This window comes from Xanthomonas campestris pv. phormiicola (assembly GCA_025666215.1).
Classification (GTDB): domain Bacteria; phylum Pseudomonadota; class Gammaproteobacteria; order Xanthomonadales; family Xanthomonadaceae; genus Xanthomonas_A; species Xanthomonas_A campestris_A.
On the sequence record CP102593.1, the window covers coordinates 1559197 to 1616867 of the forward strand.

The window sequence follows — 57671 nt, forward strand, 5'->3', positions numbered from 1 at the left end:
GACGAGGCGATCGCCTCCAGCAGGCTCTTCTCGCGCACGAAGTGCAGGTAGGCCTGCACCGCGAAGCGGGTGCCGGGCAGCAGGGCGCGGCCGGACTGCACCAGCTCGCGGTCCAGGCCCAACGCGTCGGTCAGGTGCAGCCAGCGCGCGATGCCGCCTTCGCCCTCGGCGCTGCCGTCGTGGTCGACGATGCGCTGGCGCCAGATCCGGCGCAGCGCCGGATCGTCCATCCGCGCCAGGATCGCGGCGTCCTTCAGCGGGATGCAGCGCTGGTACTCGTAGCGGTTCAGCGCCCAGGCCTGGACCTGGCCGCGGTCGAGCCGGCCGCTGTGCAGCAGCGCGTGGAACGGGTGCCGGTCGTGGTACAGGCGCGCGCCGATCGCGCGCAGTTCGGCTTCCAGCTGGTCGGGGCTCAGCAATGCGCTCACGGGCAAATGTTCACAGGCGGATTGTTCACAGGGTGATGTCCATCCCGTCGTGGGCGACCTCCCAGCCGTGCGCGCTCACCGTGGCGCGTTCGGCCGAGCCGGCATCGAGAATCGGGTTGGTGGTGTTGATATGGATGAACACCTTGCGCGCCACGTCCAGGTCGGCGAACGCGCGCAGGGTGCCGGCTTCGCCGTCGATGCTGAGGTGGCCCATGCGCTGGCCGGTCTTGGCGCTGACCCCGAGCTGCAGCAGTTCGTCGTCGCGCCACAGGGTGCCGTCGAAGAACACCAGTTCGGCGCCGCGCAGGCGCTCGCGCAGCGCGTCGGTCATGGTCGCGCAGCCGGGGATGTAGTGCAGGCGATGGTGGCCGTCGTCGATGGTCAGGCCCAGGGTCTCCTCGTCGGAACCGGCCAGGTCGCCGCTGTGGCGGCTCTCCATGAACAGCGGCACCTTGCCCGGCACCGCGAACGGCGTCACCTGCAGGCCGAGCAGCGACAGCGGCGTGTCCAGGGCGAAGGCATGGCGGTGCACGTAGGCCGGGTGCAGCGCATCGAAGATGGGGTTCTGCGCCAGCAGGTCGAGCACGCGTCCGCTGGCATACAGATCGAAGCGCTGGCTTTCGCGCATCGACAGCAGCCCGGCGATATGGTCGATCTCGCCGCTGGTCAGCAGCACGGCCTCGATCGGGGAATGGCGCAGGTCGCGTTGCGGCCACAGCGCCGGGGTGGCCAGCAGCTGCTGGCGGAAATCGGGGGAGGCGTTGATCAGCAGCCAGCGCTGGCGGTCGGCGCTGACCGCGATGCTGGCCTGGGTTCGGCGTTGGGCACCCGCCAGCTGTTGCCACGCCCGCAGGCTCGCGGGCGTATGGCAATTCCACTGCGGGTGCCCGCCGCCGGCCGCCGATCCCAATACGATGAGCTGCATCCGGTCTCCGTCTACGGCGCCTGGCCGGTCACGCATCGTCTCGGGAACGGGGCTGACACGCGATCAAAGCTCGCCGGAGGCGTAACAGTTGATTTCCGCGCCGACGCAGATTTCGCGGATCACGGGCTTGTTCCACTTCTTCATGGGCGTTCCTCTTCGGGTGGGATCACAGGGCGACGGCGGCGGCGCCCGCCTTGCAGCGGGGCGCGACGGCGTCGGATTCGAGAATAGGCCCACACCCCACGGGCGGTGTGAAATTTCCGGTAAAGCCGGGCCAAGTCGCAAGCCGGTCACAGTGAGGTCCTGGTGCGTATGCGCAAGGCCGCGGCGCACGCGGCCGCCGCCGCGCAATTGTGGGCAGGCGCGCAAGCGCGCTAGTGTAGGCAGCACCGCTACGCCACGACTGTCCGTCCTTGAATCACTCTTCCCATCCCGGCCTGGAGGCGCTGCTGCAGCGCCCGGCTGCCGCGGCGCTGGCGCCCGCCTTGCGCGAGGCGTTGCTGCAGGCCTGGCAGGCGCAGCCCGAACAGGCCACGCGCGCACCGTGGCCGGTGCTGGCCGATACGCTGGATGCGCTGGCGCTGTTGTCCGCCGACGAAGCGGCACTGCTGGCCGCGCTGCTGTTCGATCTGCCCGGCTTGCGCGCGCAACTGGCGCAGTTGCCGGTCGCGCCGCCGGCACGGGCGCAGGCGGTCGGCGGCCTGCTCGACGGACAGGACGCGGCCGACCAGGTCTGGGCGCTGCATGCCGGGCGCGAGGCCGGACGCAACAGCGAGGGCCTGCGCCGGCTGCTGCTGTCGATCGTGCAGGACCTGCGCGTGGTGCCGATCCTGCTGGCGCGGCAGCTGGCGAAGATGCGCGTGGCCGACAAGCTGCCCGAGGCGCAGCGCCGCGCGCTGGCGCAGCTGACCCGCGACATCCACGCGCCGCTGGCCAACCGCCTGGGCATCTGGCAGCTGAAATGGGAGCTGGAGGACCTGGCGTTCCGCCACCTGGAGCCGGACACCTACCGGCGCATCGCGCGCGAGGTGGACGAGAGCCGGGTGGCGCGCGAGCGCTATATCGAGGCGGTCAAGAAACTCCTGTCCAAGGCGCTGGGCGAGCAGGGCCTGCAGGCGGAGATCAGCGGCCGGCCCAAGCACATCTACAGCATCTGGCGGAAGATGCAGAAGAAGCGGCTGGCCTTCGACCAGCTGTACGACCTGCGCGCGGTGCGGGTGATGGTCGACGACGTCGCCGCCTGCTACGCCGCGCTGGGCGTGGTGCATGCGCTGTGGGCGCCGGTGCCCAGCGAGTTCGACGACTACATCGCCCGGCCCAAGGCCAACGACTACCGCTCGCTGCACACCGCGGTGGTCGGCCCGGAAGGGCGCACGATCGAGGTGCAGATCCGCACCCACGAGATGCACGCGCAGGCCGAGCTGGGCGTGGCCGCGCACTGGAAGTACAAGGAAGGCGGCAAGGGCGCGGAGAAGGCGTTCGACCGCAAGATCACCTGGATGCGGCAGCTGCTGGAGCAGTCGCAGGACGGCGAGCAGGGCGGCCTGGCCGGCGCGCTCGACGCCGAGCTGGTCGAGGACCGGGTGTATGCGCTGACCCCGATGGGCGAGGTGATCGACCTGCCGCAGGGTGCCACGCCGCTGGATTTCGCCTACCACGTGCACACCATGGTCGGGCACCGCTGCCGCGGCGCCAAGGTCAACAACCGCATCGTGCCGCTGACCCACAAGCTGCGCAGCGGCGACCGCGTCGAGATCCTGACCGGCAAGGAGGCCGAGCCGCGCCGCGACTGGCTGCTGCCGGCCAACGGCTACCTGGCCAGCGGCCGCTCGCGCGACAAGGTGCGCGCCTGGTTCCACAAGCTCGACCGCGCGCGCAACGTGCAGGCCGGCAAGGACCTGCTCGAGCGCGAACTCAAGCGCCTGGGCCTGCAGCACGCCGACCTGTTGCCGGCGGCGAAGAAGTTCCATGCCGACGGCATCGAGGAGCTGTACATCCAGGTCGCGCTGGGCGACGTCGGCCCCAGCCAGGTCGGCCGCGCGCTGCACGAGGCCGAACGCGCCGCGGCGCAGCCGGCCGCGCCGGCGCTGCCGCGGCCGACCGCGCGCCGCGGCGGGCTGGCCAAGTCCAAGTTCACCGTGCAGGGCGTGGGCAACCTGCTGGTGCAGCTGGCGCGCTGCTGCCAGCCGGTCGCCGGCGAACCGATCGCCGGCTACCTGACCCGCACCCGCGGGGTCACCGTGCACCGGGTCGATTGCGCCTCCTTCGCCCGGCTCGCCGCCGGCAACCCGCAACGGGTGCTGCCGGTGGAGTGGGGCCAGGCCGGTGGCGGCTACGAGGTCGATGTGCTGGTGCGGGCGATGGACCGGCGCTGGCTGCTCAAGGACATCACCAACCTGATCGCGCAGGAGGACGCGCACGTGCTGGAGATCAACAGCGACAACGTGCGCGACAGCGGCCGCACCCAGTTGCGGCTGCGCCTGAAGGTCGGCGATTACGGGCAGCTGTCCACCTTGCTCGGCAAGCTCGACGCGCTGCCCGGGGTGGACGAGGCGCGGCGCCTGGGCTGACCGGCGCCGCGCGCCGCGCGCGCATGCATGGTCTTGCCATGCACGCACGCTAAGCTTGCGCGGTGAGCAAGCCGCCAGATCAGGTCAGGGACGAACGCCGGCGCCCGCAGCGGCCGGTGCCGCTGTGGCGCGACCGCCGTGTCTGGCGCTGGGCGCTGGCGGCCTTGCTGCTGGCGGCGCTGGCGCTGGTGATGTTCCGCCGCCCGCTGGCCGACCTGCTGTGGCCGGAAACGCGCATCCAGCAACTGCTCGACCAGGGCAATGCCGCATTGCGCGCCGGCCGCCTCAGCGCGGCCGACGGCAGCGGCGCGCGCGAGCGCTACGAGGCGGCGCTGGCCCTGGACGGCGACCGCCTGCAGGCGCGGGCCGGGCTGGCCGCGACCGGTCGCGCCGCGCTCGGCCAGGCGCGTGCGGCGCTGGCCGCCGGGCGCTATGCGCAGGTGCGCTCGGCGCTGGCGCTGGCGCGCGCGCTGCAGGTGCCGCGCGCCGAGGCCGATCGCATCGACGCGGCCTTGCGCCAGCGCGAGGCCGCGCATGCCGGGCTCGACCAACTGCTGCAACAGGCGGCGCAGGCCCAGCGCGAGGGCCGCCTGGACGGCACCCCCGACGCGGCGCTGCCGCTGTACCGGCAGGTGCTGGAGTTCGCCCCGGAACGGACCGAGGCGCTGGAAGGCCGCGAGGATGTCCTGTCGGAATTGCTGCAGCGCGCGCAGGCGGCGCTGGCGCGCGGCGACGTGGCGGCGGCCGCGGCTCTGGTGGACAGCGCCCGCGACTACGACCCCGGGCACGTCGAGCTGCCGGCGGCGCAGGCCGCGCTGAATCGGGCGCTGGAAGCCTTGCAGCGCGAAGCCGATGTCGCGCTGCGCCGGCAGCGGCTGGACGCGGCGGCGCGGGCGCTGGCCAGGCTGCGCGCCGCGGCCCCCGATGCTGCCGGCGCGCGCGATGGCGCCGAACGCGTGGCCGCGGCGTATGCGGCGCAGGCCACGCGCGCCGCGGCCGATTTCCGTTTCGCCGAGGCCGAGCGCGCGTTGCAGAAGGGGCAGGCGGTGGCGCCCGACAGCCGTGCGCTGGCCGACGCGCGGCAGGCGCTGACGCGTGCGCGGCAGCGCCAGGCCACGCTGCATTCGCCGCTGTCGCCCGCCGCGCGCGCGCGCCGCCTGCAGGCATTGCTGGCAGAGCTGCAGGCGGCCGAGGCGCGCGGCGACTGGCTGACCCCGCCCGGCAGCAGCGCCTACGACGCGCTGCAGGCGGCGCAGGTGCTGGCGCCGCGCGATGCCCGCGTGCGCAGCGCCGAGCAGCGCGTGCTGGCGGCGCTGCGGCGCTGTTTCGACGACGAATTGCGGGGCAACCGGGTGCTGGCGGCGAGCGCGTGCTACGACGCCTGGCGTGCGCTGGCGCCGGGCGGCAACGGCGTGGCCGCGGCACGCCGGCGTCTGGCGCAGCGCTGGCTCGCGGTCGGCGACGAGCGCCTGAGCGCCGGCGACGCCGACTTCGCGCGCGAGGCGCTGCGTCGCGCCCGCGCGATCGATCTGGCAACGCCGGAACTGGTCGCGTTCGAGCGCCGCTTGCGCAGTCTGTCGCCTGGGCGTTGAGCGGCGTTGCGCGGGGAACTCGATTCCTGCGGGAGGGGCGTGTGTGCCCTTGGGATAGGTTCGTAATGGCTGTCGAAGCGCGTTGTTTCGCAGCCGTGTCGCGGTGGATGATCCGAGGTCTCCCGGAACCTCTGCTGGGGCTTGTTGGGGCATTGCAGGCCCAGCTTTGGCCATGTCCGAAGTCGCGGCAGTTCCGAGCTCCCGCGTCGCGACTAAAGTCGCTCCCACAAGGGGCGCGCGGCGGGTGCACTGGGTGCACTGCAAGAAGGGCTTCAGCCTCGGCAGTTGCCGAAGCCGTCGTAGTTCCGCACTTCGTTCGTCGCGGCTGAAGCCGCTCCACAGGGGGGCGCGGCCGGCGTGCCGGGTGCACTGTGGGAGGGCCTTCAGCCCCGACGCGAGACGGTCGAGTGGCGGCTGGTCATTCTGGCTGCTCCAAGCCTCTCCGCTGGCCGGCAGAGACCGATAGCTGCGCGGAGCCCTAGTCCAGAAACACCTGCCGCACCGTGGCGCGCGCCGCATCCAGCGAGAAGTGCGTGGCGATGTTGCGCAGGCCGTTGCCGGCCAGCGTGTTCCACAGCGCCTCGTCGGTGTACAGCTGCGCCAGCGCGGCGACGAACTGCGGCGCGGTCTCGGCGATCAGTACGTCCTCGCCATGGCGCAGGTGCATGCCTTCCACCGCGCACGGCGTGGCCACCACCGGCTGCCCGTGCGCCATGCTCAGGTTGACCTTGCCCTTGACCCCGGCGCCGAAGCGCAGCGGCGCCACCGCGATGCGGATGCCGTCCATGTAGGCGACGATGTCCGGCACGTAGCCGAGCAATTCCACCCCGGGCGTGGCGGCGCCGAGGCGGCGGATGTCGTCGGGCATGTCGGCGCCGATGCAGTGGAAGCGCAGGTCCGGCAGCAGCGCGCGCAGCGGCGCGAACACCTCCTGCAGGAACCAGCGCACCGCATCCACGTTGGGCGCATGGCGGAAGCCGCCGACGAACACCAGATCGCGGCGTTGCGCCCACGGCAGGCCCGGTCCGGCCACGTCGTGCAGATTGGAGATCAACGCGGTGCGCACCTGCGGCGCCTCGCGCTGCAGCTGTTCGCGCTCGACCCCGCTGACCAGCACGGTGACATCGACCTGCGCCATCACCTCCAGCTCGCGCGCGCGGGTGCGCTCGGCCTCGCGCAGCAGCCGTGCGTCGCCGGCCAGTTCGGCGCCGCGGCGCTCGCGCAGGTAGTGCAGGTCCACGGTGTCGAACAGCCGCCGCGCCTGCGGCGCGAAGCGGCGCAGCAGCGGCAGGCAGGCATGGGCGACGTGGTGGCGCACCAGCAGCACCGCATGGAAGCGCGCGCCGTGCTGCTGCAGGAACCCGCTCACGCTCTTCAGATAGGGCGCATACCACACCTCCACGCCCAGCCGCTGCAGCGCCTCGCTGTGGCGGCTGGCGTACTCGCGGCCGCTGGGCACGAACACCACGTGCGCGCCTTCCTGCAGCAGCAGCCGGATCAGGTTGAGCTGGCGCAGCGAGGCCGAGTCGCGGTCCGGCTGCGGCAGCGCTTCGTCGATGATCAGCACCTGGCGCTGCCGCCGGTGCAGCTGCGCCGGGGTCGGCGTGGTATCCGGCGGCAACTGCCGCGCCAGCACGTCGGCCCATTTGGCCGCGAACACGCCGCGGTTGCGCACCTGGTAGGCCTTGATGCCGGTGCCGGTGTCGGTGCCGTTGCTGGTGCCCTCGTCGTGCACCACCTGGCTCGCCGGCTGCAGCAGGGTGCGCAGTCCGGCCTTGCGTACGGCGAAGGCGAGGTCGGTGTCTTCGTAGTAGGCCGGCATGTAGCGGGTATCGAAGCCGCCCAGCGCCAGGAAGCGTTCGCGCTCGATCGCAAGTGCCGCGCCGGCGCCGTAGTCGATGTCACGCAGGTAGGCGTAGCGCGGGTCGTCCGGCGATTCGAAGCGGCCGTAGCTCCAGGCGCTGCCGTCGGCGAAGACCACGCCGCCGGCTTCCTGCAGGCGCCCGTCCGGGTACAGCAGTTGCGCGGCGACCAGCCCGGCGTGCGGCACCTGCGCGAAGGTGTCCAGCAGCGCGTCCAGCCAGCCCGGTTGCGGCACCGTGTCGTTGTTGAGGAACACCAGGTAGCGTCCGCGCGCGCGCGCCGCGCCGTCGTTGCAGGTGGCGATGAAGCCGCCGTTTTGCGCCCGCACGTGATAGTGCAGGCCCTGGATCTGCGGCAGCCATTGCGCGGTCTGGTCGCTGCTGCCGTCGTCGATCACCAGGATCTCGCAGGCCGCCGCCGGCGGGTGCGCGGCCAGCGCGCGCAGGCAGGCGAGGGTGTGTGCGACATGGTTGTAGACCGGGATCACGATGCTCGCCAGCGGCGCGTCGCTGGCCGGCACCGCGAAGGCGGCGAACGGCTGCGGCGCCACCGCGAACAGCGTGCGCCGCGCCGGCGGCAGCGGCTGCGCATGCACGCGCAGCCGCTGCCAGGTGCTGCGCCAGCCGCGCGTGCGCAGGCTGGCCAGGCCGCGCCGGAGCAGGCCGCTCAAGCGGTTCAGGGCGTAGCGTGCGTTCGCCCAGGACATCGACATCCGTTGCAACTCCAGCTGAAACAAAGGGGCCCCCGCGCCGCGCTGCCTGCTGGCCTGCGCTAGACTCGCCGGAATTTACATTCTCGCATCCCCGTGCCACGACGCTACGACGACAACGACACCGACGATCAGGACACCGACGATCTCGACAGCGGCGCCTCGCCCTGGCGCCGGCGCCTGCTCACCTGGGGCCTGGCCGCCACCGCGCTGGGCCTGGGCTTCCTGATCCCGTACACGGTCTATCTGAACAAGCAGGTGACGCAGCGCTTCGGCGAACTGCGCTGGCAGATTCCGACCCGGGTCTACGCCCGCCCGCTGGCGCTGGCGCCGGACACGGCGATGGACGCGCAGACGCTGAAGACCGAACTGGACGCGGCCAGCTACCGCGAGGACGCCGGCGCGCAGCGCCCCGGCACATACCAGCAGGACGGTAGCCGCTTCGTCATCGCCAGCCGCGGCTACATCGACGTCGATGGCCGGGTCGCGCCCAGGCGGGTGGAAGTGAGCCTGTCCGGCGGCCGCGTGGCGGCATTGCGCGATGCGCAGACGCGCAAGTCGCTCACTGCCGCGCGCCTGGATCCGGCGCGCATCGCCACCTTGTACGGGCAGAAGCAGGAAGAGCGGCGGCTGGTGCGGGTGGACGAAGTGCCCGAGCTGCTGGTCACCGGCCTGCAGGCGGTGGAAGACCGCGACTTCAACTATCACCACGGCGTCGATCTCAGCGGCATGGTGCGCGCGGCGTGGGTGATGGTGCGCTCCGGCGGCAAGAGCCGGCAGGGCGCCAGCACCCTGACCCAGCAGCTGGCGCGCAGCGGCCTGCTCGGCATCGGCAAGGAACAGACGCTCACCCGCAAGTTCAACGAGATCCTGTACGCGCTGATCATGGAGGCGCGCTACGACAAGCGCACCATCCTCGAGGCCTATCTGAACCAGGTGTACCTGGGCCAGCGCGGCAGCCAGGCGATCCACGGCGTGGCCTCGGGCGCGGAGTTCTGGTTCGGGCGCGAACTGGATTCGCTGCCGCCGGAACAGGTGGCGCTGCTGATCGGCCTGGTCAAGGGGCCGTCCTACTACGATCCGCGGCGCTTCCCCGAGCGCGCGCTGGACCGGCGCAACTTCGTGCTCGGCAAGCTGCGCGAGAGCGAACTGATCGACGAACCGACCTACCGCAAGGCGCTGGCCGCGCCGTTGGGGGTGCCGGCCAATCCGGGGCTGGTCGCGGCCAACCGTTTCCCCGCGTATGTGGACCTGGTGCGCCGCCAGCTGGCGCGCGACTACCCGGAAAGCGCGCTGCAGGGCGCCGGGCTGAGCGTGCTGACCGGCATGTCGCCGTCGGCGCAGGCCTATGCCGAAGGCGCGGTGACCCGCACCCTCACCGCGCTGGAGACCAACAAGAAACGGCCGCCGCTGCAGGCCGGGCTGGTGCTGACCGACACCCACAACGGCGACGTGCTGGCGGTGGTCGGCAGCCGCGACGTGTCGCAGCCGGGCTTCAATCGCGCGATCGAGGCGCAGCGCCAGGTCGGCTCGCTGCTCAAGCCGTTCGTGTACCTGCTGGCGCTGGCGCAACCGGACCACTACTCGCTGGCCAGTTGGGTCGACGATTCGCCGGTGACGGTGCAGCTCGGCCGCGGCAAGCGCTGGACCCCGGGCAATTCCGACAACCGCAGTCACGGCACGGTACGCGTGGTCGATGCGCTGGCGCATTCGTACAACCAGGCCACGGTGCGGATCGGCATGCAGGTCGGGCCGGAGCGGGTGGCGCAGCTGATCAAGGTGCTGGCCGGGCTCGAGGCCGAGAACAATCCGTCGCTGATCCTGGGCGCGACCGACCAGAGTCCGTACGCGATGACCCAGCTGTACCAGTTCCTCGCCTCCGGCGGCGAGATCCAGCCGCTGCACGCGGTGCGCGGCGTGCTCGATCCGCAGGGCAAGCTGCTCAAGCGCTACGACAAGGCCCCGGCGCCGGCGCAGGAAGGCGATTCGGTCGCCGCCAACCTGGTCGGGCTGGCGCTGCAGCAGGTGGTCAGCAACGGCACCGCGCGGCAGCTGCTCGGCGACGGCCTGGGCAGGCTGACCCCGGCCGGCAAGACCGGCACCAGCAACGATGGCGTGGACAGCTGGTACGCCGGCTACACCGGCGATCATCTGGCGGTGATCTGGATCGGCAACGACCAGAACAAGCAGACCGGCCTGTACGGCGCCACCGGCGCGATGCGGGTGTGGTCGGGCATCTTCGCGCGGCTGCCGAGTTCGCCGTTGAAGGTGCAGGGCAAGGGCATCGACTGGCAATGGATGGATCCGGCCGGCAGCAACAGCACCGATCCCAGCTGCCCCGGCGCGCGCCAGTTCCCGTTCGTGGTCGGCTTCGCCCCGGCGTACGCGCCGTGCGCGCCGCCGCAGGCGCTGCCCGAGGAAGGCCAGCCCGCCGAGGGCGAGGGCGAGCAGAGCCGTGGCGGCGGCTGGCGCAGCTGGTTCGGCCTGGACAAGAAGAAAGAAACGCCGCCCGCCGACGCGGCGTCCACTCCCCCGGCGCAATGATCCACGGATGCCTGCCATGACCCGACCTACCTCCACCCTCGCCATCGCCGCGCTCAGCCTGCTGCTGGCCTCCTGCGTCAGCGCGCCGCCGCCGCCCCCGCCGCCGCCGGTGGACACCACCACCCCGGCGCAGCGGCTGGCGGCGATCGAGGCCAGCGGCGGCGCCGACGACACCGAACTGAGCGTGCAGCCGTTGCGCGATCCGCAGGTCGAGGACCTGCGCGACAGCGCCAAGCGCAAGCGTGCGGCCGGCGACCTGGCCGGCGCGGCGGCGGCGCTGGACCAGGCCCTGCAACTGGTGCCGGAAGATCCGGCGCTGCTGCAGGACCGTGCCGAACTGGCGTTGCTGCTGAAGGACGACGCCGCTGCAGAGGCCTTCGCCAAGCGCGCCATCGACCTGGGTTCGCAGACCGGCCCGCTGTGCCGGCGCCACTGGGCGACGATCGAGCAGTCGCGGCTGGCCCGCGGGCAGAAGGAGAACGCGGCGTCCGCGCATGCGCATATCGAGGGCTGCACGGTGGCGGGGATCAAGCGGTATTGATCGGGAGCCGGGAATCGGGAATCGGGAATCGGGAATGGAGAATCGGTAAAAGCCGCGGCGTTTCTGGTGGGTTGCAATCGCGGCGATGGCGGGCCTTTCTGCTGCGTCGGCGGACACAGCAACTAGCGTAGTGGTAGCGCCGCTTTTACCCATTCCCGAATCCCGATTCCCCATTCCCGGCTTTCCCCCATGTCCCTCAGCCACGCCAGCACCGAAGCCCTGAGCGAAGGCGGTGCGCTTGCCCGCCAGCTGGATGCGTTCGTGCCGCGTGCGGCGCAGCTGCGGCTGACCGCGGCGATCGCCGAGGCGTTCGAGCAGCGCGACGTGCTGCTCGCCGAGGCCGGCACCGGCACCGGCAAGACCTATGCGTACCTGGTGCCGGCGCTGCTGTCGGGGCTGAAGACCATCGTCTCCACCGGCACCCGCGCGCTGCAGGACCAGCTCTACCACCGCGACCTGCCGCGGGTGCGCGCGGCGCTGGGCGTGGGCCTGAACAGCGCGCTGCTGAAGGGGCGCGCCAACTATCTGTGCAAGTACCGGCTGGAGCAGGCCAAGGGCGAGCCGCATTTCACCTCGCGCGAGCAGATCGCGCAGTTCCAGCGCATCGTCGCCTGGGGCGGGCGCACCCGCTTCGGCGACATCGCCGAGCTGGACGCGCTGCCCGACGATTCGCCGCTGCTGCCGATGGTCACCTCGACCATGGACAACTGCCTGGGTACCGAGTGCCCGTTCTGGGGCGAGTGCTTCGTGGTGCAGGCGCGGCAGCGCGCGCAGGCCGCCGACGTGGTGGTGGTCAACCACCATCTGCTGCTGGCCGACCTGGCGCTGAAGCAGGAGGGCTTCGGCGAGATCCTGCCCGGCGCGCAGGCCTTCGTCATCGACGAGGCGCACCAGTTGCCGGAACTGGCGGCCAACTTCTTCGGCGAGAGCTTCGGCATGCGTCCGCTGCAGGAACTGGCGCGCGATTGCGTGGCCGAGAGCCGCCACGTCGCCGGCGCGCTGGCCAGCCTGCAGGCGCCGGTGCAGGCGCTGGAGCAGGCCTTGCGCGAGCTGCGTGCGGCGATGGAAGGGTTGCCGACCCGCGGCACGCAATGGCGGCTGCTGGCCAAGCCGCAGGTACGCGATGGCTTCGATGCGCTGCTGGCGGAACTGGCGCGCTTGCAGGAGAGCCTGGCGGGGCTGCGCGAGGCCTCGCCCGGCTTCGACGCGTGCGCCGCGCGCGCGCAGGAGATGCGCGCGCGCCTGGGCCACTGGCTTGGCGACGACGCGCCGATCCCCGATTTCGACGCCGAGCCGGCGCCGCCGTCCAACGATGTGCTGTGGTACGAACTGAGCGCGCGCGGCTTCCGCTGCCAGCGCACGCCGCTGGACGTGTCCGGCCCGCTGCGCCTGCACCGCGAGAAGTCGCACGCGGCGTGGGTGTTCACCTCGGCGACGCTGGCGGTGAAGGGCGATTTCGAGCACATCGCCACGCGCCTGGGCTTGAGCGATCCGATGACCCTGCTGCAGCCCAGCCCGTTCGACTGGGCGCGGCAGGCGCTGTGCTATCTGCCGGCGCTGCCGGACCCGAACGCGCGCGGCTTCGGCACCGCCTTGATCGCCGCGCTGCATCCGGTGCTGCAGGCCTCGCAGGGGCGCGCCTTCCTGTTGTTCGCCTCGCACCGCGCGCTGCGCGAGGCGGCGGAGGCGCTGCGCGATGGTCCCTGGCCGCTGTTCGTGCAGGGCGAAGCGCCGCGCGCGAGCCTGCTGCAGCGCTTCCGCGAATCCGGCAACGGCGTGCTGCTCGGTTCGGCCAGCTTCCGCGAGGGCGTGGACGTGGTCGGCGATGCGCTGAGCGTGGTGGTGATCGACAAGCTGCCGTTCGCCGCGCCGGACGATCCGGTGTTCGAGGCGCGGCTGGACGCGATCCGCCGCGACGGCGGCAATCCGTTCCGCGACGAACAGCTGCCGCAGGCAGTGATCGCGCTGAAGCAGGGCGTGGGCCGGCTGATCCGCAGCGAGACCGACCGCGGCGTGCTGGTGCTGTGCGATCCTCGGCTGCTGTCCAAATCCTACGGCCGCACCTTCCTGGACTCGCTGCCGCCGTTCGCGCGCACCCGCGATGTGGAGGACGTGCGGGCGTTTTTTTCGGCGGGACTCGGGACTGGGGACCCGGGACTCGAAGAAGCGCAGGCGCACGAAGCGTGGCCGGACGATCTCGGTCGCTGACCGCCTGCCACGTGGCGCTGCGCTTCTTGTCCCGGGCGTTGAGCGATGGATGCTAGGCTTTGCGCCTTTCCGGGTCCCCAGTCCCGAGTCCCCAGTCCCGGCCTCTCATGAAAATCCTCGCCTTCGAAACCGCCACAGAAGCCCTGTCCGTCGCCGTGCATGTCGATGGCGCGGTGCGCGAGCGGTTCGAGCTGGCGCCGCGCCGGCATGCCGAGCTGGCGCTGCCGTGGGCCGGGCAGTTGCTGGCCGAAGCCGGCATCGCCCGCAGCCAGCTCGATGCGATCGCCTTCGGCCGCGGCCCCGGCGCGTTCACCGGCGTGCGCCTGGCGATCGCGTTGGCGCAAGGCATCGCGCTGGCGCTGGACCTGCCGGTGTTGCCGGTGTCCACGCTGCATGCGTTGGCCTTGCGCGCGCCGGCCGACGCGCCGCAGGTGCTGGCAACCATCGATGCGCGGATGGGCGAGATCTATGCGGCGGCCTTCGTGCGCGATGCCCAGGGATTGCGCGCGTTCACGCCCGAGCAGGTGCTGGTCCCGGACGCGTTCGTGCTGCCGCAGACGGATGCGCCCTGGCACGGCGTCGGCACCGGGCTGGCGGCGCTCGACAACGCGCTGCAGCGGCGCCTGGGCGCGCAGTTGCGCAGCGTCGATGCGCAGGCCTTGCCGCATGCCGCCGACGTGCTGACCCTGGCGCTGGCCGCCCATGCGCACGGCGAAGCGATCGCGCCGGAGCGCGCCGAGCCGGCCTATCTGCGCGACAACGTCGCGCTGACCCTGGCCGAGCAGCAGGCGCAGCGGGCCGCACGATGAGCGCGGCCGAGCGCGAGCGTGCGCGTTTCCGCGGCTGCCTGTTGGGCCTGGCGGTCGGCGATGCGCTCGGTACAACACTGGAATTCAAGGCGCCCGGCAGCTTCGCCCCGATCGACGACATGGTGGGCGGCGGTCCGTTCGATCTGCAGCCCGGGCAGTGGACCGACGACACCTCGATGGCGCTGTGCCTGGCGCACAGCCTGCTGTACCGCGAAGGGTTCGACGCCGCGGACCAGATGAACCGCTATTGCAACTGGTACCGCCATGGCTACCTGAGCAGTACCGGCGCGTGTTTCGACATCGGCAACACCGTGCGCCAGGCGCTGGAGCGCTATCTGGACGGCGGCCCGGCGTTCAGCGGCAGCGACGACCCGCGCGCGGCCGGCAACGGCTCGCTGATGCGGCTGGCGCCGGTGGCGATGTACTACGCGCATCGGCCCGCGCTATTGGCCGACCGCGCCGCGGACAGTTCGCGCACCACGCATGCCGCCGCCGAGGCGCTGGATGCGTGCCGGCTGTCCGCGTTGCAGTTGCGCGCGGCCCTGCTCGGCGGCGAGCGTGCGCAGGTGCTGCAGGCGTCCGATGCGGCCCTGGACACGCCGGCGCTGCGCGCGCTGGCCGTGCGCGACCATGCTGCGGTGCCGGCAACGCAGATTCGCGGGACCGGTTACGTGGTCGATGCGTTGTCGGCGGCGCTGTGGTGTTTCGCGACGACCGAGTGCTTCGCCGATGCGGTACTGCGCGCGGCGAATCTCGGCGACGATGCCGATACCACCGCGGCGATCTGCGGCCAGCTGGCCGGCGCCTTCTACGGCATCGACGGCATCCCCGCGGCCTGGCGCGAGCGCGTGCAGGACGCGGCGGAGATCGTCGCGCTGGCCGATCGCCTGCATGCGGCCAGTCTAGCCGGGTGAGGGTTGGCTCGCGGGCCGACCGTCCTTGGTCGGCGCCCCGCAGACCGCAAGCGATCAGTAGTCGTAGCTGACGCTCAACCGCAGCGAGCGCGGCGCCTGGCTCAGCAACGCCGCGCCATACACGGGATCGCTCACGCCCGGGTCGGTTTCCGAATACGGGTACTTCCACAGCGTGGCCTGGCCGTTGAAGACGTTGAACACGTCCAGGTTGAAGGCCAGCTTGTGGTCGGCGTACGCCGGCCGCCACGACACCCCCAGATCGAGCTGCTTCAGCCACGGCAGGCGGCCCTGGCTGCCCGGAGGTGCCGCCTTGCCCTGATAGTAGTGGTAGGCGATGCCGTAGCCGGACGGGTCGCTCTGGTCGGCGCCGTACGAGCCCAACGCGCTGAACGGCGTGCCGGACTGCAGCTTGAGGTTGGCCGACACCAGCCATTCGGGCGTGAGCTGGTAGTAGCCGTAGAACTTGAACTGATGGGTATGGTCGTTGCTCTGCGGGCCGTTGGTGTGTTCCATCAGCTGCGCGTAGTCCCAGGCCTGGGTGGTGGACACCGCGGTCTGGCCGATGCCCGACAGCAACTGGCCTTCGGTGGTGCCGTAGCTGCGCGACCAGGTGTAGTCGAGGCGGCCGTACCAGCGCTGGTCGAACGGATGCTCCAGCGACAGGTTGAGTCCGTAGTAGTTGCGCTTGAACTCGGGGAAACCGAACTGGGCTTTGGTCAGCGGCACGCTGACGTAGTTGCCGGAGGTGTCCACCAGGGTGAAGGTGTTGGTCCTGCCCGGGTTGATCAGCCAGCAGCTGACCGGATTGCTGTCCAGGGTCACCGTATGTCCTTGCGCGGCCGCCGCGGCGAACACGGTCTCGCTGTCGCAATAGTCGTCCACGCCGCTGCGCAGGACGCGGTAGGTGGCCTTGGCGCCGTAGACCCAGCTGTCGCCCCAGGCCTTGGTGAAGCCGAGGATGAACTCGTCCTGGAACGAGGGCTTGATGCCCTGCGTGGCCACGGTCTTGGCGTCGGGCAGGATGCCGTAGTTGTTGTTGGCCGAGACCGCGCCGGAGATCTGGGTCAGGCCGGTCGGATAACCGTTGGCGTCGATGCCGCCGTAGGTGTAGTAGGTCGAGGTCGCCAGGGTCGCACCGGCGGCATTGAACGCCGGGTTGAGCGGCAGCGCCAGATAGTAGCGGCCGGCGTTGCCGTACACCTTGAAGCGCGCATCGCCATCGACGTCCCAGCTGAAGCCCAGCCGCGGCGCCCACTGCCCGCTGGTCTGCTTGATGTACGGATCGCCGTCGCGGTTGTAGTTGGTGAACTGGTCCAGGCGCAGGCCGAGATTGAGCAGCAGGCGCTCGCTGACCTGCCAGTTGTCCTCGATGTACTGCGCGCGCTGCACCGCGCGCACCGAGGCCAGCGCGCTGTAGATGTACTTGCGCACGTAGTAGCCGTCCTCGCCGTTGGCGTAGCCGCCGGTGGCCGGCACCCCCAGTCCGGTATTGATCGGCACGTTCGGGTTGGACTGGCCGTAGACCCAGTAGTAGCCGTCGCCCGAGGCGACCGAGCCGCGGTTGAGCGCGCGCGCATTCTGGTTGTCGATGCCGACGGTGATGCTGTGCTCGCCGATGACGTAGTTCAGGTCCAGCCGCAGGTTGTCGGTGCGGTTGCCGCGGTCGGGATCGACCAGCAGCGAGGTGGTCTGCGCGTTGGTGATCGGGGTGCCGCCGGTGTAGGCCGGGTTCTGGAACGAAGTGCCGCTGAGGTAGGTCAGCGCACTGTTGTAGTTGGGATTGCCGGTGTAGTCGTCGGTGCGCTGCTTGCCGTACTGGGCGCCGAAGGTCAGGCGGTCGGTGAGGTAGCCGGTGTACTTGACGGTCCACAGGTCGCCGCCGGTCTTGGTGGTGTTGGCGCTGCCGCGCAGGTTGCCGATGTCGTAGCCGCTGTAGTCGTAGTAGTTGCCACGGGTGATGTAGCGGCTGGAGGCGCCGGTGATCTCCAGCAGCTGGCTGTCGCTGATGTTCCAGTCCAGCTTGGCGTACCAGCTCGGCCGGCGGTAGTGGTAGTCGTAGTAGTACTCCCCCGGGGTGGTTTCGCGCGAGCCGTAGAATCTGTCGCCGTCCTGGCGCTGCAGTTCGTAGGAGCCGAAGAAGAACAGCTTGTCCTGGATCAGCGGGCCGCCTGCGTAGAGGCTCTGCGTGCTGAGCGTCGAACCGCTCTTGCTGTCCGGCCGATACAGGGAGCCGTCGCCAGGCGCGTACACGTCCTTCTGCGAGGAGCGCAGGCCATCGGGTTCCCAGGTCGCCTGGCCGCCGAAATGCCATTCGTTGTTGCCGCGCTTGCCGACCGCGTTGATCACGCCGCCGTCGGAACGCCCGTACTTGGCGCTGTAGCCGCCGGTGTAGACCTCCAACTGGTCGATGCTGCCGTAGGGCAGGGTCAGTCCGCCGAGTCCGCGCAAGGGGTCGGTGGTGTTGAAGCCGTTGATGTAGTAGGCGTTCTCTGCGGCCGAGGAGCCACCGAAGCTGAGCAGTTGCGCGCCGGTCGGGCCGGTATAGGTGCCGCTGCCACTGTTGCCGGCCACGCCGGGCGCGAGTTGCGCGATCGCCTCGGCCGAGCGCCCCAGCGGCAGACGCTGCAGCTGTTCGGCGTTGATCACGGTGCGCGAGTCCACGCTGCTCACGTCGATCGCCGCGGCGGCGCGGTCGGCGCTGACGGTGACCCCGGTCAGGCTGGTGACCGCGGCGAAGGAGACGTCGGTGACCGCGCCGACGGTCAGGCCCACGCCCTCGCGGCTGCCGAGCACGGCGTCGTCGGCGCCCTTGGCGACGATGGTGTAGGTGCCCAGCGGCAGCTGGCCGATGCTGTAGCGACCGCGCGCGTCGACCGCGACTTCGCGGGTGAGGCCGCTGTCGCTGCGCACCTGCACGCGTTGCGCGTTGGCCGGCGCCTGGCCGGCGACGGCGCCGGTGGTGGACTGGGCCAGGGCGGGCGGCGCCGCGAGGGCGGCGCCCAGCGCCAGCGCGAGCAGGGCGTGCCTGCGAAGGAGATGGTTCTTTTTCATGGAGGAGGCAGCTCGGGTGGTGGGGGCGGGGACGCGCCGCGCCGGGCTCCGAGTCACTCGTCCATGGTGATGCGATGCGCGCGGTAACGTTCCCCGCCACCATTAACCTTAATGTGACGCCTATTCAGAAATGCCGCGTGGTTATGTCGCTGGCATGAATCGTTATCTCGATGCTTGCCGCGCACGCGCACGCCCTGCCACGCGATGCAAATAGCAGCTCCCTTCTCCCATCGGGAGAAGGTGCCCCGCAGGGGCGGATGAGGGTACCGCCGCAGCGCGCGGCTCAGCGGTCGTCGCGCAGCGCGCCGCCGGGCAGGAACACCCAGGTGCGGGTGACCTGCAGGATGTCGATGTTGTCCTCGGTATGCGGCAACGGCGGGAACGGTTGCGCCAGCTGTACCACCCGCAGCGCTGCGGCGTCGAGCATCGGCACGCCGCTGGAGCGCAGGATGCGGCTGCTCTCGATGCTGCCGTCGCGGCGCACGCCGACGCTGATCACCACCTGGCCGCCCAGCCGCTGCCGGCGCGCCTCGTCGGGGTAGTTGAGGTTGCCGACGCGCTCGGCGCGGTCGACCCATGCGCGCAGGTAATTGGCGTAGGTGTACTCGCGGGTGCTGGCGGAGACGAACTTGCGGTTCGGCCGCTTGGCGTACTGCTCCGAGCGCAAATGCACCTCGGCCGCCAGGCGCGCCATCTCCGCGTCGCGTTGCTCGCGTTGCGCGTCCACCGGCTGGGTCGGCGCATCGGTGCGCGGCTGGGTCTGCGGCGCCGGCTGCGGCTGTTCGCCGCGCGCGCTGCTGACCACGCGCGGGGTCGGCTCCGGCGCCGCCGCCGCGGTCTGCGCGCGCAGCGCCTGCGGCGCCAGGCCGTCGCGCTGCTGCGGCACCACCCCGGGCTGGCTGTCGCGCGGGCGCTGCGGTCTGTCGTGGTCGCCGCCGCCCTGCTGGTTGGCCTGGGCCAGGAAGTCGGCCTGCTTCGGCGTCAGCGGGGTGCTGGTCTGGCTGAAGATCACGTCCAGGGTCGGCACCAGCGGCGCGTCGTCGTCGATCGCGAAGCCGACCCCCAGGATCAGCAGGCCGTGCACGATCAGCGACAGCACCAGGGTGGCGCCGAGCCTGTCGCGCTCGCCGATGCGCGGCGCGGGCGTCGCGGCGGCCGCGCTCATCGCGCCGGGTAGGCCTCGATCGCGTCGAACAGCAGCCCGGCGATGTTCAGCCCGAACTGCGCGTCCAGTTCGCGCACGCAGGTCGGGCTGGTGACGTTGACCTCGGTCAGGAAATCGCCGATCACGTCCAGGCCGACGAAGCGCATGCCGCGCCGTTTCATCTCCGGGCCGACCTGGGCGGCGATCCAGCGGTCGCGCTCGCTCAGCGGGCGGCCTTCGCCGCGGCCGCCGGCGGCCAGGTTGCCGCGGAATTCGTCGCCCTGCGGGATCCGCGCCAGGCAGTAGTCCACCGGTACTCCGTCCACCAGCAGGATGCGCTTGTCGCCGGCGCTGATGTCGGGAATGAATCGCTGCGCCAGGGCCAGGGTGCGGCCGCCGTCGGTCAGCGTCTCCAGGATCACGTTGAGGTTGGGGTCGCCGGTGCCGCTACGGAAGATCGAGCGCCCGCCCATGCCGTCCAGCGGCTTCAGCACCGCCTGGCCGTGCTCGAGCACGAACGCTTTCAGCGCGGCCGCGTCGCGGCTGACCAGGGTCGGCGGACAGCATTGCGGGAACAGCTGCGCGGCCAGCTTCTCGTTGAAGTCGCGCAGGCCCTGCGGGTCGTTGACCACCTGCGCGCCGGCGCGCTGGGCCACGCTCAGCACGTGGGTGTCGTACAGGAACTCCGAATCGAACGGCGGGTCCTTGCGCATCAGCACCACCTGCCCGGTGCCGAACGCCAGCTCGGCGAACGCGCCAAGTTCGAACCAGCCGGTCTTGTCGTCGCGCACCTGCAGCGGCGCCGCCTGGGCCAGCGCGCGGCCCTCGCGCAGCGACAGCCCGCCGGGGCGCACGTAGTGCAACCGATGCCCGCGGCGCTGCGCTTCCAGCAACATCGCGAAGGTAGTGTCTTTGGCAATCTTGATGCTGGCGATGGGATCCATCACCACGATGACATCGAACGACATGGCGTTACCCGGGGGACTGAACGGAGGATGGTAGCGGGTCGGCGGCGGGGGTGCGCAAGGGCCGCGGCACGGGGCCGTGCGGTGACCTGCGGCCGCAACCAAACTGTGACATAGTTAGCGCTGCAAAGTGATCCAACGTAGAGCCGTGGCGGCGGCCTTGACAGTCTGAGCGGGTCTTGGGATACATGTCGTTTCGCAGCGACGTCGGAACCGATGAAGCGTCGCGCGCCTGGGGGCAAGTGAATGAGTGAAAACACGACTGCGGGTGGGGAACTCGCAGGACTGAGGGTCATGGTGATCGATGACTCGAAGACGATCCGTCGTACTGCCGAAACGCTGTTGAAGCGCGAGGGATGCGAGGTGGTCACCGCCACCGACGGCTTCGAGGCCCTGGCCAAGATCGCCGATCAGCAACCGCAGATCATCTTCGTGGACATCATGATGCCGCGGCTGGACGGCTATCAGACCTGCGCGCTGATCAAGGGCAACCAACTGTTCAAGGCGACGCCGGTGATCATGCTGTCCTCCAAGGACGGCCTGTTCGACAAGGCGCGCGGGCGCATCGTCGGTTCCGAGCAGTATCTCACCAAACCCTTCACACGCGAAGAACTGCTGGGCGCGATCCGTACATACGTCAACGCCTGACCAGGGGGAAAGGCACCATGGCTCGAATCTTGTTGATCGAGGACTCACCGACCGACCGGGCGGTGTTTACGCAGTGGCTGGAAAAGGCCGGGCACGAGGTGCTCGCCACCGACAACGCCGAGGACGGGCTGAAGATCGTCCGCGAGCAGGCGCCCAGCCTGGTGCTGATGGACGTGGTGCTGCCGGGGATGAGCGGCTTCCAGGCCACCCGCGCGCTGTCGCGCGACGAGGCCACCCGGCACATCCCGGTGCTGATCATCAGCACCAAGAGCATGGAGACCGACAAGGTCTGGGGCATGCGCCAGGGCGCCACCGACTACATCGTCAAGCCGCCGCGCGAAGACGAGCTGATCGCCCGCATCAACCAGCTGGTCGGCTGACGTGCGTTCGCCCTTCGACATCCTCGAGGCCTACGAGCGGCGCAGCCTGGCGCACGCGGTGCAGATGCCCGAGCGCGAATTCGACCAGGACATCTGGCGCGGGGTCGGCTTCCGCGTCGGCAACCGCCATCTGGTGTCCGATTTCCGCGAGGTGGTGGAAATCGTGCGCATGCCGCCGATCACCCCGGTGCCGGGCGCGCAGCCGTGGCTGCTGGGCGTGGGCAACCTGCGCGGCAACCTGTTCCCGGTGGTCGACTTGAAGCAGTTCATGGAAGGCCAGCGCACCTCGCTGCTGGAAGGCCAGCGCGTGCTGATCATGCGCCAGAGCGGCGGCGACGTGGCGCTGACCATCGACGAACTGTTCGGCCAGCGCAGCTTCGCCGAATCGCAGGCGGTGGACCCCGGCGACCTGGCGCAGGGCCGCTACGCGCACTTCGTCGACCGCGCGTTCCGCGGCGACACCCACGACTGGGGCGTGTTCTCGCTGTCGCTGCTGTCGCGTACACCCGAATTCCGTCAAGCCGCCGCCTGAGCGCGCGGCCTGCCTTCGCATCGAAGATCGAGGTCGAATCATGAGTACTGCACCGGACGCCCCCAAGGCCAGCAAGCTTGGCAGCGTGGGGACGAGTTTCTGGCTGGGCCTGTTGGCGCTGTCGCTGATCGTGTTCGGCGCCAATACCGGCGTGGCCACCTGGCAGGGCAACCGCCTGGCCGGCGCCAGCACCGGCGCGGCCGACCTGCAGGTGCTGTCGCAGCAGCTGGCCAACCAGGCGCGCGACGCGGTGTCCGGCAACGCGGCCACCTTCAATGAATTCAAGCAGACCAAGGCGCGGGTGGAGAGCACCGTCGCCGGGCTCAACGCGCGCTACGCCAACGAGACCGGCATCGCCGGCCCGCTGGCCGAGCTCAACCGCACCTGGAACCCGCTGGGCAAGAACGCGCAGCAGGTGGTGGACAGCGAACCGGCGGTGCTGGCGCTGGCCGGCAATGCCGAGCGCTTCGTCGGCGGCGTGCCGCAGCTGCAGGCGCAGTTGAACGAGGTGGTGCGCGCGATGACCGTCGGCGGCGCCCCCGCCGCGCAGATCTACAACACCCTGCAGCAGGTGGTGGTGGCCGGCACCATGGCCCGCCGCGTCACCGAGATGCGGGCGGGCGGCAGCGGCGCGGCCAGCGCCGGCGATGCGCTGGCGCGCGACTCGGTGGTGTTCGGGCAGATGCTCGAAGGCCTGCGCAACGGCAACGAGGAGCTGGGCATCGCGCCGGTGCGCAACGCCGCCGCGCTGGCGGCGCTGCAGCAGTCGCAGGCGCAGTGGGCGGAAATGAAGAAGGACCTGGACGCGTTGCTGGCCAGCTCGCGCAGCCTGTTCGCCGCACAGTCCTCGGCCGAGGCGCTGACCGCCGGCTCGGACAAGATGCTCGACGACAGCAAGACACTGTTCGACGCATTCTCCGCGTTCGGCTCCACCCGCGACACCCGCCTGTTCCCGAACTTCTGGCTGGGCGTGGTCTCGGGCCTGCTGGCGCTGCTGTCGATCATCGGCTTCGTCTGGACCTCGGTGCGCAGCCGCACCCGCGACCAGGAAATCCGTTACCAGACCCAGGTCGAATACAACAGCCGCAACCAGCAGGCGATCATGCGCCTGCTCGACGAAATCAGTTCGCTCGGCGAAGGCGACCTGACCGTCAAGGCCTCGGTCACCGAGGACATGACCGGCGCCATCGCCGACGCGATCAACTACGCCGTCGACGAGCTGCGCCACCTGGTGACCACGATCAACGACACCTCGGCCAAGGTCGCCATCTCCACCGAGGAAACCCAGGCCACCGCGCTGCAGCTGGCCGAGGCCGCCGGCCACCAGGCCGAGCAGATCGGCTCGGCGTCCGAGCGCATCAACGAAATCGCCGCCAGCATCGAACAGGTCTCGCGCAACTCCAGCGAGTCGGCCGAAGTGGCGCAGCGCTCGGTGGTGATCGCCGCCGAGGGCGCCGGCGTGGTCCGCGAGACCATCCAGGGCATGGACCAGATCCGCGACCAGATCCAGGAAACCTCCAAGCGCATCAAGCGCCTGGGCGAATCGACCCAGGAGATCGGCTCGATCGTCGAACTGATCAACGACATTTCCGAGCAGACCAACATCCTGGCGCTCAACGCCGCGGTGCAGGCCGCCTCGGCGGGCGAGGCCGGCCGCGGTTTCGCGCTGGTCGCCGACGAAGTGCAGCGCCTGGCCGAACGCACCTCCGGCGCCACGCGCCGGATCGAAGGCCTGGTACAGACGATTCAGGCCGATACCAACGAAGCGGTCAGCTCGATGGAGCAGACCACCTCCGAAGTGGTGTCCGGCGCGCGCCTGGCCGAAGACGCCGGCACCGCGCTGACCGAGATCGAGCGCGTCTCCAACGCGCTCAACAACCTGATCAAGAACATCTCCATCGCCGCGCACCAGCAGTCCGCCGCGGCGACCGACATCACCCAGACGATGGACGTGATCCGGCGCATCACCGGACAGACCTCGCAGGGTGCCGGCCAGACCGCCGAATCGATCGGACGGCTGGCGCAGCTGGCGGCGGATCTGCGGCGTTCGGTCGCCGACTTCAAGCTGCCGGCGTGAGCGGATCGGAACAGGGTGGAAGGAAAGCGCACATGACGTACCGTGAACACTCCCTGCTCACCGCCGCCGCGCTGGCGCGGCGCGGCGCGTGGCCGTCCGCGGGAGCGCGGCGATGAGCGCGCTGCGCGATGCGATGAGCCATGCCGCGCTGGGCTGGGTCAAGCCGGAGCTGGACGAGACCCTGCGCCAGGTGCGCGGGGAGATCGAATACTTCGTCGAAGACCCGGCCGACACCAGCCGCATGCGCTTTTGCGCCGGCTACCTGCACCAGGTGCAGGGCACCTTGCGCATGGTCGAGCTGTACGCGCCGGCGATGGTCGCCGAGGAACTGGAACTGCTGGCCATCGCCGTGCAGAACGGCCAGGTGCCCGACCGCGACGAGGCCTGCGCCACGCTGATGCGCGGCACCGTGCTGCTGCCCGACTACCTGGAGCGCCTGCAGGACGGCCATCGCGACATCCCGATCGTGCTGCTGCCGCTGCTCAACGAGATCCGCGCCTCGCGCGGCGAGCCCGGCCTGAGCGAAGGCGCGCTGTTCGCGCTGTCGCCGGACGCCAGCGCCGCCACCGAGGCCGAGCTGGACCATGCCCGCGGCAGCCTCAGCGGCCGCAACCGCGAACTGCTCGACACCGTCGGCACCGCGATCAAGGAAGAACTGCTGCGGGTCAAGGACGCGCTCGACCTGCACCTGCGCACCGGCGGCGGCGTCGCCGCGCTGCAGACCCAGGTGGACGAACTGGGCAGCGTCGCCGACACCCTCGGCGTGATGGGCCTGGGCGTGGCCCGTGGCGTGGTGGTGCAGCAGCGCGATGCGCTGCGCAGCATCGTCGAGGGCGAGCGCCAGGCCGACGAAGGCCTGTTGCTGGATATCGCCGGCGCGCTGCTGTACGTGGATGCCTCGCTCGACGACCAGGTCGCCTATCTCGGCGCCAGCGCCGGCATCCACGACGACGCCAGCGCCGCCGAGGCGCGGCGCACGGTGGAAGTGCTGGCGCACGAGGCGATCGCCAATTTCGCCGCGGCGCGCGAGCATTTCGTCGCCTTCATCGAGACCAATTGGGAGCACGAGCGCCTGGGCGACGTGCCGCGCCTGCTCGGCGAGGTCGCCGGTGCGCTGCGCATGCTGGAACTGCCGCAGCCGGCCGATTACCTGGAAGGCGTGCGCCGCTACGTGGCCACCGAGCTGATCGGCAAGCGCCGCGTGCCCAGCGGGCGCCAGCTGGACACGCTGGCCGATGCGATGGCCAGCCTGGAGTACTACCTGGAAGCGCTGCGCGAGCGCCGCCCGGGCCGCGAGGAAATCCTCGACATCACCCGCACCAGCCTGGAAACGCTGCGTTACTGGCCGCTGCCCAGCGAGGCGCCGGCACCGCAGGGCGTGGTGCCGCAGGGCGTGGTGCCGCAGGGGGCCGATGCGCCGTTGCTCGCGCCCGTGGCGGAGCCGGGCATCGCGTCGGCCGATGCCGCTGCCGACGTGCCGGGCGCGGCGTCCGCGCCGCCGCCGGTGCCGTCCTGGGAGTTGGCACCGCTCGCGGATGAGCCGATCGCGGAGGCGCCGATCGTCGCGAGCACGCCGCCGCCTCTGCCGGGCGAGTCGCCGCAGGCACCGCAGTGGACCTTGCACGACGCTGCCGAGGCCGCCGCGAACGCCGGGGCTGCCGCACGCATCGATGCCGACGCCGAGCCGACCGCCGCGGCGGCCGGCTCGGCGGGCAACGACGACGCGTCCGTCGTCGTGTCGGCGCCGATCAGTTTCGATCCGGTCGCCGCCGAGCAGGAAGACTGGTCGGCCGTGGCCGAGCCGTTGCAGATCAGCACCGACACGCTGGCGTTGGAAGGCGACGCGTTGCGTTGGCACAGCGCCGATGCGTCGCCCGACCAGGCCATCGCGCATGCCGATGCCGCGCCTGCGAGCGACGAAGCGGCACCGGCCAGCTACGGTTTCGACCCGGTGGCCGCCGAATACGCCGAACTCGAATCGGCTGCCGGCCACGACGATCCGGCCCTGGTCATCGTCGACACCCCGGCCGCCGCGCCCAGCGACAACGCCCACGCCGATGTGCTGGTGATCGAGCTGGAAGATGCGCCGACCTTCGCCGAGACCACGTCCGACGAGGTCCACACTATCGTCTGGAACGACGCGCCGGCGACCCTGGCCGACGACGACAGCGATGTCGCCGCCGAACACCGCACGCCCACCATCGACCTGTCGTCGAGCGATACCGCATTCGCGCCCGAGGCCGACAGCGGCAAGGCCCCGCCCGCGCACGCTGGCGCGGCAGAGCATGCCGACGCCGAGCAGAGCCCATTCGTCGACCTGACCTGGCCGGAGCCGACCCCCGAGCCGGAAGCGCCGGCGCCCGGCGTGCACAAGGCCAGCATCCAGCCGATCGAGCTTGATGCTGCCTCCGCGGCGTTCCTCGCCGAACTCGACGCCGCTGCCGCACAGTTCGATGTCGCCGCGCTCGCCGCGCCCGAGTCCGCCGGCGCGACCGAGGCCACTGCCGACCACGCGCAAGCGCCGACCGAGGCGGTCGCGGCAGCCGAGGCGCCCGCGCCGGTCGCCATCGACGGCGGCTTCGTCGACGACGGCGGCGAGATCGATGCCGACATCCGCGAGGTGTTCCTCGAGGAATTCGACGAGGAGCTGGTCAACCTCGGCATCCTGCTGCCGGCATGGCGCGCGGCGCCGAATCACCTGGAAAGCCTGCGTCCGATCCGTCGCGTGTTCCATACCCTCAAGGGCAGCGGCCGGCTGGTCGGCGCGCGCGTGCTCGGCGAGTTCAGCTGGAAGATCGAGGGCATGCTCAATCGCGTGCTCGATGGCAGCCGCGCGGCCAGCCCGGCCGTGGTGACCATGGTCGAGCTGGCCTACGAGGTGTTGCCGCAGCTCAACGCCGCACTGCGCGGGCACGGCGCCATCCATGCCGATCTGGACGCGATCCAGGCGGTCGCCGACCGCATCGCGGCAGGCGAGGACGCCTACTATTTCGCCGCCGCGCCGGCCCCGGCCGTTGCCGCGCCGCGCGCCGGCACGCCGGCTTCGGTGGACAGCGTATTGCGCGAGATCCTCGAAGCCGAGGTCGGCACGCATCTGGAGACGGTCCGCGACTGGCTGCAGCATGCGCCGCAGCCGGCCACCGAGGCGCTGCTGCGCGCGGTGCACACGATGAGCGGTGCGTTCGCGATGACCGACGTGCCGGAAATCACCGAGGTCACCGGCCCGGCGGAAAGCTACGTGAAGCGTCTGCTGGCGTCCGCCGTGGTGCCCAGCGCCCACGGCGTGCGCGCGCTCGACGAGGCCGCGCACGCCATCGCCGCCACCATCGAGGAACTGCAGGCGCCGTCGCCGGTGATCCCGCCGTTCACGGAACTGGCGCAGCGCCTGCAGGCCCTGGTCGCCACGCTGCCGGAAGTGCAGTGGCCTTCGGTCGCGCATGGTGAGGACGACGAGGACGCGCCGCAGCCGCATGCCGATACCGGACTGGATGCGCCGTTGCTGCAGGCGGTGGAACTCACTTCGGCCGACGACCTGTCGGCATACCTGGGCGATGCCAGGCATCTCGAAGCGGCGGGCACGGACGCGGATCATGCCGCTGCGGAGCCTGTTGCCGAAAGCGCCGACGTCGACGTCGACGAATCCGTGGCGCAGGCAATCGATGCGCTGCCGACGTTCGATGATGCGCATTCGCACGCGCCCAGCGAGGAATCTGCAGACGGCACGGCATCGCCGGCGCCTGCGCTCGACGAACACGGTGCGTCCTCCAGCCAGGAAGATGGCATCGCCGTATCCGGCATTGCGCAGGACGCGGAAGCCGCTGGAGAATCGAGCGTGGTCGCCGCGGTTCCGGCCGACAGTGACAGCGAGCCCGCCGCGCTCGATGCCGACGAACAGGCACTGCTGGCTCAGGACGGCAAGCTCGACGAATTGACCGTCGACGCGCCGCTGGCCGAGCAGCGCGTGCCGGCGGACAGCGAATTGCCGCCGCCTGTGGAAGCGGCGGTCGAGACGCAGGAGCAGGATGTCGCGGCCGTCGATGGCGCGCCGCACGACGAAACGCATCATGGCCAGCGGCAGGAAGACTCGCATCGAGGCGCGCACGACCAGGCCGAGCACCCCGAAGGCGAGCTGGTTGCGGGCGAGCACGACCAGAGCGAGCACGACCAGCAGCGCGATCCGCAGGGGTATGCGTTCAATGCAGAGCCCTTGCGGCCGTCCACGCATTGGCACGGCAGCGAGCCGGTGTCGGCGAACGACGATGCCGAACCGCTGCCCGTGGCGGACGACGCTGCGCATTCCGACACCGCAGCGCATGCGCACGACGACGTGGAAACTGCAGCGCGATCGCAGCACGATGCCGTCGACCAGGACGTCGATGGCCACCCTGCACAGGCCGGCATCGAAACGCATCCGGCCGATGCCGAAGCGAACGATGCGCATGACCGCGCGTCTACGTCGCACGATGAAGACGCCGCACATGCCGCATCCGAACTCGCTGATACCGATGCCGAAGCAGCGCTTGGCGCAACGACTGATGCTGAAGCCGCGCATTCGACCGCAACGGCCGACGCGCCAGCGTCCGATGCCGGGTACGAAGGCGATGCCAGCTTTGACGCGGTGCCGGTCGAAGCGTCGTACGCCCATGAGGCGCGCGCCGAAGAGCAGCATTCGACCGACCAGGAGCATGCGCCAGCGTCCGATGCCGGGCATGAGGGCGATGCTGGTGTCGACGCAACGCCGGTCGAAGCAGCGTACGCCCATCAGGCGCACGTCGACGCAACGCAAGCGACCGACTCTGCCGACGCCGCGCCAGACCATGCGGAGCATGCGGGCGATCCGGGAGGCGTCGCGGATACGCAGGCCGAGCCTGCATACGCGGAAGCTGCCGAGCCGATCGAAACCGAAACCGAAACCGGCGACGAGCATCACCCGCCAGCCGCCGCATCCGACGAACCGGCGTTCGCCGAACCCACCCGGCACGACACCGCCTCGGCCGAATCCATCGACCTGGCCGCGGTCGATCTCGGTCCGCTGGACTTCGCCGACCTGGACCGCGAGCTGGTCGATATCTTCGTCGAGGAAGGCAAGGATCTGCTCGACCATTGCGACCGCCTGATCGCCGAACTGCGCGCCGCGCCGCAGGACCGCGACGCGCTCGCCGGCCTGCAGCGCGACCTGCATACGCTCAAGGGCGGTGCGCGCATGGCCGGGGTCAATCCGATCGGCGACCTCGGCCACGGCATCGAATCGCTGCTGGAGGCGGTGGCCGCCAACCGCACCGAACTCGATCGCAGCGACGTGCAATTGCTCGAACGCGGGTTCGACCGCCTGCATCAGTTGCTCACCCTCACCGGCACCCACCGCGCGGTGGCGATGCCGCTCGATCTGATCGGCCGCTTCGACGTGCGCACCCACGGCCGCAGCCTGCCGCTCGCCAATGACGGCATCGATGCCGCCGTCGACGCCGCCGCCGAAACCGCAACCGATGCCGACGTGGCGGCGATGATCCAGGCCGCGGTCGATCCGGCCGCGGTGCCCGCACCGGCGCCGGCGCCGCTGTCGGCGCCGCTGCCGGTGGACGGCATGCTCGACGAGGAGTCGATGATCGCGCGGCCGATGCAGGAACAGGTGCGCGTGCGCGCCGACCTGCTGGATCGCCTGGTCAACCACGCCGGCGAAGTGGCGATCTACCGCTCGCGGCTGGAGCAGCAGCTCGGCGCGTTCCGTGGCGCGATGTCCGAACTGGACCGCACCAATGCGCGATTGCGCGACCAGCTGCGCCGCCTGGACCTGGAAACCGAAGCGCAGATCGTCGCCCGCTACCAGCGCGAACAGGACCAGAGCGAGCAGAGCTTCGATCCGCTGGAGCTGGACCGCTTCTCCACGCTGCAGCAGCTCAGCCGCGCGCTGAACGAATCGGCGGCCGACCTGGGCGGCCTGCAAGGCGTGCTCGACGACCTGGCGCGCCAGTACGACGGTTTGCTGCAGCAGCAGTCACGCGTGAGTTCGGAACTGCAGGACGGGCTGATGCGCGCGCGCATGGTGCCGTTCGACGGCCTGGTGCCGCGGCTGCGACGGGTGGTGCGGCAGGCCGCCAGCGAGACCGGCAAGCAGGTGCACCTGACCCTTGAAGGCACCCACGGCGAACTCGACCGCAACGTGCTCGACCGCATGATCGCGCCGCTGGAACACATGCTGCGCAACTCGGTCGCGCACGGCCTGGAAACGCCGGAACAGCGTCGCGCCGCGGGCAAGGCGGAAGAGGGCAGCATCGCCATCCGCCTGCGCCGCGAAGGTTCGGAAATCGTGCTGGAAGTGGCCGACGACGGCGCCGGCCTCAACCGCGACGCGATCCGCCACCGCGCCGAGCAGCGCGGCCTGATCGCGATCGGCGCCGCGCTGTCCGACGAAGAACTGGATTCGCTGATCTTCGCTCCGGGCTTCAGCACCTACGACCAGGTCAGCCAGCTGGCCGGCCGCGGCGTGGGCATGGACGTGGTGCGCAACGAAGTGCGCCAGCTCGGCGGTTCGGTGGACATCCACTCGGTGTGGGGCCAGGGCGTCACCTTCACCCTGCGCCTGCCGCAGACGCTGGCGGTGACCCAGGCGGTGTTCGTGCAGATCGGCGAGACCACCTTCGCCGTGCCGGTGGCCTCGGTCAGCGGCATCGGCCGCATCAGCCGCGAGCGCTTCGAAGCGGCCAACGGCGGCTACCACTACAGCGGCGAAGAGTTCGCGCTGCACGACCTCGGCTCGCTGGTCGGCCAGGCGCCGGCGCGGGCCGAAGGGCAGGCGCAGGTGCCGCTGTTGCTGGTGCGCGCCGGCGACCTGCGCGCCGCGGTGGCGATCGACCAGGTACTCGGCAACCGCGAAATCGTGGTCAAGCCGGTCGGCCTGCAGATCGCCTCGGTGCCCGGCATCTACGGCGCCACCATCACCGGCGATGGCCGCGTGGTGGTGATCCTGGACGTCGCCCCACTGGTGCGCCGCTATCTGGCGCAGCCGGCGCGGCCGGTGCTGGAGGCGACGCCGGCCGCACAGCGGCGCGTGCCGCTGGTGATGGTGGTCGACGATTCGCTGACCATGCGCAAGGTCACCGGCCGCGTGCTGGAACGCCACAACTTCGACGTGATCGCCGCCCGCGACGGCGTCGAGGCGCTGGAGCGCCTCGAGGAACGCGTTCCCGACCTGATGCTGCTGGATATCGAGATGCCGCGCATGGATGGCTACGAACTGGCGACCGCGATGCGCGCCGACCCCCGCTATGCCTCGGTGCCGATCGTGATGATCACCTCGCGCAGCGGCGAGAAGCACCGCCAGCGCGCCTTCGAGATCGGCGTGCAGCGCTATCTCGGCAAGCCCTACCAAGAGTTGGATCTGATGCGCAACGTGTACGACCTGCTGGGGATTGCCCGTGTTCGCGAATGACGGCGAAGGTGGCGGCACCCCGGTCGCCTTGCTGGCGCGCCCCGGCCGGGCGCGCGAGCGCTTGCGCGAGGCCTTGCACCAGGTCGGCGCGGCGATCGTCCTCGAGGACGATCCCGGCGCCATCGACGCGCAGACCCTCGCCGACGCCGCGCCCGATGCGGTGCTGATCGCGCTGGAGCCGGCGATCGAGGACGCGCTGGAACGGCTGGACGCGGCGCTGGACCTGCCCGGCGTCACCGTGATCTTCGACGAGGCCGAACTGGCCGCGCGCCGCGAGGGCTGGGAAGCGCAGCGCTGGGCGCGGCACCTGGCGGCCAAGCTGCAAGGCCACCAGGACGTGCTGCCGCCCGGACGCGAGACCGACGTCGGCCTGCAGCCCGAACCTGGCCTGCCGGCGACCCCGGCGCAACTGCACGAAGGCGCGCCGATCGGCTTCCACGTCGAGGAAGCGGCCAGCTTCGCCAGCGCGGTGCCCGCCGACAGCTTCTACGCCTGGCAGCCGCCGGCCGATGCCGCGCCCGGGTTCGAGGACCTGCAGTTCTCGCGCGATCAGATCGCTGCCGGCGATGTGGCCGCGCCTGCAACGGCGTCGGAACCGGCGACTGCGACCGAGGCGGCATCCGCTGCGCCGACCAGCGCGCCGCCACCGCTGCCGGCCAGCGCCTGGTCGCTGGTGGACGACGACGCGCCGCTGGTGGTGCAGGCGCGTGCGCCGCTGAGCCAGATGCAGATTTCCACCGAAGGCCTGTCGCTGGTCGCGCTGGAGTCCGAGGAGGAGTCCAGCATCGACAATGCCGCCGCCGCTGCAGTCACGGTCGCGCAGGGCGCGGTGCTGGTGATGGCCGGTATCGGCGGTCCCGATGCCATCCGTCGCCTGCTCGCCGCATTGCCGGCGGGCTTCCCGCAGCCGCTGCTGGTGCAACTGCGCCTGGACGGCGGCCGCTACGGCAACCTGGTCAAGCAGATCGCGCGCGTGTCCGCGTTGCCGGTGCTGCTGGCCGAAGCCGGCCAGGCGGTCGGCGTCGGCAACGTCTACATCCTGCCCGACGATGTCGGCGTGCGCAGCGGCGACACCGCCGGCCTGCGTTTCGTCGCCCAGCAGGCCGGCGCCTCGGTAGTCGGCGGCTTGCCCGCCGCGCACAGTGCCGTGCTGCTGCTCAGCGGCAGCGACCCGCAGCAGGTCGAAGACGTGCTGGCACTCGCCACACAAGGCGCCTGGGTCGCCGGCCAGACCGGCGACGGCTGCTACGACCCGGCCGCCGCCGCGCAGCTGATTGGCCGCGGCCACCCCAGCGGCGACCCGGTGCAGCTGGCGCAGGCCCTGTCCGCGCGGTGGGGCGGCTGAGCCGCCGCCCGCGCGTTTTTCCCGGTTCCAGGACGACGTAATCCATGAGCAGCTACGCCAGCAACGACGAAATCCGCGGTGTCCTGATCCAGGCCGGCAGCGAGCGGGCCCTGCTGCCCAACGCCACCGTCGCCGAAGTGATGTCGCGCGTGCCGGTCGAACCGCTGCCCGACGCCCCGCACTGGCTGCTCGGCCAGATCGCCTGGTACGGCTGGAACGTCCCGCTGCTCTCGTTCGCCCGCCTGACCGGCCTGGGCAGCGAAACCGTCGCCTCCAACAACAAGATCGTCGTGCTTAAGGCGCTGGGCGGCAACCCCGACTTGCCGTACTTCGCCCTGATCACCCAATCCTTCCCGCAACTGATCTCGGTCCCGCGCGACGGCCTGCTTGCCGACGCCTCCGAAGAAACGTTGCCCGCTGGCGTGCATATGCGCGTGTTGCTGGGCGAGCAGAGTGCGTTGTTGCCGGATATGGAGGCGATCGAAAGGATGATTGGGGAGCGGTTTTCGGCGGATGTTTAGTGCGGGAAATGGAGTTTTTGATCATTTGATCGTTCATCCGTTGACTAGGTTATTTAAACAATAGTTGCGACATTGGTTTTGCCTTTTTCTTGTTGCATGCGGCTTGCGAAGCGCAATTCACTTAACCGGCGTTTTATTTTTAAATTCGATCGGGCATTTGTTTCTTCGAGTGCTAATTTTATTTTAATGGAGTGGTGGGTGAGCAAATGAATTTGCGTGTATGGGTGGTGTTTTTTTTAAATTTTCCTTGCTGGAGTTATGCTCAGTCTCCTCAATCTCAATATTGTTTTAAAGGTCAATGTTTCTCGACATTGAATGAGGCTGAGTCTGTAATGCGCGCATCTGCATCTCCTTATGGTAAATACATCCGGCGTTCGAATGTAATTCAGGCTGGTGATGCTGGTAAATTATCGCTGAAAATTGAATATGAGATTCCAGATCAGGCCCCTCAGGAGATTATAGAGCCTTATTATGGGACGGGGCTGGATGCTGAGAGTTGCCCCATCGGAGATAGCTGGAAGGCTGGTGAGATCAAGAATGAAACATGTCACTCCGAATCGCTGGTGATGCAAGCTGCACTGAATCACATGAGTTCAGTGACTGGATGTAGTTATTTTGATGGAGAGTTGCGGGGTAGTTATTACCTGTATGGAAGTAAGGATAATAGAAACGGCCGCATTGAGGGTGGGGATAATGCAGGTGTGCTTGATTATGCGGGCTCAAGGGTAATTTATTATAAAAATCGCTGTCCTAATTGGACGGAGGCTTCTACCGCGTCCTTTCCGATACAGAAGTATCAAGTCTATTATTGCCCGGATGGTTTCATTGCCGCCAATGCAAGTGGTGCAAATATCACAATGCCCTACCTTTGCAAGGTGAAAAATTCGTTGTCTCTTTCCGTTGAGGTAAAGAATCCTGATCAAACCCCATCCTGTGCCGTCAACAGTAATCCTTGCTTCCCGGCAACTGGCGAAAAAGCGCGGTTTGAAGAAGATTTTTATTTTGCAGGGCGCCCCTATATTCGCAGCTATCATTCTAAAGGTCTGGTGCAGTCAGGCGATTGGGGTGGTACTGGGTGGATGCATAGCTATAGTGATAGCTTGTCCACAGTGGCTGGAATGGCGTTAATTTCAGAAGATGGTTATATTAAAAAATTTTTGCAAACCGGTGCCGACTATAGAGGCCAGAAAAATTACGGCGACCTGATTCGGAAGAATGGTAGCGGCTATGTGCTTATGCGAAAGGATGGAATGAGGCGATTCTATGGGGAGGATGGTAAATTAACGGCTGTTATTGTTGGTAGCCCTGCAACCAGCATAACGTTGACATATGTAGGGTCTCTTATCGATCGTGTAACTGACGGGTTGGGGCGCTCGTTGCGCTATTCATACGCGGAAGGTAAGTTGGCTCGCATTGATTTGCCAGATGGCAAGGCTGTTGATTACGCTTATGACACCCAAGGAAACCTTGTGAGCGTACACCGTTCGGATGGCTCTGTTCGTCGGTACGTGTATAACGAATCGGACTCGGCGCCAAGCGGAAGCAGTAATTTGATGACCGGAATTGAGGACGATGGCGTCCGCTATGCAACTTTCAAATACGATAAATCGTGGCGCCCAATTTTGAGTACATTGCATGCCGGCGACCAATCGGTCGAGATGGTGACTATAGACTACATTGGGGATACTTCTGCTCACGTAAATGATGTTAATGGTGCTGAACATCAATATCAGTGGAGTGCCGGCCCTTTCAAAGATATTACGTCCGATGTTGTGGTCGGTGGAGGCTATCAGAGAATTTTTGATTCCAATGGTCGTTTGTTGAAAATGATTGATGGAAAAGGGTATGAGGTTCGGTTCACTTATCAGGATGATATTTCCGGCGGCCAGGTTTCGACGAGAGAAAATTCAAGCGTCGTGAGAAATGAGGTTTATGATGTAAATAATTTGCCTGGTGAAATTTCTGTCTTTTCCGGTGTTGGTGAGGTTTTAGCATTAACGCGGTTTTCTTACGATGCGAATGGTAGGATGTCTTTTCGATGCATTTATGATGATGGTGGTAGCGCGTATGCTTGTGGTAGCCAATCCGTTGCCCCGATTGGGATAAGACAGTGGCGATTTGTGCGCTGTGGTGATGCTGAGTCGTCCTGTCCTTTGTCAGGGCTGCTGCTTTCTATTAAAGGGCCACGGACTGAGGCTTCGGACGTTGTCACATTCAGCTATTACGCAGGCGATAATGTGGACTGTCAGGCAGATGCCTCCCTCTGCCGTTACCGCAAAGGCGACCTCTGGAAAGTCACCAACGCTCTGGGCCAGGTGACCGAATACCTGTCCTACGACGGCGCCGGCCGCGTGCTGTCGGTGAAGGACGCCAACGGCACCATCACCGACTACACCTATCACCCGCGCGGCTGGCTGACCGCCAGCAAGGTCCGCGGCGCTGACGACACCAGCGAGAACGACGACCGCATCACCCTGATCGACTACTGGCCGACTGGGCTGGTCAAGCAGGTGACCCAGCCCGATGGCGCGTTCACCGCCTTCACCTACGACGCGGCGCATCGCCTGACCGATATTGCCGACAACGCCGGCAACACGCTGCACTACACGCTGGACAACGCCGGCAACCGGGTCAAGGAGGACACCAAGGACGCGGCGGGCACGCTCAAGCGCACGCTGTCGCGGGTCTACAACCAGCTCGGCCAGCTGGCCACGCAGGCCACCGCCAGCGGCGACCCGACCGACTTCGGCTACGACGCCAACGGCAACACCACGGCGGTCACCGACGCGCTCGGGCACAAGACCCAGAACGATTACGACCCGCTCAACCGCCTGGCGCGCACGCTGCAGGACGTGGGCGGCATCGCGGCCGAGACCAAGTTCGGCTACGACGCGCTGGACAACCTGACCAAGGTCACCGATCCCAAGGGCCTGGACATCACCTACGCCTACAACGGCCTGGGCGACCTGACCAAGCTCACCAGCCCGGACACCGGCGTCACCACGTACGCCTACGACAGCGCCGGCAACCGCGCCACACAGACCGATGCGCGCAACATCAAGACCACCTACAGCTACGACGCGCTGAACCGCCTGACCAAGGTGGCCTATCCGACCAGCAGCCTCAACGTCAGCTACACCTACGACGTCAGCCAGACCACGTGCGCCAGCGGCGAGACCTACGCCGTCGGCCGCCTGGCCCGGATGCAGGACGGCAGCGGCAGCACCGACTACTGCTACGACCGCTTCGGCGACCTGGTGCGCAAGGTGCAGACCACCAACGGCAAAGTGTTCGTGCTGCGTTATGCCTATACCAAGGCTGGCCAGCTCAGCAGGTTGACCTATCCCGACGGCGCGGCGGTGGACTACGTCCGCAACGCCCAGGGCCAGACCACGGAAGTGGGCGTCACCCCGGCGGGCGGCACCCGGCAGGTGCTGCTGGGCAACGCCACTTACTACCCGTTCGGCCCGGTGGCCAACTGGTCCTACGGCAATGGCCGCCCGATGCAGCGCGTGCTGGATCAGGACTACCGTCCGCTGGCCATCAACGACACCCGCACTGATGGCCTGAGCACCGGCTTTGCCTTCGACCCGGCCGGCAACCTCAGCGTCCTGACCGCCGCCGGCAACACGGCCCCGGTGGTTAGCCTGGACTACGACGCCCTGGGCCGGCTGACCGCGTTCAAGGACGGCCCGACCGGCACGGTGATCGACGGCTACAGCTACGACGCCACCGGCAACCGGCTCAGTGCCAAGGTCAACACCGTCACGCAGAGCTACACCTACCCAACCACCAACCACCGCCTGAGCGCGGTGGCCGGCACCGCCCGCACCTACGACGCGATCGGCAACACGCTGTCCATCGGCGGCACGGCACAGGAGTTCGCCTACGACGCCACGGGCCGGATGAGCCAGGCCAAGCGCGCGGGCACAGTGGTGATGAAGTACGGCTACAACGGCCGCGGCGAGCAGGTGCGGCGGGTGGACAAGACCAACACCTACACGCTGTACGACGAGAGCGGGCATTGGTTGGGCAACTACGATGCCAACGGCGCCACGCTGCAGCAGGCGATCTGGCTGGACGACCTGCCGGTCGGCGTGCTGGCTAAGAACAGCGTTCGCTACGTGCAGCCGGACCACCTGGGCACGCCGCGTGCCGTGATCGACCCGGTCCGCGACGTAGCGATCTGGACCTGGGACCTGAAGGGCGAAGCCTTCGGCAACACCCCACCCGACCAGGACCCGGACAAGGACGGCACCGCGTTCGTGTTCGACATGCGCTTCCCGGGGCAGCGCTACGATGCGGCGACGGGGCTCAACCAGAACTATTTCCGGGACTACGACCCCGCCACTGGGCGTTATGGGCAGAGTGATCCGATTGGGTTGAATGGCGGCCTAAATACCTATGGATACTCTTTGCAGGCTCCTGTGGATCATAGCGATGCTTGGGGCTTGGCAACATGGAAAGGAAATAGCTACGGTGTAGGTGGAGGTGCGGGCCGGTATGGCGGTTTCATTGATTTTTATCAGCTTACTTCACCATGCCCCGATGGAGGTCTTGCGTATGTATACATCATGGCTTTGGGAGGGGCTGGTGGTGTCGGTTATCCAGTATCTATGACTGGATCATCTGTGGAACTTTCGGACGCCAATGGGGTGCCTGATCCAAATGTTTTTAATGGCCCGTATGCTAAGTTTTCGGTGGGTTCGGTGTCTTTTGGTCCCGGCTACCAGCTTTACCAGAGAATTACGATAGGCGGAGCTTGGATGTCACTCGATACAGGTGCCAAAGGCTCGGGTTGGCATCAATCTCAAGGAGGCTTTGATGGTTCGCTTTATTCTGTTGGGGTCGGAAAAGCCATTGTTCTAGAAAAAAAGGAATGCAATAAGTGTGGGGGTAAGTGATGAAGGGTGTTTATATTGTGCTTATGCTATTTTTTGTTTTTTGCTTGATGATTGGTGGAGGGATGCGCTGGATTGCCTATATAAATTTCCCCAGAAGGAAACCTTTTCGTTCTGTGGGCGATAGGTGGGGGTTTTGGTTGTCTGTATGTGGTGTAGTAGGCATGGTTGTACTAACGATTGCGTACGAAAAATTCAGCAAAAACATGTAGCTTTGGATGATTTCGTCGGGTTGAAATGATTGGATATACCACTGGGTTATTTGGTTCGCAGTAGCTATAGATGTATTTGATCCACCGTCTGGCTCGTCATGGGCCATTCGATGAGGCATCACCCATTCAATCGCACCCCGCTCTGTCGCATGATGCAAGGCCAACCGCGCACGCTCTTTGCGTGGTGCCAATCCTTCCCTGCGCCGGAGCCCACTAATGCACGAACGCCGCCACTTCCTCAAGACCGCCGCCTTCGGCGCCCTCGCCACCGGCCTGGCCGCCGCCTTGCCGCGCGCACGGGCCGCCGCCAGCAACGGCGTCGCACCCCTGCCGCGCGGCGCAGCGCGGGTGATCTCGACCTGGGATTTCGGGATCGCGGCCAACCAGGCGGCGTGGCAGGTGCTGTCGCGAGGCGGCGCGGCGCTGGATGCGGTGGAGGCCGGGGTGAAGGTGCCGGAGGCCGATCCGAACAATCCCACCGTCGGACTCGGCGGCTATCCCGACCGCGATGGGCGGGTCACGCTCGATGCCTGCATCATGGATCACACCGGCGGCTGCGGGTCGGTCGCGGCGCTGGAGGACATCGTGCATGCGATCTCGGTGGCGCGGCGGGTGATGGAGAAGACGCCGCACGTGATGCTGGTCGGCGACGGGGCGCTGCAGTTCGCGCTGGCGCAGGGCTTCGAGCGCACCAACCTGCTGACGCCGTCCTCGGAGAAGGCATGGAAGGAGTGGCTGAAAACCTCCGAGTACAAGCCAGAGGCGAACATCGAGAACCGCGCCTACCAGAAGGGCACGCTGCCCGGCGGCAAGGACAACCACGACACCATCGGCATGCTGGCGCTGGACGCGCACGGCAATCTGTCCGGGGCCTGCACCACCAGCGGCATGGCGTGGAAGATGCACGGGCGGGTCGGCGACAGTCCGATCATCGGCGCCGGGCTGTACGTCGATAACGAAGTGGGCGGCGCGACCTCGACCGGGGTCGGCGAGGAAGTGATCCGCAATGTGGGCAGTTTCGCGGTGGTAGAGATGATGCGCCAGGGCAAGAGCCCGGCCGAGGCCTGCCGCGAGGTGGTGATGCGCATCGTGCGGCGCAAGCCGCAGTTGACCCGCGACCTGCAGGTCGGGTTCCTGGCGATGAACAAGCGCGGCGAGGTCGGCGCGTTCGCGATCCAGCCCGGTTTCAGCTACGCGGTCTGCGATGCGCAGCGGCAGGATCTGTTGCTGCCGGGGCAGAGCCATTTCGCGAAGCCGGCCGCATGAGCCAGGTCGTGCCGATGGGACTCGAAGTGGCTGCCGATTCGATCGGCTCGGCGCTGGCGGCGCAGGCCGGCGGGGCGATGCGGGTGGAGTTGTGCGGCGGCCTGGACGGCGGCGGGCTGACGCCGTCGTTCGGCACGCTGGCGGTGCTGCGCGATCGCTTGACCATTCCGCTGTATGTGCTGATCCGCCCGCGGGTCGGCGATTTCGTGTTCGACGCGGCGGAAGTGGAGGCGATGCGCTGCGACGTGGAGCAGTGCGTGCAGCTGGGCTGCGACGGGGTGGTGCTGGGTGCGTTGGATCCGGCCGGCGAAGTCGATCTGGACACGATGCGGGTGTTGATCGCGGCGGCCGGATCGCTGGGCGTCACCTTCCATCGCGCCATCGATGTCAGCGCCGATCCGCGGCGTGCGTTGGAGGATGCGATCGCGCTGGGGTGCGAGCGGGTGCTGACGTCGGGCGCGCGCGAGACGGCGGAGGAGGGCGCTGCGCTGATCGCCGAGCTGGTCCGGCAGGCAGGCACGCGCTTGAGCGTGATGCCGGGATCGGGGGTATCCGATACCAATCTGGCGCGGCTGCGTGCGGTCACCGGCGCGCGCGAGTTCCATGGTTCGGCGCGCGGGCCACTGGCATCGCGGGCGCTGGCGCCGCATCCGCATGTGCGCAGCCTGGGGGGCGACCGCATGCAGACCGATGTGGCGCGGGTGCGGCGGATGGTGGCGTTGCTGGCGGAGTAGTAGGGCGCCGGTGCTTCGGGGCGGGAGTGATTCGTCTGCAGCGACGATATGGGCGGAGCGATTGAGGTTGCCGCCGATGATGCGCATTGCGCTCAGCGTCTGCGACATGGCGAGAGGGCTTCGGCTCCGGCAGATCACCAGATCGGTGGGGTGGCAGGCTCCGTTCGTCGCGACTGAAGGGCACCTCTAACAACCCCAAAAAACTCGACTAAAACGCTCGCAAGTCATTGATGCGCATAGTGCGAAATTTTTAGAATCGAGGTTATTAGAGGTGCCCTGAAGTCCCTCACTCAGGGGCTTGCGGCCGGGCTGCCGGGTGCGCTGTGGGAGGAACATCAGTCCTAACCGGTTGCCGAAGTCTGTTGCCCCGCCGTGGTTTGTGTCGCGGCTGAAGGGCACCTCTAATAACCCCAAAAACTCGACCAAAGCACTCGCAAGTCATTGATGCGCATAGCGCGGAATTTTTGCAATCGAGGTTATTAGAGGTGCCCTGACGCCGTCCCTACAAGGAAGCTTGCGATTGGTTGGCTGGGCGCACTGGTAAGAGTGGCTTCGGCCTCGAAGGCTGCCGGAATCTGCTATCTCGTCGAGGTCTGTGTTGCGGCTAAAACCCATGCCTTTCAACGTCTTTGGCCGGAGCCAATAAAAATCAATTGGTGACAGCTGCGGCGCGCGAACGCAATTCGCTACACCTGTTGCGTCTTCCAATACCATCAGCAGGACATCAGCGGGTTACAAAAGCGGGACATCAAAGACGTTGAAAGGCATGCGGCTAAAACCGTTCCTGCAAGCAGACGTGCGGTTGGCCGGCGGGGTGCACTGTGGGAGGGACTTCAGTCCCGACGGCTGCCGAAGTCCGCGATCGCGTCGTGGCCTGTGTTGTGGGTGAGGCACCCTACAGGAAACCTGCGCTGCGTTCGCCGATCGCTGCGGTGTCGAATCACCGATTCGGACGAGGCAGATATGGCGCTTCGCGCAGCGGGCGCCTCACGCCGTGGCGAACAACCTCACTCCTTGCCGCCCGGCTTCGCCGCGGCCACGCGCAGTCGCTTCGGGTCCAGCGCCACGTGCTTGATGCGGGTGCGTTTCCAGGTGTAGCTGATGTGCACCAGGCCGTCGCGGGTCTGGATCACCGCCGGATAGGAGAATTCGTCCTTGGCGCTGTCTTCCAGGGTCAGGACCCGGGTCCAGCGGCGGCCGTCGCTGGACAGGGCCACCGCCAGCGTGCCGCGGCCGTCCCACCAGTCCTTGCCGGCTTCGGTGGGGTTGTAGACCAGCAGCGAGCGGCCGTCGGCCAGGACCACGGCGTCGGTGCCGGAGTTGGGATTGGCCAGGTCGAGCAGGGTCATCGGTCCCCAGCTGCGGCCGTGGTCGTGCGACCAGGTGCTGAACACGTGGTTCTGCTGGCTGCGGCCGATCGCCTGCACGCTGCCGTCGCTGTGCACCAGCACGCTGGGCTGGATCGCGCCGATCCGCGCCGGGTCGTTCAACGCCGGGCCGCGGGTCCAGTGCGTGCCGTTGTCGTCGGACCATTCCATGTGCGCGACCCAGCCGGTGTCCTCGCTGCTGCTCGGGCTGAGGATGCGGCCGTCGGCCAATTGCACCGGCTTGTTCTTGATCGGGCCGAGGATGCCCTCGGGCAGGCGCTCGGGCGCAGACCAGTGCGCGCCGCCATCGCGGGAGGTGATCTGCATGCCCCACCAGCGTTTCGGGTCCGGGCCGACCTTGTAGAACAGCCGCAGCGGTCCCTTTGCCGGCTGGAACAGCACCGGGTTCCATGCCGGCAATGGCGCGCCCGGCGGCTGCTTGCCATCGGCCACGCGCTGCGCCGGCTGCCAACCTTGTGCGCTGCGCCGTGCGACCCAGATGCCGACGTCCTCTGCGCCCTCATGGCGCCCACCGAACCAAGCGGCGAGCAGGCCGTCGCGGGTTTCCAGCAGGGTCGAGGCGTGGCACTGCGCGGTCGGCGCAGTGGAGTTGACGAATTCGCTGTAGACGATCGGCGAGGGCACGCCGGGCACGGGCGCGGTCGGCGCGGGGGCGGCGATGCTGCGCACAGCGAACAGTGACAGCAGGGGGAGCAGCGTGGGGTACATCATGGTGGTCCGGTCCTGTGCCGGTTAAAGGGATACCTATTTATCATCAATTAAATACCAAATGCTGACTGTGCCGGCAGCAAACGGCTGTCCCCGACGACTGCGAGGACCATGCCTGGCCGCGCTCGGCATGGCCGCGCTTGCCGCGCCGCGCGCCGCCATGGCGGAAAGCTTCTCCCAGGTGAAACCGTCGCCACAGCAGGTCGCCCGGCAGGATCTGGAATTCGACGCGCCAACGCTGCCGCCCTCGGGCTGCGGCGCAAGCGCCGCTTACCGGATGCGGCGAGCGCACCGAAGAGCGTGCTCGTCGCGATGCGGGATCGTGATACTTATCGCGGTTCTGCGTCGTCGTGACGAAGGCGAGCCGTTGGATCGGCATTGGAAGCTAAGGAAGTGGACGTCGTGGCCGATCAAGGGAGGACCGCATTGCAACGGACCGGAGGAGCGGCCAACCGTATCAGGGCGGTAGCGCGCCCCGCGAACAGCGGCGTCTGTTCGCCTGGCGTTTCCTGGAGGTGTTGGTGTGCTTGAGGATCGTCACATCGACAGTTCGCTGGTGCACGGGCGCGCCGGCGCAGCAACGGTCGCAAGCCGTCAACGCGAGGTTTCAATCTGCGCGCGGCAGTGCGGCCGACGGACGGCGATGCGCCGTGTGTGCCCCGTCCCTCTCTGCAGTCGGCTTACAGAGGAAAGCAGTCATGGCAGACAACATGCTCGTCACATCGCAGGCCGGCGATGCACTCACCCGGACCAACGGCAAGGCGGTGGTCGAGGCGCCCGCGCAGGCGGTCGCCGCATCCTCCATGCCCGGCGATTCATCCCACAACGGGAGCGCGCATGCGGGGCGTGGCGAGAACACCGAGGCGACGGCGTACCCAGCGTCGATCGAAAGCGGTTCGGACATGCTGGTCGGTCGGATGCCGGGTTTGGTCGCGCGACCGGCTGTGGCGTATTTCGACGGGGCCGCCAAGGTGGCGCTGGCCAGCCAGAGCCTGCTGCTCAAACAGATGGCCGAGAACCTGGCCGAAGGCAAGCGAGAGCGTGCAGCGCAGGACGCGTTGGCCGTGCTGACCACCGACATGCTGATCGGCGCGGCGGCGGCGGCGGCGGCGGCCGCCGCCGCCGCAGTCCAGACAGCCGAGCCGGCCGATTCGGCCATCGACAAGATCGACAAGAGCATCGCCAAGTACGCCGACACGATGCGCGATCGCGAATCGCCTGCCAGCTGAGCGACGCGCGACATCGACTCCACCACGCCCGCAGGAGGCCTCCATGCAAGACAGCCAAGCACCCGATTTCGATACGTTGCGTGCCGTCGCCGAGAAGTGGCTGAATCGCCCGTTGAGCAACATCGAGCAGGAGCAGCTGCGGCAGTTCGCCGTATCCGCCCGTGCGTCGCAAACTCCACCGGCCACCGATGTGCGCACGTCGGCGAGTTCACGGATCGACGCCGAGCGCCAGCGCGTGCAGGGCCTGCTCGCGCAAATGCTGCACATGACGCAGGACACCCGCGGCGGCCTGTCCGTGGCCACCGACACAAACGAAGCGTCGGTGCTCAGGACAGTCGAAGCCGCCTCGGCGATGGATGGCCCGCGGCTGGGCCAATTGCGTCCGCCGCAGAACGGGGATGGCCGCGATGGCCAGCAGGCGACGGCGCAGATTGCCGATCGCCTGGCCGACTTGGTACAGAGCGAGGTAAAGGCCTGTTTCGATCGTCAGTTCGGCAGTCTCGCGCAGCAGATGCAGGCCGTGATCGACGCGGCACGCGCGCAGGGCCTGATCGGCGCAGCGCCGCCGGCGGAGCAGGGCGCGCCGCCGCCCTCGCCTGCAATCTGACCTATTGCAGGCATACCGTTGCATTTGCGTTTCCGCGTGCAGGCGCAACGCGTATGTGGAGACGCAGGCGCACGCTGCCGAGATTTCAGCACATCGTACGGCGTGGGCCGTACGCCAACCCAGGAGCGAACACATGGCCTTTCCAACCGCCGTCAACGACCAGATCACCGATGCGGTCACCCAGTCCACCGTCAAGATCATTGGCGAGGCGCCGGCCTTTGCGATGGGGTCGATCTACCAGAGCATGGCGCACTCGACCGGCGTCCTCTTCGGCAACGCCGTCTCGGCACAGCAGCAGAATGCGTTGGCGCAGGCCGCCGCCCATCAGGGCGTGATACAGGCCTATACCTCTGACGACGCCACCATCAACAGCGCTGCCGCCACCGAAAAGGTCGCGCAGACCGGCGTTTCCGACAACCTCACCAGCCTGCTGACCGTGCTCAACGCGTTCAAGTAAGCGCAGGTCCGCTTGCCGCCGCCGCTGCGCGGTGACGGTGGCGCGGGCCTCCCTACCCAGGGGCGTGCCGCGTTGCGCCTGCAACGTCGATCCTCTGCGGGCGGCTTCGGCCGCGACAGGCAACTCGGAGTCTCGATCCCTCCGCCGGGGCGTCCTGTCGTGCATTCAGACGACTTGCCGCAAGTTCCCTGTGGGAGCGACTTCAGCCGCGACGAGCGAAGCGGAAGACGCGATGGCGGCGGACAGCGTCGGGACCGAACAGTGCCCGGTCAGCTCACGCAAGCCTCTGCAGGAGCGGCTTCAGCCGCGACAGACCGTCCGAAAACGCAAACCGCATCGGCTGGCATGGAACAGCGGAATGTACCCGGCGCGGGATCTATTCCAACGCCTCGCCAGCCGGCAGCCGCAGCGCACGGCCACGCAGCTTCAAACCGATCGCCACGCAGCCGCCCAGGGCCAGCCAGACCAGGCCGCCGTACTTGGCGTAGCGGTCGGCGCTGTACAGCACGTAGGCCAGGATCACGAAGCCCACCAGCGGCACCAGCCCGTGCAGCACCAACCGACCCTGGTGGCGGAAGTGCCAGGCCACCGCCACGTGCAGCAGCAGGAAGGCGAACAGCGCGCCGAAGTTGCACACCGAGGTCAGCAGCGCGATCTTGCCCAGGAACGCCAGCCCCAGCACCAGGCTCAGCGCGGCCACCAGCACGATCGCGCGCTGCGGCACCCGCGTGACCGGATGGATGCTGCGCAGGAAACGCGGCAACTGGCCGTCGCGCGCCATCGCGAACAGCAGCCGCGACGTGGCCGCCTGCGCCACCAGCGAATTGGCCACTGCGGCACTGATCGCCAAAGTCAGCGCGATGACGATCTGCAGCCAGGGGCCGGCCACCAGCCGCCCCACTTCGAAGAAAGCATTGTTGGAGGCCGCCTCGTCGGGGAAGCGCACCAGGTTCGGCAACAGCAGCGCCGCCAGCCAGGTCTGCAGCACGAACAGCGCCGCCACCAGCGCCAGCGACAGCAGCGTGGCCTGGCCCACCGCCCGCGCGCCGCCGCGGCTTTCCTCGGCCAGGGTGGAGATGGCGTCGAAACCGAGGAATGACATCACCGCCACCGACAGCGCACTGAAGATCATCGGCACCGAAAACACCGCAGGGTTGTAGAACGGCCGCAGGTTCCAGCTGGCGCCGTTGTTGCCGTGCTGGATCGCCACCGCCGCCAGCACCACGAACAGCGCCAGCACCACCAGCTGCGCGTACAGGAACAACCGGTTGGCATGGGCGGTGACCTGGATCCCGCGCAGGTTGATGACCGTGTTGAGCACCACGAAGAACACGATCCACACCTGTTGCGGCAGCGCCGGGACCACCGCGGCCATCGCATTGGCGCCGACCACGTACAGCAGTGTGGGGATCAGCATGTAGTCCAGCAGGATCGCCCAGCCGGCTAGGAACCCCAGCGAGCCGTTCAGCCCGCGCCCCACGTAGGCATAGACCGAGCCGGCCACCGGGAACGCCTGCGACATCTGCTGGTAGCTGGAGGCGGTGAACAGCATCGCCACGAAGCCCAGCAGATAGGTCAGCGGCACCATGCCGTGGCTGATGTCGAAGACGCCGCCGAAGATCGAGAACGGCGCGGTCGGCACCATGAACACCAGCCCGTAGATCAGCAGGTCCTTCATGTCCAGGCGGCGCTGCAGTTCCTGGGTGTAGCCCAGGCCTTCCAGGGTGTTGGCGTCCGTGGGGCGGGTGTCGGTCATGGGAGCCACGCTGGCGGGAGAGGGGGGGCGGCGCAACCGATTGTCCGCCAGCGCGGGGGCTGGCAGCGGCGCGGAGCGGCGACCTTCGACCTTAGGCGCCGCCGTCGGCTCCGATCCAGTGGCAAAAATGCTAGGTTTCGATCTGCCGTCGCGCCGACGACGGCGCCCCTCCTCCCGGACGATGGCCATGCGCGACGACCTGGCCCTGCTGGACGCCGACCTGCAAGGATTGCCGACCCTGGACGCCTGCCTGGACCGGGTCCTGGACGCCGCGCGCGCGCTCGGCGTGCGCGCGCTGGTCTACGACTACGCACCGGTGCCGCTGGGCCTGGACGGGGAACTGATCACGCCGTCGGTCTTCGTCCAGCGCAATGCGCCGGCCGACATGCAGCAGGTGTGGTGCGAACACGGCTACTACCAGCACGACCCGGTGCAACAGCGGGCCTGCCGCCGCAGTGCGCCGTTCCTGTGGTCGTACCGGCCGCTGCCGCCGGGTCCGCGCCGCGACTACCTGGGCGACCTGCATCGTCCGGTCACCCGCTATCTGTGCGAGCGCGGCATGGGCGCCGGCCTGACCGTGCCGCTGCACCTGCCCGGCGGCGCGCTGGCCACCTTCACCGGCGTGGTCGATGGCGACCTGCCACCGGAGACCGCCCTGCAGCAGGCCGAGCGCAGCCAGGGCGCGTTCCTGCTGCTGGCGCATGCCTTCCAGGCGCGTGCCCAGGACCTGCTCGACGCCCGCCAGCGCCGCTGTGCGCAGATCGTGCTGACCCGGCGCGAGCGCGAATGCCTGCAGCACTCCGCGCGCGGCCTTACCGCCAAGGCGATCGCCGCCGCGCTCAACCGCTCGGTGGCCACCGTGAACCTGCATCTGAACTCGGCGGCGCGCAAGCTGGGCGCGCGCAACCGGGTGGATGCGGTGGTGCGCGGCCTGCACTACCGGTTGCTGGAGCCGTAGGCGCCGGGGTTGCTTGTCCCGCTGCATGCCGCGGCGGCCTGCGTGCGCGCAGCGGTCACAGGTCGGTTGCGAGCGGGCGAAAACCTCGCATTTCTGCCAGTGCCGCCCACGCCGGCGACCGGCTAGGCTGCGGCTCCGCACGCAACGAAGAGCAGGTCATGCAGGTTCGAGAGGGCTACGCCGACTTCCAGGGACACCGCACCTGGTACCGCGTCACCGGTGCGCTGGACAGCGGCCTGCTGCCGCTGATGGTCGTCCACGGCGGCCCGGGCTGCACCCACGACTACGTGGACAGCTTCAAGGACCTGGCGACCGGCGGCCGCGCGGTGGTGCACTACGACCAGGTGGGCAATGGCCGCTCCACCCATCTGCCCGAAGCCGATCCCGGCTTCTGGACCGTGGACCTGTTCCTGGCCGAACTCGACAACCTGCTGCGGCACCTGGGCATCGCCGACTACGCGCTGCTCGGCCAGTCCTGGGGCGGGATGCTCGGCGCCGAGCATGCGGTGCACCGCCCGGCCGGGCTGCGCGCACTGGTCATCGCCAACTCGCCGGCCTCGATGCCGTTGTGGCGCGCTGCCGCGCTGCGCCTGCGTGCCGCGCTGCCCGAGCCGGTGCGCGCGGCCCTGGATCGCCATGAGGCCGACGGCAATCTGGACCATCCCGACTACCGCGCTGCCTCCGACGTGTTCTACGCGCACCACGTATGCCGGGTGCAGCCGATGCCGGAAGAGGTGGCGCGCACCTTCGCCGCGATCGAGGCCGATCCGACCGTGTATCACGCCATGAACGGCCCCACCGAGTTCCATGTCATCGGCAGCCTGCGCGAATGGAGCATCGTCGAACGCCTGCCGGCGATCGACGTGCCCACCCTGCTGCTGTCCGGCCGCCACGACGAGGCCACGCCGGAGACCGTGCAGCCCTACGCGGACATGATTCCGGACGTGCGCTGGCACCTGTTCGAACACTCAAGCCATATGCCGCATGTGGAGGAGCGGGAGGCTTGCATGCAGGTTGTTGGGGCGTTCCTGGCTGAGCACGATCGGTAGGGCGCGAACCCAGCGGGTTGTTCGGTGTCGGGCGGGCGACTGCGGGGCGGTAGCCGAGGCTGGCGGAAAGCTGGCGCCAGCATCGTGATGCAGCCAGGGTGGAAAAAGGCCACGCGAGGGTCGGAATTGGGAAGTCACGTCCTGCGTCAGGCAAAAAGCTCCACCGCGGCATCGCTCCACGCATGCCCGTGCAATCCCCAGGCGCTGTCTTCCGGCGCCGGCGGGAACCCGGTGCGACAATACCCACGCCTGGCTTCGAAATCGAAGATCGCATGCGGATAGCCGTTGATCAGCAGCACGACCTTCTTGCTGTCCTGCGACCAGCCGATCTTCACTTCGGAAGGCGTCTCTTTGTCGGCGACGTCGCCAGCGTTGTAGATGTGCAGCGCATTCTGGATCGGGTTGTCATCCGCCGACGGGTCGACCGCATAGAAATAGCCGGTGTCGCCGTCGTCCTCGAAGACGGCGACGAACGGCTCCTCGGGCGCTTGCGCCTCGACGACCAGGGCGGTGCCGACGATCAATTCGCTTTCGGCAGTGAGGGTGATGGGCATGTTCGTTCGCTCGGCTGCTGGATAGGTCGGCGCTGTCGCTCAGCGCCTGTAGGGTCATTACACCACCGGTCCTCCACGACCGGGGACGTCCTGATTGCGCTGCGTCGCTTCCTGCGCAAGCTGCTGTTCCTGGTGCTTGTTGAACGCCAGCGATTGCTGCGAAGTTTCCTGCAGCGAGGGGACGGGTTCGTTGGTGTTGACCGAAGCCCTGAACCCCGGCGTGGTCCCCGTCACCCACAACGTGTCCCCCGCCAGGCGCACGCCATCGATCTTGCTGGCGTCGGTCATGCCTTCCTTTTTGCTCAGCAGCATGGCGTGGGCGACATGGTCGTCCGCGATATGTGCCGGCGTGCCATCCCTGAGCTTCGCGAAGAGCGCCTGATCGTTCGGGGACAGTTGCCCGAGCGGCGATGCCTGCTTGTCGGTGTGCTCGATAGCGGTTGCCATCGGCGAGCCTTGCGCCGGCAAGGAGGCATGTGGCACGGGTTCCGCTGGTTTGGTCGCGCTTTGGATCGCCGGGCCTTTGCCTTCCAGTGCAGGCGTTTCTGCTTGCTTGATGTCTTCCGCGGTGGTGATCGCTTTGGGCACCATCTTGCTGTCGGACAGCAAGCCGTCGCGGCCATCGTCCATCATCGTCACGATCGCGCTGTTCGGTCCCGGCCGGCCGGTCCTGGGATCGGGCTGCAGCATCAGGGAATACGGCTTGCCGGCATCCAGGCCGTCGCGGGCGTGAGTGCGGGTGACGGCGGCCGTGGCGGCGTCGAGCTCCGCTTCGGTTCGCGCGATACCGGCACCGTCATAGGCGCTGGCCACCATGCCGCGCATCGTCGTGGCTTTCGGCAGCGTCGGATTGGCCTGCGCTTCGGCGGCCATGGCGGCGTATTCCTGTAACCCGGCCTGCTGGCTGCGATGCACTTCGTTCAATTCGTCGCGGACGTTGCCCTGGGCCTGGTTGGTGCCGTAGATCATGCCCGGCGTCGTCCATTCGCCATTGGCGCCACGGGTGTAGGTGTGGCCATCGGACGCCTGCAGGGCGTCCGTCTGCGCGCTGGCGTGCTTCACTGCGGCCGGCATGTCGCCGTGCTGGTGCCAGCCGAACTGGTTGTAGGCCAACTGGTAGCGGCCCGCGATCGCAGCCGGCGTGTTGGCCGCGTTCTGGGCGATGATCAATTTCGAGGCCTGCTCCAGTTCGGTCGCGCGTTGCGGGGTGGCGGTTTCGGCATGGGTGACCTTCATGCCGTGCTCGATGTATTGGTCGACGACCGTCCGCGACCAGGTGTGGGTCTGCGGATCGCGGGTCCAGTGGCCTTCCCCGCCCAGGCTGGAGGCTTCGCCCTTGCCCGATGGGATCGAGTAGGGGTTCTGCGGCTGCGACAGATTCGCCAGTCCCAATTCGTAGGACGCGTTGGCGGACTTGTAGTTCAGTTGGTTGGCCAGCACGTCGCCGGCCACATATCTGACCTTGCTGTAGGTGGCGCTTTCGTTTTCGGGCGATGCCGTGGTCGTGGCCTTGATCTGCTGCGTCTCCGCCACCCGTGACCAGGTACCTTTCGGATCGTTGGGATCGCGGCTCCATTCGTTGCCGTCCCGGTCCTTCTGGGTGAAGACGCTGTCGATGTCCTTCTGCTGCGCCCATTTCTCGCCGAGGAAGGCACCGCCGACGCCACCGGCCACGCCGCCGATCGCCGAAGTGACGAGGGCGCCCGGGCCGCTCGGCGAGCCGCCCGCCAGGCCATATCCGGCGCCGGCCAGGAAGCCGACGGCGATGCCGCCACCGATGCCGCCGACGTTGCGGCCGATGAAATGGGTCTTGGCCGACTTGGCGCCTGTCGCGTTGCCCTGCGCTTCCAGTTTCACCACTTGATGGCCGGTGGTGGAGAAGTCGTATGCCAGCGCGGCCACCGCGATCACGGTCCCGCCTTTCGCCAGCATGCCGGGACGCAGGCCTTTGGACGCCGCCACCACTTCACCGGTGATGGCCGCTTCACCCAGCGACGCCGCGGGCGCGCCGAATCCGGTGGGCGCACGGGTCAGGCCCGCGTTTGCCAGTTCGGCGGCGGGCGGGAACTTGGCGGCATCTGCGCCGAGGGTGGCGGCGGCCTCCTGCGAGAGCGAGACCTTGGTGACCTTCGGTCCCACATTGTCAGGCGACACAAAAATGCCCTTGGGCACTGCCTCGATGAACTGCGCCTGCACCCTGGGCAATACGGCATCGGCGCCACCTTGGGCGTAGAGCGCTTTCAGTTCGCTTACCGGCTGCCCGCCCAGGGTTCTGACGTTGGGGTTCTCCAACACGACGGGCAGTTCCACCTTGCCGAAAACACGTTCGATGTTGGCATTGGTGGCGACTACCTTGATGTCGCCGCGCAGCGAGCCGGCGAATTCGTTGGAGGCTTCGCCCCAAAGGGAGCCTTCCAACGAAGTGGCGCTCTTGGCGACAGCCTTGGGATTGCCATACAGAAAGTCTTCAGTAGAAAGCTTGGCCTGATCAAGGCCTTGCCCCTGTCCCTTGAATATGCGCGTTGCCGCGTCTTTGATGGCTGCTAATGCTTCCTTATCGCCAAGAAATTGTGCCCGTGGCGTGTTGTTGATGATGGGCTCGCCAGTCTTGCTCGCAAGTTCCTTGGCGATCACCTCAGACGATACGTCGCCGACCGGGCGGCTATAGAGAATGCCTCCTTCGCCTATGGCTTTTGCGGGGTATTGACGCGCGATCGCCTGGATTTCCTCAAGCGACTGGGCTTTTCTGATTTGCTCGATCTGTTTGGAATAGTCGTCGCTCATGCCGCGGCCCCGTCATCCATGACTAGAATCCATCCATCCCTGAAGATAACCTGGCCCATGAAATGGGCATCCGGATACTCGGTTAGAACGGATGGCCTATTCGGATAATGGGTGCCGGCAGCGATCAGTTGCGCTATCAGCGTCTGAATGGTGTTTGCTTCTGCTGCCGTGAAGACCCGACATGTCCTCCCTTGCATCGGCATTCCTATGTCGCCGTCGCGGCCATAGCCAAATGAGACTATTTCTATGTTGTAGTCATTGCCGTTGGGCAGAAATGCGTCTCGAATTTCACCGAAGTACTCTTCGCCACCAACCTCGACGGCGAACGTCTCATGGCCCTGTTCATCCATGATGCCGCGCACACCGCCCGAAAATCTGGCGCGCCCCTCCGGAAATTGCAGCCAATCGAAGGTGGAGTGGTTGGATAAGTCCATGTCTAGTGTTCCATGTTGGATCATCGGAAATTGCAACGTTGCGCGCGGGCTTCAAGTTGTCGGTCCGGTCAAACGATTCGCTTGATGCGATCAACGAAGTCCTGCGCTACGACTCGGCGACAGCTTCTGCCATCACGGTGAGGATTTCAAGAAAAGCACCGATGGTTCGGATCTGAGGTGGCTTCATCATCCGCGACCAGAGCCCAGCCGTTCTTGAAGCTGACCTGGCCCATGAAGCGGGCGCTTGGGTATTCCGTCAACACAGATGGTCTGTCCGCGAAGTGCGTGCCTGCGGCGATCAGTTGAACGATCAGTGTCTGGATGGTGCCGATTTCAGCTTTCGAGAAGATTTGACATGCACCATGCATTGGCATTCCGAGACATTTTTCGCTGCCGTAGCCGAAGGACATCACTTCGATGTTGTAGTCATTGTCGTTAGGCAAGAAGGCTCTGTCGATTTCTCCAAAGAATTCGTTGCCACCTATCTCGACCGCGAAGGTCTCGTGCCCAAGCTCGTCAACGCCGCGGACCAAGCCAGAAAATCTGGCGCGCCCCTCCGGGAGTTGAACCCAATCGAAGGTAGGGTGGTCATGTAAGGCCATGCTTGTTGCTCCTGTCGGGCGAGCAGAAATTCCGACGTCCTGCATCAGATTGTCCAGCAGCGATGCCAGATCACGCAATCTTAGAGGCGAGAGAACGTAGTGCGTTAAGCCGGGTAGTGCCTTGTGAAAAGCAGGCATGTGCTGAGAGGCGTGCGGCTGCACACAGCGCGTGCATAAGCGTGCGGCGGGCGGCGGGTGATTCAACCTTTGCCTGCCGCCGAGATCACCAACTCGCCGTCGCGCACGCGAAGGTGCTGGCGGTCTACGCGCCGTTTGGCGACAGGCGGCCGTTCTTCCGCGCCCGCGTGAATGGGCAGGAAGCGGCCCGGCAGCCGGCGGAGCAGGGCCTGGTGCAGGTCGAGCAGATCAAGGTGGAGCAGGTCCGCCTGCAGCAGGTGGAGATGACCCAGCAGCAGATCGCGCAACAGCAGGCGGGCCCAAGCCTGTCTCTGTGGAGACAGGACGCATTCTGCGAAAAGACTTGGCGCGCGACTACATCTGTAGTTATATTGTGACTATATTTGTAGTCAATGGTGTGCCGTGCCTACGCGATCGACGTTTTGGATAGGGTTATGCTTCTTGGCGGCAACGTGGTCGTCTGCAGCAACGCAGTTGACGGATCGACAGGCGAAGGGGATCGATGGCGTCGTGCGGCGTGAGATGCAGGCGCGGTCCATTCCCGGCCTGCAGGTGTCCCTTGTCCGCAATGGTCGCATCGTCTTCAGCAAGGCATACGGCGTCGCTGACCTGGAAAGCCGCGCGCCGGTGACCAGAGACAGTGTTTTCACGTTGAACTCGTCGACGAAAGCATTCACCGGTGTCGCCATCATGCAATTGGTCCAGGCAGGGCGGGTCGCGTTGGACGCGCCTGTCTCGCGCTACTTGGACAACCTTCCCCCCGCGTGGCGAGGGGTGACCATCGGACAGCTGCTGACGCACGTCTCAGGTCTGCCGGACATCCTGGTCCAACCAAAGGGGCAGGGAACGGGATCGCTTGTTGGCGATGGCGGCGAAGCATCCGCCTGGTCGGTGGTTCAAACAATGCCGATTGAGGCCCCAGCGGGAACCCGCTATCGCTACAACCAGACCAACTACGTGCTGCTGGGCAAGGTGATCGACCGCATCACCGGGGAACCTTTCGCAGAAGAGATGCGGCGTCGGCAGTTCATCCCCGCGGGCATGACGCACACGGTCTTTGGAGACGCCCGCACGATCATGCCTGGTCGCGTGCGCACCTATCGCTATGCAGGGGGGCGAGTGGATGCTGGCGCGAATGCGGCAGGATTGGAGCATGCGTTCGATGATTTCGCGCCCTTCATCAGGACCGCCGGCGGACTCAACGCGTCGGCGGATGACGTGGCGCATTGGCTGATTTCCCTGCAGAATGGCGCCTTGCTCGACACCCATGCGCTCCAGGCGATGTGGACCGCAGGCACCTTTTCTGACGGTTCGCCCACACCCTGGGCAATGGGCTGGCCGCTGCAGGCGCGCGCCGAACATCCTGTGGTTACGGGAATAGGCGGGCGCCGAGCGGCGTTCTTCGTGTATCCCAAAGACGACTTGGCGATCGTGGTACTCACCAACCTGGCCGGCGCCAATCCGGAGGAGTTCATCGACGAAATCGCGGGTCAGTTCTACCCGGATCTGCTTGCCGTCAATGGCGGTGGTCTGTCGCCGCAAGTGAAGCAGCTGCGCTTGGCGCTGGTCAAGGACGGGTTCGACGCCGCGCCGGCCGCGTATGCCCGCCTGAAGGCGGCCGATCCTGGCTACACCCTTCAGGAGGCCGAGCTCAACGCGTGGGGCGGACAGCTGATGGGGCAAGGAAAGCTGCGCAACGCCATTTGCGTCTTCAAACTGGCGACCGAACTCTATGCGGACAGCGCCAATACTTACGACAGTTTGGCGGAGGCATATGAGGCCGCCGGCGAGAAAGCGCTGGCAGTGGCCAGCTACACGCGGTCCCTCGCCTTGGACGCAGGAAACGATCACGCGCGATCGCGACTGAGCGCTCTTCAATCCGAGTAGTGCGTGGGCGTACTATGGTCGCGTCAGTCCTTGCTGGCCGAGCTCACCACCAGTTCGCCGTGCGCGGGCAAGATCGGCGGCACAGGCGGCGGCGATTCCTGCACGTAGCCGGCCAAGGGAAGAGGGCTGGGGATCAATTGCCTCCGTCCCCTTTTGTTCTATAGCCGGTCACCACCTCGCCTGGGTCGACTGGCCTCAACTCACCGCAGCAGGCCGACCACGAAGTCCAGCAGCGCACGCGTCTTGGCCGGGACGTGGTGCCTGGTGGGGTAGTAGGCGTGCAGTGGAAAGCGCTCGTCCTGCCAATCAGGGAACAAGGGCACAAGCTTGTTGCCGGCGAGGTAACTCTCGGCGCCCAGCTCGAACAGCTGGGCGATGCCGTGGCCAGCCAGGCAGGTGCTGTAGAGGGTGCCGGCATCGTTGACAGTCAAGGCGCCACGGGCCGCGACGGTGAGCTTTCGTCGGCGCTGGTGGAATTCCCAGGGGAATGGCCGACCAGTGATCGAGTCACGAAACAGGATGCACCGGTGGTGACCTGTCTCGAGTTCGCGAGGATCGGTCGGCCGGCCGTAGCGCCGGAGATAGGATGGCGACGCGACGGTCAACACCCGTGTATCGAGCAACTTGCGGGACACCAACGACGAGGGTTGCGGAAAACCAAAACGGATCGCCAGGTCGAACCCGTCGGTCACCATGTCGCCAAGGTCGTCCCGGCTGCGCAGTTCCACCTCGAGACCCGGATGACGGTCCAGAAAGGTGCCCAGCATGGGTCCAAGGATCAGCCGGGAAAAGAATGGGTCGATGTTGACGCGCAGCCGACCGCGTACCGCGGCAGTGCCTCCCGCGGCGCTGCTGGTGGCCTCTTCGAGCGCGCCGACCAGTGGCATGACCTGCTCGTAGAAACGGCGCCCCTCGTCCGTCAAACGCACGGACCGGGTACTGCGCTCGAACACGCGGATGCCCAGCCTGCTTTCGAGTCGCGCCACGGCCCGGCTGACGCCGGATTGGGACATGTCGAGCGCTTCCCCGGCCCGGCTGAAGCTGGCCATGTCGACGACGGCTGCCATGACGTCGAGGCCTTCGAGCAGTTGCGGGTCGAACATTGCCATTGATGACTGCCACGCATGAACAAGATGCCTCCCATGCTATCGCCTTTCGCGGAGGGCGTATCCAGACTTCCGGTCAACGCTACGCACCCCGCGTGGCATCAGGAGAACCCCATGTTTGTCATCACCGGAGTGACCGGCCAGGTCGGTGGTCGGATCGCCAGAGCGTTGCTGGCCGAAGGCGTTTCCGTGCGCGCCGTTCTGCGGGACGCGGCCAAGGCATCGACGTGGGCCGGCCTCGGTTGCGAGACGGCATTGGCCGCGATGGACGACGCCGCGGCGTTGGCGGACGCATTCGCCGGGGCCGAAGCCGTGTTCGTGCTCTTGCCGCCCGTGTTCGATCCGACGCGGGGCTACGTCGAAACCCGGGCCAATGTCGCAGCGCTGGTCACGACGCTGCGGCAGGTACGGCCGCAGCGTGTGGTGGCGCTTTCCACCATCGGCGCCCAGGCGACGCAAGACAGTCTGCTGACCCAGTTGCAGATCATGGAACGCGCCTTTGAAGCGCTGCCCATGCCGGTCGCCTTTCTGCGCGCCGCGTGGTTCATGGAGAACACCGCGTGGGACATCGACGGCGCGCGCGCGCTTGGTGCCGTATCGAGCTTCCTGCAGCCGCTGGACAAGCCGGTGCCCATGGTGGCGACGGCAGACGTCGCCGCGACGGCGGTTCGGATGCTGCGTGAGGGTTGGGAGGGACACCGGGTAGTCGAGTTGGAAGGGCCGCGCCGCATCACGCCGTTGGCCCTGGCCGCCGCCTTGGGCCGGGTGCTCCGGCGCAATGTCGTGGCGCAGCCGGTACCGCGGGCGACCTGGGACGCGCTTTTCCGCTCACTAGGCATGGCCAACCCAGAGCCGCGCATCCGGATGCTGGACGGATTCAACGATGGCTGGATCGAATTCGAAGCCGGCCGTGAGGCATCGCTGAAGGGCACGACGGAACTCGAGACGGTGTTGCGAGGCCTTGTCTCGGCGAGCGCCTGATGCGCCAGGAACAAAGGGGACGGAGGTAATCAAGCGACCAAATCCCATGGGTTGCCGTGGTAGTGCCTGACGGCATGCGCGGTAGGCGACGAGCAGGTTTGGATCTTTCCCATCGTCATGTGAGTTGCCATGCGGAGCCGGCGGCGCCTGGAGCTTCCAGGCATTCCGATGCATGTCGTCCAGCGTGGGGTCAATTCTCCTGGACGACGAAGATCGACATGACTATCGCGGTCTGCTGTGCCACGTGTGTGAGCGCTTTGGCATGCGGGCAAGCAATGGTGGACAGATACCCGTCAGTTCCCTTTGACATTCTTGACAAAATACATCGCTTTGTCGGCGTGCTCGAGAAGCTGATGCTCGTCATCCCCGTGCTCGGGATAGTGCGCGATTCCGATGCTCGGCGCGATGTTTAGGCGGTGGCCGTCCAGCATAAAGGGATGATCGAACGCGTCGCGGATTTTTCCCGACACTCGCGTCACGCCCTCCGAAGAGGTCCCCCGGAGCAGGACCACGAACTCATCGCCACCGACGCGCGCGACGGTATCCGATTCGCGGATGCATTGCGTCAGGCGTACGGCGACCTCCTTCAGCAATAGATCGCCGATACGGTGGCCCAGTGCATCGTTCACTTGCTTGAATTTATCCAGATCGAGATAAAGCAAGGACAGCGGCCCCTGCTCTCGTCGTGCCGCAGACAGCGCCATCTTCAGACGATCGTGAAAAAA

The 57671-nt window shown here is 67.6% G+C and carries 39 protein-coding genes (2 of these 39 only partly in view); 24 read left to right on the top strand and 15 right to left on the bottom strand.

The genetic code is table 11. From position 1 onward, the window contains the following. Both pqqC and pqqB read right to left on the bottom strand, forming a co-directional pair. Window positions 1–428, bottom strand: partial view of a pyrroloquinoline-quinone synthase PqqC gene (gene pqqC, locus NRY95_06415; protein UYC17586.1) — the 5' portion only. Its footprint begins 322 nt before the window's first position; 428 of the gene's 750 nt are visible here — the first part of the coding sequence; it begins with the start codon at window positions 426–428; its stop codon lies beyond the left edge, outside the window. A 25-nt stretch (window positions 429–453) separates the two neighbouring features. Beyond that, complete coding sequence (gene pqqB / locus NRY95_06420) at window positions 454–1353, bottom strand: pyrroloquinoline quinone biosynthesis protein PqqB (GenBank protein UYC17587.1); 900 nt, start codon at window positions 1351–1353, stop codon at window positions 454–456. A 413-nt stretch (window positions 1354–1766) separates the two neighbouring features. Between pqqB and NRY95_06425 the strand changes: the two genes are divergently transcribed. Both NRY95_06425 and NRY95_06430 read left to right on the top strand, forming a co-directional pair. Beyond that, window positions 1767–3923 carry a bifunctional (p)ppGpp synthetase/guanosine-3',5'-bis(diphosphate) 3'-pyrophosphohydrolase gene (locus tag NRY95_06425; protein UYC17588.1) on the top strand — a complete coding sequence of 719 codons (2157 nt, stop codon included), beginning with the start codon at window positions 1767–1769 and terminating at the stop codon, window positions 3921–3923. A 62-nt stretch (window positions 3924–3985) separates the two neighbouring features. Next, a complete protein-coding gene (locus tag NRY95_06430) occupies window positions 3986–5515 on the top strand; it encodes a hypothetical protein (GenBank protein UYC17589.1) in 1530 nt (509 codons plus the stop codon). Between the two features lie 478 nt (window positions 5516–5993). Here NRY95_06430 and NRY95_06435 read toward each other — a convergent pair whose 3' ends face one another. Then, a complete protein-coding gene (locus NRY95_06435; GenBank protein UYC17590.1) occupies window positions 5994–8090 on the bottom strand; it encodes a glycosyltransferase in 2097 nt (698 codons plus the stop codon). Window positions 8091–8183: 93 nt separating this feature from the next. Between NRY95_06435 and mrcB the strand changes: the two genes are divergently transcribed. From mrcB to NRY95_06460, 5 genes are all read left to right on the top strand, one after another. Next, a complete protein-coding gene (mrcB, locus tag NRY95_06440; protein ID UYC17591.1) occupies window positions 8184–10631 on the top strand; it encodes a penicillin-binding protein 1B in 2448 nt (815 codons plus the stop codon). 16 nt (window positions 10632–10647) lie between these two features. Then, window positions 10648–11172, top strand: coding sequence for a hypothetical protein (locus NRY95_06445; GenBank protein UYC17592.1), 525 nt, complete (start codon window positions 10648–10650; stop codon window positions 11170–11172). A gap of 189 nt (window positions 11173–11361) precedes the next feature. Further along, entirely contained in the window at window positions 11362–13380 is a 2019-nt protein-coding gene (locus NRY95_06450) for an ATP-dependent DNA helicase (protein ID UYC17593.1), read from the top strand. Between the two features lie 107 nt (window positions 13381–13487). Beyond that, window positions 13488–14189, top strand: coding sequence for a tRNA (adenosine(37)-N6)-threonylcarbamoyltransferase complex dimerization subunit type 1 TsaB (tsaB, locus tag NRY95_06455; protein ID UYC17594.1), 702 nt, complete (start codon window positions 13488–13490; stop codon window positions 14187–14189). Next, window positions 14186–15103, top strand: coding sequence for an ADP-ribosylglycohydrolase family protein (locus tag NRY95_06460; protein UYC17595.1), 918 nt, complete (start codon window positions 14186–14188; stop codon window positions 15101–15103). The genes tsaB and NRY95_06460 overlap by 4 nt, the downstream gene beginning before the upstream one ends. A gap of 54 nt (window positions 15104–15157) precedes the next feature. Here NRY95_06460 and NRY95_06465 read toward each other — a convergent pair whose 3' ends face one another. From NRY95_06465 to gshB, 3 genes are all read right to left on the bottom strand, one after another. Then, the gene (locus tag NRY95_06465; protein ID UYC17596.1) at window positions 15158–18154 is read right to left on the bottom strand and encodes a TonB-dependent receptor; all 2997 of its coding nucleotides are present in this window, start codon (window positions 18152–18154) and stop codon (window positions 15158–15160) included. A gap of 283 nt (window positions 18155–18437) precedes the next feature. Next, window positions 18438–19319 (bottom strand): energy transducer TonB, encoded by an 882-nt coding sequence (locus tag NRY95_06470; protein UYC17597.1) that lies wholly within the window; start codon window positions 19317–19319, stop codon window positions 18438–18440. Then, window positions 19316–20266, bottom strand: coding sequence for a glutathione synthase (gene gshB / locus NRY95_06475; GenBank protein ID UYC17598.1), 951 nt, complete (start codon window positions 20264–20266; stop codon window positions 19316–19318). The genes NRY95_06470 and gshB overlap by 4 nt, the downstream gene beginning before the upstream one ends. A gap of 243 nt (window positions 20267–20509) precedes the next feature. Between gshB and pilG the strand changes: the two genes are divergently transcribed. The 10 genes from pilG (at window position 20510) to NRY95_06525 (ending at window position 40308) form a co-directional block, all read left to right on the top strand. Continuing rightward, window positions 20510–20911: a twitching motility response regulator PilG gene (gene pilG / locus NRY95_06480; protein UYC17599.1), complete on the top strand. Its 402-nt coding sequence runs from the start codon at window positions 20510–20512 to the stop codon at window positions 20909–20911. A gap of 17 nt (window positions 20912–20928) precedes the next feature. Beyond that, window positions 20929–21291, top strand: coding sequence for a response regulator (locus NRY95_06485; protein ID UYC17600.1), 363 nt, complete (start codon window positions 20929–20931; stop codon window positions 21289–21291). Window position 21292: 1 nt separating this feature from the next. Beyond that, window positions 21293–21823 carry a chemotaxis protein CheW gene (locus tag NRY95_06490; protein ID UYC17601.1) on the top strand — a complete coding sequence of 177 codons (531 nt, stop codon included), beginning with the start codon at window positions 21293–21295 and terminating at the stop codon, window positions 21821–21823. A 40-nt stretch (window positions 21824–21863) separates the two neighbouring features. Further along, window positions 21864–23900, top strand: a complete 2037-nt coding sequence (locus NRY95_06495; GenBank protein ID UYC17602.1) for a methyl-accepting chemotaxis protein — start codon at window positions 21864–21866, stop codon at window positions 23898–23900. Window positions 23901–24012: 112 nt separating this feature from the next. Beyond that, entirely contained in the window at window positions 24013–31329 is a 7317-nt protein-coding gene (locus tag NRY95_06500; protein UYC17603.1) for an Hpt domain-containing protein, read from the top strand. Further along, the gene (locus NRY95_06505) at window positions 31316–32674 is read left to right on the top strand and encodes a chemotaxis protein (protein ID UYC17604.1); all 1359 of its coding nucleotides are present in this window, start codon (window positions 31316–31318) and stop codon (window positions 32672–32674) included. Before NRY95_06500 ends, NRY95_06505 begins: the two co-directional genes overlap by 14 nt. Before the next feature lie 44 nt (window positions 32675–32718). After that, a complete protein-coding gene (locus tag NRY95_06510) occupies window positions 32719–33195 on the top strand; it encodes a chemotaxis protein CheW (protein ID UYC17605.1) in 477 nt (158 codons plus the stop codon). A 206-nt stretch (window positions 33196–33401) separates the two neighbouring features. Continuing rightward, window positions 33402–38099, top strand: a complete 4698-nt coding sequence (locus NRY95_06515; GenBank protein UYC17606.1) for an RHS repeat protein — start codon at window positions 33402–33404, stop codon at window positions 38097–38099. A gap of 425 nt (window positions 38100–38524) precedes the next feature. Then, window positions 38525–39574 (top strand): N(4)-(beta-N-acetylglucosaminyl)-L-asparaginase, encoded by a 1050-nt coding sequence (locus NRY95_06520; GenBank protein UYC17607.1) that lies wholly within the window; start codon window positions 38525–38527, stop codon window positions 39572–39574. A 14-nt stretch (window positions 39575–39588) separates the two neighbouring features. Beyond that, window positions 39589–40308, top strand: a complete 720-nt coding sequence (locus tag NRY95_06525; GenBank protein UYC18524.1) for a copper homeostasis protein CutC — start codon at window positions 39589–39591, stop codon at window positions 40306–40308. A gap of 1007 nt (window positions 40309–41315) precedes the next feature. Here NRY95_06525 and NRY95_06530 read toward each other — a convergent pair. Then, a complete protein-coding gene (locus NRY95_06530; protein ID UYC17608.1) occupies window positions 41316–42407 on the bottom strand; it encodes an exo-alpha-sialidase in 1092 nt (363 codons plus the stop codon). A gap of 695 nt (window positions 42408–43102) precedes the next feature. On the opposite strand from NRY95_06530, the gene NRY95_06535 reads away from it, so the two are divergent. The 3 genes from NRY95_06535 (at window position 43103) to NRY95_06545 (ending at window position 44697) form a co-directional block, all read left to right on the top strand. Beyond that, the gene (locus NRY95_06535; GenBank protein ID UYC17609.1) at window positions 43103–43633 is read left to right on the top strand and encodes a hypothetical protein; all 531 of its coding nucleotides are present in this window, start codon (window positions 43103–43105) and stop codon (window positions 43631–43633) included. 43 nt (window positions 43634–43676) lie between these two features. After that, a complete protein-coding gene (locus NRY95_06540; GenBank protein ID UYC17610.1) occupies window positions 43677–44240 on the top strand; it encodes a hypothetical protein in 564 nt (187 codons plus the stop codon). A 133-nt stretch (window positions 44241–44373) separates the two neighbouring features. Beyond that, the gene (locus NRY95_06545) at window positions 44374–44697 is read left to right on the top strand and encodes a RebB family R body protein (protein ID UYC17611.1); all 324 of its coding nucleotides are present in this window, start codon (window positions 44374–44376) and stop codon (window positions 44695–44697) included. Window positions 44698–45073: 376 nt separating this feature from the next. Here the strand turns inward: NRY95_06545 and NRY95_06550 are convergent, their stop codons facing one another. Continuing rightward, window positions 45074–46453 (bottom strand): APC family permease, encoded by a 1380-nt coding sequence (locus NRY95_06550; GenBank protein ID UYC17612.1) that lies wholly within the window; start codon window positions 46451–46453, stop codon window positions 45074–45076. Between the two features lie 187 nt (window positions 46454–46640). Between NRY95_06550 and NRY95_06555 the strand changes: the two genes are divergently transcribed. Continuing rightward, the gene (locus NRY95_06555; protein UYC17613.1) at window positions 46641–47411 is read left to right on the top strand and encodes a LuxR family transcriptional regulator; all 771 of its coding nucleotides are present in this window, start codon (window positions 46641–46643) and stop codon (window positions 47409–47411) included. A gap of 158 nt (window positions 47412–47569) precedes the next feature. Then, window positions 47570–48460: a proline iminopeptidase-family hydrolase gene (locus NRY95_06560; GenBank protein UYC17614.1), complete on the top strand. Its 891-nt coding sequence runs from the start codon at window positions 47570–47572 to the stop codon at window positions 48458–48460. Between the two features lie 146 nt (window positions 48461–48606). On the opposite strand, the gene NRY95_06565 is transcribed toward NRY95_06560, so the two are convergent. From NRY95_06565 to NRY95_06585, 5 genes are all read right to left on the bottom strand, one after another. After that, window positions 48607–49014 (bottom strand): DUF2251 domain-containing protein, encoded by a 408-nt coding sequence (locus NRY95_06565; protein ID UYC17615.1) that lies wholly within the window; start codon window positions 49012–49014, stop codon window positions 48607–48609. 57 nt (window positions 49015–49071) lie between these two features. Further along, on the bottom strand, window positions 49072–51798 hold the full coding sequence (locus tag NRY95_06570; GenBank protein UYC17616.1) for a hypothetical protein: 2727 nt from the start codon (window positions 51796–51798) through the stop codon (window positions 49072–49074). Continuing rightward, the gene (locus NRY95_06575) at window positions 51795–52232 is read right to left on the bottom strand and encodes a hypothetical protein (GenBank protein ID UYC17617.1); all 438 of its coding nucleotides are present in this window, start codon (window positions 52230–52232) and stop codon (window positions 51795–51797) included. The genes NRY95_06570 and NRY95_06575 overlap by 4 nt, the downstream gene beginning before the upstream one ends. 146 nt (window positions 52233–52378) lie before the next feature. Further along, window positions 52379–52834: a hypothetical protein gene (locus tag NRY95_06580; GenBank protein UYC17618.1), complete on the bottom strand. Its 456-nt coding sequence runs from the start codon at window positions 52832–52834 to the stop codon at window positions 52379–52381. 200 nt (window positions 52835–53034) lie between these two features. Continuing rightward, a complete protein-coding gene (locus NRY95_06585; GenBank protein UYC17619.1) occupies window positions 53035–53259 on the bottom strand; it encodes a hypothetical protein in 225 nt (74 codons plus the stop codon). A gap of 187 nt (window positions 53260–53446) precedes the next feature. Here NRY95_06585 and NRY95_06590 point away from each other — a divergent pair, with 187 nt between their 5' ends. Beyond that, complete coding sequence (locus NRY95_06590; GenBank protein UYC17620.1) at window positions 53447–54859, top strand: serine hydrolase; 1413 nt, start codon at window positions 53447–53449, stop codon at window positions 54857–54859. Window positions 54860–55059: 200 nt separating this feature from the next. Here NRY95_06590 and NRY95_06595 read toward each other — a convergent pair whose 3' ends face one another. Continuing rightward, entirely contained in the window at window positions 55060–55968 is a 909-nt protein-coding gene (locus tag NRY95_06595) for a LysR family transcriptional regulator (protein UYC17621.1), read from the bottom strand. A 111-nt stretch (window positions 55969–56079) separates the two neighbouring features. On the opposite strand from NRY95_06595, the gene NRY95_06600 reads away from it, so the two are divergent. After that, on the top strand, window positions 56080–56946 hold the full coding sequence (locus NRY95_06600; protein ID UYC17622.1) for an NAD(P)H-binding protein: 867 nt from the start codon (window positions 56080–56082) through the stop codon (window positions 56944–56946). A 293-nt stretch (window positions 56947–57239) separates the two neighbouring features. On the opposite strand, the gene NRY95_06605 is transcribed toward NRY95_06600, so the two are convergent. Then, window positions 57240–57671: the 3' portion of a diguanylate cyclase gene (locus NRY95_06605; GenBank protein ID UYC17623.1), read on the bottom strand. Its footprint extends 903 nt past the window's final position; 432 of the gene's 1335 nt are visible here — the last part of the coding sequence; the start codon falls outside the window, past its right edge; the stop codon is at window positions 57240–57242.

Bases quoted from the DNA above. Each gene is read 5' to 3' on its own strand.
- NRY95_06550 (UYC17612.1), bottom strand. From the start codon at position 46,453: ATGACCGACACCCGCCCCACGGACGCCAACACCCTGGAAGGCCTGGGC.
- NRY95_06510 (UYC17605.1), top strand. From the start codon at position 32,719: ATGAGCAGCTACGCCAGCAACGACGAAATCCGCGGTGTCCTGATCCAG.
- NRY95_06515 (UYC17606.1), top strand. From the start codon at position 33,402: ATGAATTTGCGTGTATGGGTGGTGTTTTTTTTAAATTTTCCTTGCTGG.
- NRY95_06570 (UYC17616.1), bottom strand. From the start codon at position 51,798: ATGAGCGACGACTATTCCAAACAGATCGAGCAAATCAGAAAAGCCCAG.
- NRY95_06500 (UYC17603.1), top strand. From the start codon at position 24,013: ATGAGCGCGCTGCGCGATGCGATGAGCCATGCCGCGCTGGGCTGGGTC.
- NRY95_06450 (UYC17593.1), top strand. From the start codon at position 11,362: ATGTCCCTCAGCCACGCCAGCACCGAAGCCCTGAGCGAAGGCGGTGCG.
- NRY95_06435 (UYC17590.1), bottom strand. From the start codon at position 8,090: ATGTCGATGTCCTGGGCGAACGCACGCTACGCCCTGAACCGCTTGAGC.
- NRY95_06525 (UYC18524.1), top strand. From the start codon at position 39,589: ATGGGACTCGAAGTGGCTGCCGATTCGATCGGCTCGGCGCTGGCGGCG.
- NRY95_06460 (UYC17595.1), top strand. From the start codon at position 14,186: ATGAGCGCGGCCGAGCGCGAGCGTGCGCGTTTCCGCGGCTGCCTGTTG.
- NRY95_06575 (UYC17617.1), bottom strand. From the start codon at position 52,232: ATGGACTTATCCAACCACTCCACCTTCGATTGGCTGCAATTTCCGGAG.
- pilG (UYC17599.1), top strand. From the start codon at position 20,510: ATGAGTGAAAACACGACTGCGGGTGGGGAACTCGCAGGACTGAGGGTC.
- pqqB (UYC17587.1), bottom strand. From the start codon at position 1,353: ATGCAGCTCATCGTATTGGGATCGGCGGCCGGCGGCGGGCACCCGCAG.
- NRY95_06465 (UYC17596.1), bottom strand. From the start codon at position 18,154: ATGAAAAAGAACCATCTCCTTCGCAGGCACGCCCTGCTCGCGCTGGCG.
- NRY95_06530 (UYC17608.1), bottom strand. From the start codon at position 42,407: ATGATGTACCCCACGCTGCTCCCCCTGCTGTCACTGTTCGCTGTGCGC.
- NRY95_06520 (UYC17607.1), top strand. From the start codon at position 38,525: ATGCACGAACGCCGCCACTTCCTCAAGACCGCCGCCTTCGGCGCCCTC.
- NRY95_06540 (UYC17610.1), top strand. From the start codon at position 43,677: ATGCAAGACAGCCAAGCACCCGATTTCGATACGTTGCGTGCCGTCGCC.
- NRY95_06595 (UYC17621.1), bottom strand. From the start codon at position 55,968: ATGGCAATGTTCGACCCGCAACTGCTCGAAGGCCTCGACGTCATGGCA.
- NRY95_06555 (UYC17613.1), top strand. From the start codon at position 46,641: ATGCGCGACGACCTGGCCCTGCTGGACGCCGACCTGCAAGGATTGCCG.
- NRY95_06535 (UYC17609.1), top strand. From the start codon at position 43,103: ATGGCAGACAACATGCTCGTCACATCGCAGGCCGGCGATGCACTCACC.
- tsaB (UYC17594.1), top strand. From the start codon at position 13,488: ATGAAAATCCTCGCCTTCGAAACCGCCACAGAAGCCCTGTCCGTCGCC.
- NRY95_06545 (UYC17611.1), top strand. From the start codon at position 44,374: ATGGCCTTTCCAACCGCCGTCAACGACCAGATCACCGATGCGGTCACC.
- NRY95_06565 (UYC17615.1), bottom strand. From the start codon at position 49,014: ATGCCCATCACCCTCACTGCCGAAAGCGAATTGATCGTCGGCACCGCC.
- NRY95_06485 (UYC17600.1), top strand. From the start codon at position 20,929: ATGGCTCGAATCTTGTTGATCGAGGACTCACCGACCGACCGGGCGGTG.
- NRY95_06470 (UYC17597.1), bottom strand. From the start codon at position 19,319: ATGAGCGCGGCCGCCGCGACGCCCGCGCCGCGCATCGGCGAGCGCGAC.
- NRY95_06495 (UYC17602.1), top strand. From the start codon at position 21,864: ATGAGTACTGCACCGGACGCCCCCAAGGCCAGCAAGCTTGGCAGCGTG.
- NRY95_06600 (UYC17622.1), top strand. From the start codon at position 56,080: ATGTTTGTCATCACCGGAGTGACCGGCCAGGTCGGTGGTCGGATCGCC.
- NRY95_06560 (UYC17614.1), top strand. From the start codon at position 47,570: ATGCAGGTTCGAGAGGGCTACGCCGACTTCCAGGGACACCGCACCTGG.
- NRY95_06445 (UYC17592.1), top strand. From the start codon at position 10,648: ATGACCCGACCTACCTCCACCCTCGCCATCGCCGCGCTCAGCCTGCTG.
- NRY95_06580 (UYC17618.1), bottom strand. From the start codon at position 52,834: ATGGCCTTACATGACCACCCTACCTTCGATTGGGTTCAACTCCCGGAG.
- gshB (UYC17598.1), bottom strand. From the start codon at position 20,266: ATGTCGTTCGATGTCATCGTGGTGATGGATCCCATCGCCAGCATCAAG.